The sequence below is a fragment of the Streptomyces sp. NPDC041108 genome, assembly GCF_055592645.1.
The window spans coordinates 110,219-167,889 of record NZ_JBVIYK010000017.1; the positions used below are offsets into that span (position 1 = coordinate 110,219).

Annotated in this window: 48 protein-coding genes and 2 pseudogenes (2 of these 50 running past the window's edge); 23 read left to right on the top strand and 27 right to left on the bottom strand. The window is 70.9% G+C overall.

Translation table 11 applies throughout. The features are described 5' to 3' along the window. Window positions 1-271: the 3' portion of a hypothetical protein gene (locus ACZ6BB_RS34605; protein WP_471619076.1), read on the top strand. 89 nt of this gene lie to the left of the window's left edge; the window shows 271 of its 360 coding nt (coding positions 90-360); its start codon lies beyond the left edge, outside the window; the stop codon is at window positions 269-271. A gap of 113 nt (window positions 272-384) precedes the next feature. Continuing rightward, on the top strand, window positions 385-576 hold the full coding sequence (locus tag ACZ6BB_RS34610; protein WP_471619077.1) for a hypothetical protein: 192 nt from the start codon (window positions 385-387) through the stop codon (window positions 574-576). On the opposite strand, the gene ACZ6BB_RS34615 is transcribed toward ACZ6BB_RS34610, so the two are convergent. Then, window positions 537-851, bottom strand: a complete 315-nt coding sequence (locus ACZ6BB_RS34615; RefSeq protein WP_471619078.1) for a hypothetical protein — start codon at window positions 849-851, stop codon at window positions 537-539. The two genes, ACZ6BB_RS34610 and ACZ6BB_RS34615, sit on opposite strands and share 40 nt — an antisense overlap. 9 nt (window positions 852-860) lie before the next feature. Between ACZ6BB_RS34615 and ACZ6BB_RS34620 the strand changes: the two genes are divergently transcribed. Next, complete coding sequence (locus ACZ6BB_RS34620; protein ID WP_471619079.1) at window positions 861-1,382, top strand: endonuclease/exonuclease/phosphatase family protein; 522 nt, start codon at window positions 861-863, stop codon at window positions 1,380-1,382. Window positions 1,383-1,812: 430 nt separating this feature from the next. Here ACZ6BB_RS34620 and infA read toward each other — a convergent pair whose 3' ends face one another. The 5 genes from infA to ACZ6BB_RS34645 form a co-directional block, all read right to left on the bottom strand. Continuing rightward, entirely contained in the window at window positions 1,813-2,037 is a 225-nt protein-coding gene (gene infA / locus ACZ6BB_RS34625; RefSeq protein WP_013006194.1) for a translation initiation factor IF-1, read from the bottom strand. Continuing rightward, window positions 2,034-2,825, bottom strand: a complete 792-nt coding sequence (locus ACZ6BB_RS34630; RefSeq protein ID WP_471619080.1) for a GNAT family N-acetyltransferase — start codon at window positions 2,823-2,825, stop codon at window positions 2,034-2,036. Before ACZ6BB_RS34630 ends, infA begins: the two co-directional genes overlap by 4 nt. 615 nt (window positions 2,826-3,440) lie before the next feature. Continuing rightward, the gene (locus ACZ6BB_RS34635; RefSeq protein WP_471619081.1) at window positions 3,441-4,274 is read right to left on the bottom strand and encodes a PIG-L family deacetylase; all 834 of its coding nucleotides are present in this window, start codon (window positions 4,272-4,274) and stop codon (window positions 3,441-3,443) included. A gap of 423 nt (window positions 4,275-4,697) precedes the next feature. Further along, on the bottom strand, window positions 4,698-5,153 hold the full coding sequence (locus ACZ6BB_RS34640; protein WP_471619082.1) for a (2Fe-2S)-binding protein: 456 nt from the start codon (window positions 5,151-5,153) through the stop codon (window positions 4,698-4,700). Window positions 5,154-5,175: 22 nt separating this feature from the next. Next, window positions 5,176-7,326, bottom strand: a complete 2,151-nt coding sequence (locus ACZ6BB_RS34645) for a xanthine dehydrogenase family protein molybdopterin-binding subunit (RefSeq protein ID WP_471619083.1) — start codon at window positions 7,324-7,326, stop codon at window positions 5,176-5,178. Window positions 7,327-7,527: 201 nt separating this feature from the next. Between ACZ6BB_RS34645 and ACZ6BB_RS34650 the strand changes: the two genes are divergently transcribed. The 3 genes from ACZ6BB_RS34650 (at window position 7,528) to ACZ6BB_RS34660 (ending at window position 10,573) form a co-directional block, all read left to right on the top strand. Then, window positions 7,528-8,340 carry a class I SAM-dependent methyltransferase gene (locus tag ACZ6BB_RS34650; RefSeq protein WP_471619084.1) on the top strand — a complete coding sequence of 271 codons (813 nt, stop codon included), beginning with the start codon at window positions 7,528-7,530 and terminating at the stop codon, window positions 8,338-8,340. Between the two features lie 196 nt (window positions 8,341-8,536). Next, entirely contained in the window at window positions 8,537-8,761 is a 225-nt protein-coding gene (locus ACZ6BB_RS34655) for a hypothetical protein (protein ID WP_471619085.1), read from the top strand. 162 nt (window positions 8,762-8,923) lie between these two features. Next, a complete protein-coding gene (locus tag ACZ6BB_RS34660; RefSeq protein ID WP_471619086.1) occupies window positions 8,924-10,573 on the top strand; it encodes a PE-PGRS family protein in 1,650 nt (549 codons plus the stop codon). Between the two features lie 23 nt (window positions 10,574-10,596). Here the strand turns inward: ACZ6BB_RS34660 and ACZ6BB_RS34665 are convergent, their stop codons facing one another. Beyond that, window positions 10,597-12,873, bottom strand: a complete 2,277-nt coding sequence (locus tag ACZ6BB_RS34665) for an outer membrane protein assembly factor BamB family protein (RefSeq protein ID WP_471619087.1) — start codon at window positions 12,871-12,873, stop codon at window positions 10,597-10,599. Between the two features lie 388 nt (window positions 12,874-13,261). Here ACZ6BB_RS34665 and ACZ6BB_RS34670 point away from each other — a divergent pair, with 388 nt between their 5' ends. Together ACZ6BB_RS34670 and ACZ6BB_RS34675 are read left to right on the top strand one after the other, a co-directional pair. Further along, the gene (locus ACZ6BB_RS34670; protein ID WP_471619088.1) at window positions 13,262-16,030 is read left to right on the top strand and encodes an alpha/beta hydrolase family protein; all 2,769 of its coding nucleotides are present in this window, start codon (window positions 13,262-13,264) and stop codon (window positions 16,028-16,030) included. 169 nt (window positions 16,031-16,199) lie between these two features. Then, window positions 16,200-16,454: a hypothetical protein gene (locus ACZ6BB_RS34675; RefSeq protein WP_471619089.1), complete on the top strand. Its 255-nt coding sequence runs from the start codon at window positions 16,200-16,202 to the stop codon at window positions 16,452-16,454. Between the two features lie 393 nt (window positions 16,455-16,847). Here ACZ6BB_RS34675 and ACZ6BB_RS34680 read toward each other — a convergent pair whose 3' ends face one another. The 3 genes from ACZ6BB_RS34680 to ACZ6BB_RS34690 all read right to left on the bottom strand — a co-directional run bounded on the left by ACZ6BB_RS34680 (window position 16,848) and on the right by ACZ6BB_RS34690 (window position 19,669). Beyond that, window positions 16,848-17,897, bottom strand: coding sequence for a zinc-dependent alcohol dehydrogenase (locus ACZ6BB_RS34680; RefSeq protein WP_471619090.1), 1,050 nt, complete (start codon window positions 17,895-17,897; stop codon window positions 16,848-16,850). Beyond that, window positions 17,894-18,754: a fumarylacetoacetate hydrolase family protein gene (locus ACZ6BB_RS34685; protein WP_471619091.1), complete on the bottom strand. Its 861-nt coding sequence runs from the start codon at window positions 18,752-18,754 to the stop codon at window positions 17,894-17,896. Before ACZ6BB_RS34685 ends, ACZ6BB_RS34680 begins: the two co-directional genes overlap by 4 nt. Window positions 18,755-18,844: 90 nt before the next feature. Beyond that, on the bottom strand, window positions 18,845-19,669 hold the full coding sequence (locus ACZ6BB_RS34690; RefSeq protein ID WP_471619092.1) for an IclR family transcriptional regulator: 825 nt from the start codon (window positions 19,667-19,669) through the stop codon (window positions 18,845-18,847). 50 nt (window positions 19,670-19,719) lie between these two features. Here ACZ6BB_RS34690 and ACZ6BB_RS34695 point away from each other — a divergent pair, with 50 nt between their 5' ends. The 7 genes from ACZ6BB_RS34695 (at window position 19,720) to ACZ6BB_RS34725 (ending at window position 29,131) form a co-directional block, all read left to right on the top strand. Then, window positions 19,720-21,432, top strand: a complete 1,713-nt coding sequence (locus ACZ6BB_RS34695; RefSeq protein ID WP_471619093.1) for an IlvD/Edd family dehydratase — start codon at window positions 19,720-19,722, stop codon at window positions 21,430-21,432. A 181-nt stretch (window positions 21,433-21,613) separates the two neighbouring features. Further along, entirely contained in the window at window positions 21,614-23,449 is a 1,836-nt protein-coding gene (locus ACZ6BB_RS34700) for a M48 family metalloprotease (protein WP_471619094.1), read from the top strand. A gap of 224 nt (window positions 23,450-23,673) precedes the next feature. Further along, window positions 23,674-25,236, top strand: coding sequence for a Re/Si-specific NAD(P)(+) transhydrogenase subunit alpha (locus ACZ6BB_RS34705; protein WP_471619095.1), 1,563 nt, complete (start codon window positions 23,674-23,676; stop codon window positions 25,234-25,236). Between the two features lie 6 nt (window positions 25,237-25,242). After that, window positions 25,243-26,673 carry a Re/Si-specific NAD(P)(+) transhydrogenase subunit beta gene (gene pntB / locus ACZ6BB_RS34710; protein WP_471619096.1) on the top strand — a complete coding sequence of 477 codons (1,431 nt, stop codon included), beginning with the start codon at window positions 25,243-25,245 and terminating at the stop codon, window positions 26,671-26,673. A gap of 174 nt (window positions 26,674-26,847) precedes the next feature. Beyond that, window positions 26,848-27,240, top strand: a complete 393-nt coding sequence (locus ACZ6BB_RS34715) for a VOC family protein (protein ID WP_471619097.1) — start codon at window positions 26,848-26,850, stop codon at window positions 27,238-27,240. Window positions 27,241-27,544: 304 nt separating this feature from the next. Then, complete coding sequence (locus ACZ6BB_RS34720; protein WP_471619098.1) at window positions 27,545-28,081, top strand: hypothetical protein; 537 nt, start codon at window positions 27,545-27,547, stop codon at window positions 28,079-28,081. Window positions 28,082-28,399: 318 nt separating this feature from the next. After that, the gene (locus ACZ6BB_RS34725; RefSeq protein WP_471619099.1) at window positions 28,400-29,131 is read left to right on the top strand and encodes a dienelactone hydrolase family protein; all 732 of its coding nucleotides are present in this window, start codon (window positions 28,400-28,402) and stop codon (window positions 29,129-29,131) included. Window positions 29,132-29,283: 152 nt separating this feature from the next. Here the strand turns inward: ACZ6BB_RS34725 and ACZ6BB_RS34730 are convergent, their stop codons facing one another. Together ACZ6BB_RS34730 and ACZ6BB_RS34735 are read right to left on the bottom strand one after the other, a co-directional pair. Then, window positions 29,284-29,712 carry a snapalysin family zinc-dependent metalloprotease gene (locus ACZ6BB_RS34730; protein ID WP_471619100.1) on the bottom strand — a complete coding sequence of 143 codons (429 nt, stop codon included), beginning with the start codon at window positions 29,710-29,712 and terminating at the stop codon, window positions 29,284-29,286. 425 nt (window positions 29,713-30,137) lie between these two features. Further along, complete coding sequence (locus ACZ6BB_RS34735; protein ID WP_471619101.1) at window positions 30,138-30,914, bottom strand: maleylpyruvate isomerase family mycothiol-dependent enzyme; 777 nt, start codon at window positions 30,912-30,914, stop codon at window positions 30,138-30,140. A 320-nt stretch (window positions 30,915-31,234) separates the two neighbouring features. Here ACZ6BB_RS34735 and ACZ6BB_RS34740 point away from each other — a divergent pair. Both ACZ6BB_RS34740 and ACZ6BB_RS34745 read left to right on the top strand, forming a co-directional pair. After that, window positions 31,235-31,524: pseudogene (locus tag ACZ6BB_RS34740) on the top strand (hypothetical protein); the annotation flags it as partial. A 288-nt stretch (window positions 31,525-31,812) separates the two neighbouring features. Then, entirely contained in the window at window positions 31,813-32,199 is a 387-nt protein-coding gene (locus ACZ6BB_RS34745; protein WP_471619102.1) for a hypothetical protein, read from the top strand. 254 nt (window positions 32,200-32,453) lie between these two features. Here ACZ6BB_RS34745 and ACZ6BB_RS34750 read toward each other — a convergent pair whose 3' ends face one another. Beyond that, on the bottom strand, window positions 32,454-35,375 hold the full coding sequence (locus ACZ6BB_RS34750; RefSeq protein ID WP_471619103.1) for a tetratricopeptide repeat protein: 2,922 nt from the start codon (window positions 35,373-35,375) through the stop codon (window positions 32,454-32,456). A 120-nt stretch (window positions 35,376-35,495) separates the two neighbouring features. Between ACZ6BB_RS34750 and ACZ6BB_RS34755 the strand changes: the two genes are divergently transcribed. Further along, window positions 35,496-36,083: a 3'-5' exonuclease gene (locus ACZ6BB_RS34755; protein ID WP_471619104.1), complete on the top strand. Its 588-nt coding sequence runs from the start codon at window positions 35,496-35,498 to the stop codon at window positions 36,081-36,083. Between the two features lie 209 nt (window positions 36,084-36,292). Here ACZ6BB_RS34755 and ACZ6BB_RS34760 read toward each other — a convergent pair. From ACZ6BB_RS34760 to ACZ6BB_RS34775, 4 genes and pseudogenes are all read right to left on the bottom strand, one after another. Then, window positions 36,293-36,418: pseudogene (locus tag ACZ6BB_RS34760) on the bottom strand (acyltransferase family protein); the annotation flags it as partial. Between the two features lie 494 nt (window positions 36,419-36,912). Then, window positions 36,913-37,188, bottom strand: coding sequence for an FAD-dependent monooxygenase (locus ACZ6BB_RS34765; RefSeq protein ID WP_471619105.1), 276 nt, complete (start codon window positions 37,186-37,188; stop codon window positions 36,913-36,915). A 241-nt stretch (window positions 37,189-37,429) separates the two neighbouring features. Next, window positions 37,430-38,971: a fused MFS/spermidine synthase gene (locus ACZ6BB_RS34770; protein ID WP_471619106.1), complete on the bottom strand. Its 1,542-nt coding sequence runs from the start codon at window positions 38,969-38,971 to the stop codon at window positions 37,430-37,432. 207 nt (window positions 38,972-39,178) lie between these two features. Then, window positions 39,179-40,078 carry an aminoglycoside phosphotransferase family protein gene (locus ACZ6BB_RS34775; protein ID WP_471619107.1) on the bottom strand — a complete coding sequence of 300 codons (900 nt, stop codon included), beginning with the start codon at window positions 40,076-40,078 and terminating at the stop codon, window positions 39,179-39,181. A gap of 653 nt (window positions 40,079-40,731) precedes the next feature. On the opposite strand from ACZ6BB_RS34775, the gene ACZ6BB_RS34780 reads away from it, so the two are divergent. Next, on the top strand, window positions 40,732-41,769 hold the full coding sequence (locus ACZ6BB_RS34780; protein ID WP_471619108.1) for a LacI family DNA-binding transcriptional regulator: 1,038 nt from the start codon (window positions 40,732-40,734) through the stop codon (window positions 41,767-41,769). A 22-nt stretch (window positions 41,770-41,791) separates the two neighbouring features. On the opposite strand, the gene ACZ6BB_RS34785 is transcribed toward ACZ6BB_RS34780, so the two are convergent. The 5 genes from ACZ6BB_RS34785 to ACZ6BB_RS34805 form a co-directional block, all read right to left on the bottom strand. Further along, a complete protein-coding gene (locus tag ACZ6BB_RS34785; RefSeq protein ID WP_471619109.1) occupies window positions 41,792-42,127 on the bottom strand; it encodes a YnfA family protein in 336 nt (111 codons plus the stop codon). Between the two features lie 214 nt (window positions 42,128-42,341). Further along, a complete protein-coding gene (locus ACZ6BB_RS34790; protein WP_471619110.1) occupies window positions 42,342-43,115 on the bottom strand; it encodes a DJ-1/PfpI family protein in 774 nt (257 codons plus the stop codon). Continuing rightward, window positions 43,112-44,143, bottom strand: a complete 1,032-nt coding sequence (locus tag ACZ6BB_RS34795; protein WP_471619111.1) for a GlxA family transcriptional regulator — start codon at window positions 44,141-44,143, stop codon at window positions 43,112-43,114. The genes ACZ6BB_RS34790 and ACZ6BB_RS34795 overlap by 4 nt, the downstream gene beginning before the upstream one ends. A gap of 101 nt (window positions 44,144-44,244) precedes the next feature. Next, the gene (locus tag ACZ6BB_RS34800; RefSeq protein WP_471619112.1) at window positions 44,245-44,988 is read right to left on the bottom strand and encodes a DUF1775 domain-containing protein; all 744 of its coding nucleotides are present in this window, start codon (window positions 44,986-44,988) and stop codon (window positions 44,245-44,247) included. Window positions 44,989-45,339: 351 nt separating this feature from the next. Beyond that, window positions 45,340-46,074, bottom strand: coding sequence for a hypothetical protein (locus ACZ6BB_RS34805; protein WP_471619113.1), 735 nt, complete (start codon window positions 46,072-46,074; stop codon window positions 45,340-45,342). Window positions 46,075-46,900: 826 nt separating this feature from the next. Here ACZ6BB_RS34805 and ACZ6BB_RS34810 point away from each other — a divergent pair. Continuing rightward, a complete protein-coding gene (locus ACZ6BB_RS34810) occupies window positions 46,901-47,569 on the top strand; it encodes a Type 1 glutamine amidotransferase-like domain-containing protein (protein ID WP_471619114.1) in 669 nt (222 codons plus the stop codon). Window positions 47,570-47,849: 280 nt separating this feature from the next. Here the strand turns inward: ACZ6BB_RS34810 and ACZ6BB_RS34815 are convergent, their stop codons facing one another. The 4 genes from ACZ6BB_RS34815 to ACZ6BB_RS34830 form a co-directional block, all read right to left on the bottom strand. Continuing rightward, window positions 47,850-48,893, bottom strand: a complete 1,044-nt coding sequence (locus ACZ6BB_RS34815; protein ID WP_471619115.1) for a PP2C family protein-serine/threonine phosphatase — start codon at window positions 48,891-48,893, stop codon at window positions 47,850-47,852. A gap of 455 nt (window positions 48,894-49,348) precedes the next feature. Then, the gene (locus tag ACZ6BB_RS34820) at window positions 49,349-49,789 is read right to left on the bottom strand and encodes a hypothetical protein (RefSeq protein ID WP_471619116.1); all 441 of its coding nucleotides are present in this window, start codon (window positions 49,787-49,789) and stop codon (window positions 49,349-49,351) included. A gap of 376 nt (window positions 49,790-50,165) precedes the next feature. Further along, window positions 50,166-51,581, bottom strand: a complete 1,416-nt coding sequence (locus tag ACZ6BB_RS34825; protein WP_471619117.1) for a M1 family metallopeptidase — start codon at window positions 51,579-51,581, stop codon at window positions 50,166-50,168. A 225-nt stretch (window positions 51,582-51,806) separates the two neighbouring features. Next, a complete protein-coding gene (locus ACZ6BB_RS34830; protein ID WP_471619118.1) occupies window positions 51,807-52,265 on the bottom strand; it encodes a PPOX class F420-dependent oxidoreductase in 459 nt (152 codons plus the stop codon). A gap of 231 nt (window positions 52,266-52,496) precedes the next feature. Here ACZ6BB_RS34830 and ACZ6BB_RS34835 point away from each other — a divergent pair, with 231 nt between their 5' ends. Then, window positions 52,497-53,732 (top strand): DUF418 domain-containing protein, encoded by a 1,236-nt coding sequence (locus ACZ6BB_RS34835; protein ID WP_471619119.1) that lies wholly within the window; start codon window positions 52,497-52,499, stop codon window positions 53,730-53,732. A 422-nt stretch (window positions 53,733-54,154) separates the two neighbouring features. On the opposite strand, the gene ACZ6BB_RS34840 is transcribed toward ACZ6BB_RS34835, so the two are convergent. Beyond that, entirely contained in the window at window positions 54,155-55,132 is a 978-nt protein-coding gene (locus ACZ6BB_RS34840) for a phage baseplate protein (RefSeq protein ID WP_471619120.1), read from the bottom strand. 262 nt (window positions 55,133-55,394) lie between these two features. Here ACZ6BB_RS34840 and ACZ6BB_RS34845 point away from each other — a divergent pair, with 262 nt between their 5' ends. Both ACZ6BB_RS34845 and ACZ6BB_RS34850 read left to right on the top strand, forming a co-directional pair. Next, window positions 55,395-55,676, top strand: coding sequence for a hypothetical protein (locus ACZ6BB_RS34845; protein WP_471619121.1), 282 nt, complete (start codon window positions 55,395-55,397; stop codon window positions 55,674-55,676). 833 nt (window positions 55,677-56,509) lie between these two features. Continuing rightward, window positions 56,510-57,671: the 5' portion of an FG-GAP-like repeat-containing protein gene (locus ACZ6BB_RS34850; protein WP_471619122.1), read on the top strand. It continues 287 nt past the right edge of the window; 1,162 of the gene's 1,449 nt are visible here — the first part of the coding sequence; the start codon lies at window positions 56,510-56,512; the stop codon falls past the right edge of the window.

Below are 57,671 nucleotides of genomic sequence, written 5' to 3' on the forward strand. Positions count from 1 at the left end.
CGACCGCGTCCACCGGCTCGTCCCCTCCCCGGATGTCGTCCGAACAGTCAGCCGCTGGTTCACGGCACGGGGCTTCGAGGTCGGTGACGCGGTAGGCATCTCCTTCGCGCTCACCGGCCCGCGTTCCCTGTTCCACGACACCTTCGGTCTCCCCGAGGGAGCCCCTCGACCGGAGGCCCTCGATGCCGAAGCCCTGCCCGGGGACGTGGCCCGGAGCATCAGCCGGATCACCTTCGCGGCGCCCCCGGACTTCGGCCCGGCCCACCCATGAGAACGCAGAAACGCCCGCACTCGACACCACTGGTCCCCACTCCGCTCCTCTCGACCGGTGGGTGATGCGCAGCGCCGTGTGTCTCGATCACGGCACGACAACGGGAGGCACCTGTGGCACAGATACGGATAGCTACGTTCAACCTGGAGAACTTCGACGAGCCGGCCCCGGACAGGCCCCCGTCGCTGGCCGACCGGATCGCGCTGATGAAGCCGCAGATCACGCGGCTGCGGGCGGACATCGCCTGTTTCCAGGAAGTGCACGGTCAGGAACGTCCCGGCCAGCCGCTGACCTGCTCGCACTGAAGGAGCTGCTGACCGGAACCAACCTCGACGGCGCGTCCCTGACCAGCACCAAGCCCGCGAACGACGCGGTCTTCGACCTGCGTAACCTGGTCATCGCCACTCACCTGCCGGTCATCAAGCACCAGCAGCTGAAGAACGACCTGGTCAGCGAGCCGCGCTACCAACGGCTCACCGCGAAGCCCCCTGACGCCGGCCCGGTCGCGATCGGCATCGAGCGCCCGATCCTGCACGCGCAGATCGACGTCGACCACGGGGCACCCGGCCGTCTGCTGCACATCATCAACGTGCATCTCAAGTCCAAGCTGCCCAGCGACATCCCAGGGCAACTCACCGGCACCCACATGGACATCTGGAACAGCGCCGACGGCTGGGCCGAGGGGAGTTTCCTGTCGTCCATGAAGCGCATGAGCCAGGCTCTTGAAGTCAGGCGGCTCATCGACCAGATCCTCGACGACGACCCGGACGCACGTGTCATCGTCGCCGGTGACTTCAACGCGGAGCCCGAGGAAGTACCGGTCCTGGCCATCTGCGGCAACGTCGAGGACACCAACAACGGCGACCTCGCCACCCGGGTCCTGGTCCCCATCGAGCACACGATCCCCAACGAGGCCCGCTACACCCTCTTCCACCACGGCCGGGGCCAGATGATCGACCACATGCTCGTCACCCGCAACCTTCTCGCCCACTACCGCGGCTCGGAGATCCACAACGAGATCCTCCACGACGACTCCATCGCCTTCGCCACCGACGTCAAGTACCCCGAGTCCGACCACGCCCCCGTCGTGGCCACCTTCGACTTCGACTGACGCCACGAGGCGGCCGCGACGAGCGCCGACCCGGCGTCAACGGCGCCGGGTCGGCGGGGTCGTGATCCGCTGGCCGGCTCCATGTGGCACACGTAGGCGATCAACTGCTGGAGTGTGGCGAACATCCGCAGGAACGCGCCGGCGCCGATGGACAGGGCCGGTATGCCCGCGTTCCGGAGCACTCGGTAGGTCCAGTTGGAGATGGATCCCCAGTCCCGCCGCAGGTCGACGTTCTCCTCTCCCATCTGGGCGCCGCCTGTGCGGTGGTCCCGGATGTTGGTCCGGACGTTGGTCCGGATGGTGTCGAAGCTCCGGCAGACGCCGGCGGCTTCGGACCTAGCCTGAATGATCACGCCCGCCGACGCCCCGGGGCGCGGAATCACCGCGACCCGGGGCTCAGGATCAGCTGCAGCGGAAGGCGCCTGCGGCCCTAGTTCCGGTACCGGAACACGATCCGGCCGCGCGCCAGGTCATAGGGCGGCAGCTCCACCAGGACCCGGTCCTCCAGCATGATCTTGATGTAGTTCTTGCGGATCTTCCCGCTGATGTGCGCCAGCACCTGGTGGCCGTTCTCCAGCTCCACCGTGAACATGGCGCTGCGCAGGCACTCGACGACCTTGCCCTCGACCTCGATGACGTTCCTGTTCCTCGTCATCGCACCAGCTCCAGGTTGCTGCTCATCGGCCGGGCACCGATGCCCTCGAACAGCGCCCTGGCCGCCCGGTTGGACTCCTGGACCTCGGTCCAGGCCTCGGCGAACCCGGAGCCGTGGAGTGTCTCCAGCGCGTGGGCGAGCAGCGCCCGCGCGATACCGCGGCGCTGCTCGCCGGCCCGGACCGCGAGCAGTCCGATGCGCGGCCGGATCGGGATCACCACCCGGATCAGCCCCAGGTAGCGGTCCGGCGCCGCGGCCACCGCGTACTTCGACGGGTCGAGGATGCTGTCGCCCTCCGGGAACGGAATCACCTCCGCGGGCATCGACTGCCAGCCGGCACCCGCCTCGACTTCGTCACGGACGGCACGGTCCACCTCTCGCAACAGGCTCTCGTCCGCCTGTCCGGCAGGCACGATCGTCACGCCGGAAGGCGGCCGGACCGCCTGCAGCCCTGTGATCCGCGGGTTGGTCGGCACGGCGTACTCCCACTCACGGCGCCGGACCGTGAAACCGGCCCGCCGCCAGCGAGCCGTCAGTTCGACGTCTGCTTCGTCGACCACCGTGTGCAGGGGCCCCGGCAGTCGCGCCAGCATCGCTTGGGCGAGCCGGTGGAAGGCGGCGTCGTGCCAGGCGTCGATGCTGACGAACAGACGCCCGTCGGCTCGGTGCTGCGCATGCCCGCGCCCGACCACCAGGTCGTCGTCCAGCGCATGCCATTGCCTGTCCGCGACACGCGTGATCATCACCGCGTTCTCGCTCAGGCCGGATGGGAAAGGCTGTGTGTTCATCGGAGTCTCCCTCCAGGAGTGCCTCGATCTCAGGCGCTCCTGGCGACACCGAACGTCAGCCGCCGGACCGTGACGGATCGAGGGAGCACCCACGGGTAACTGTGTTCACGGGGACTCACCTCCTACGACGACTTCACGGTCCACCGAGAAAGTAGCAGCTGGACGCGATCGTGCTCAAAGCCTTTTGCGGAAACGTGCGTGATCTCCGGGCGGCGCGGCAGATCGCGTCGGTCCCAGGTCCCTGACCTTCCGCCCAGGTGAGCCGGTTCGGCCGGACCGGCCACGACGAACCGGCTGCGACCAGGACCTTTTGGGACGCGGGATTCTCGTGGGCGGGACAGGGGCCTGGTTGTCACAGCATCGAGGAAGGCGTCCAGGTACTCGCCGAGAACGACGTCCTGGACGACGACGGTCCACCCCGCCCGCGCGTACAGGTCCGCGACCGCGGCTGTTGCCTGGCCGGGCGCGTCGGCGGTCTGCCCCGAGTCGGAGCGGACCGCCGAGCTTGCGGGCTGGACCGTTGCGCACCTTCGCATCTGCCGGAGCGAGCCTCGCGTGCAGGGTCTCCGGTGTGTGACCCACTTACTCGGCAGGCCGGCCTGCCGGCCGGGCGGATCAGCGCAGTCCGGCGAAGAGGTCGTTCTCGGGCAGAGCCGCGCCGGTGGGGTCCTGGACGCGTACGAAGGTCTCCATGCCCATGAACTCGCCGAACCGCTCCTTGCCCATCTTGAGGAAGAAGATGTTCTCGCCCTGACTGGCGTGCGCGGCCAGCGAGTCGAACTTCTGGCCGCTGAACGCGGTGGTGTCCACCCATGTGCTGACCTCGTCGTCGGGGAGGCCGATCTTGGCCGTCGCGGCGGCCTCGGCGGGGTCCGGCTCCGGCATCTCCGGATGGAACTCGCGCATGATCTCGCCGAACCGCTGCATCATGGAGTGGGGCATCGTGGTCCAGTACACCTTCGGTGTCAGCTCCGTCATCTCCAGTGCCGCCATCGTGATGCGATGGGCCTGGATGTGGTCGGGGTGGCCGTAGAAGCCGTTCTCGTCGTAGGTGACGACCACATCAGGGCGGTACTGCCGCATGAGTTCCGCGAGCCGGGCCGCGCCTTCCCGCACGGGGGTCTGCCAGAAGGACCCGGGGGCCTCATTGCTCGGCCAGCCCATCATCCCGGAGTCGGCGTAGTCCAGCGTCTCCAGATCACTGATCTTCAGGACCTCACAGCTCGCTTCGAGTTCCTGGCGGCGCATCGAGGCGACGGCCGAAGGATCGTGCCCGGGATCGCCGGGCTTGACGCCGCCCGGCCCGTCACCGCATCCGCCGTCGGTACACGTCACGAGAACCGTCCGGACGCCCTCTGCCGCGTACCGCGCGAGGACCCCTCCGGTTCCGGTGGCCTCGTCGTCGGGGTGGGCGTGCACTGCCATCAGCGTCAAGGGCCGGTCAGCCATGAAAAGAGTCCTCCAGCGGACATACGTGTCGGTCCGAGCGCGCGGCGGACGTGCCTCGGCTCTCCGTCGATCTAACCGTGACGGCCGTACCGACTGTTCCCGGCACGGCCGCTTGTTTCAGGCGGCTTCGCGCCCAGCCTCGGCAGGCCCGGGCCATGGCCCCGGCCCACGGCCCGGTCCCCCAGTGGGTCCCCGGCCGGGGCCGGCCCGGCACGGCACCCTGCTCCGTCCGCCGAAGCGCTGGGCCGGAGGGAAGGCCGCTGGTACAGCGTCTCGGCCACCTCCTGGTGCCTCGGCGAGGGCCGAGTCACGCCGAGAGGCCGGCAAAGCGCTCAGGCCACGGACGGGCATGTGCCGGAGCCATCTCGGCGCCTCCCGGCTGGCTGTCCCCCGGGAGCCACCTCGGCGCCTCCCGGGGGACAGTCAGCCGCTCGCCGCGGCCTTCTTGATCGCTTCGCGGATCCGGGAGTACGTCCCGCAGCGGCAGACGTTCTCGATGTGGTCGATGTCGGCGTCGGTCGGGTGGGGCGTCTTCTTCAGCAGGGCCACCGCGGCCATGATCTGCCCCGGCTGGCAGAAGCCGCACTGCGCTACGTCGCGGTCGAGCCACGCCTGCTGCACCGGGTGCAGCTTGTCGCCGTCGGCCAGCCCCTCGATCGTGGTGACCTCACGGTCCGCGCAGTCGGCGACCGGAACGACACAGGGCTGGATCTCCCCACCGTCGAGGTGGCTCGTGCAGGCGCGGCAGACGCCGACGCCGCATCCGTACTTGGGGCCGGTGACGTTCAGCAGGTCCCGCAGGACCCAGAGCAGCGGCATGTCGGCCGGCGCGTCGACCGTGACCGGCTTCCCGTTGAGGACGAAGGAGTAGGAGGGCATCGGTACCTTCTCGGAGATCGGCTCAGAAGCTGAGCGGGAAGCGGCGGGGCCTGGTGCCGGTCGCCCGGGCGTAGGCGTTGGCCACGGCACCCGCCGCCGCGGGAACACCGAGTTCACCCGCCCCGCCCGGCTCCCGTCGGGAGGGCATGATGTGCGCCTCGAAGCGCAGCGGGGCGTGCCGCTGGCGGGCGTACTGGAAGTCGGCGTAGCTGCTCTCGCGGACGGCGCCCCGGTCGATGTGCAGGCCGGCGTGCAGGACGGTGGAGATGCCGTCGATCGCGGTGCCCATGAGCTGGGCTTCGAGTCCCCGGGGGTTGACGGCCGTTCCGACGTCGGCCGCCATCACCGCCCTGGTCACCCGCGGGTTCTTCGGGTCGGTGGCGTCGATCTCGACCAGGCACGCCACGCACGAGCCGTACTCCTCGTGGACCGCGACCCCCTGCGCCCGGCCGGCAGGCAGGGACCGGCCCCATCCGCCGGCGTCGGCGACCTTGTCGAGTACGGCCTTGACGGCCTTGCTCCTGAGCGTGGCGCGCCGGAAGGCGACCGGGTCCTTGCCCAGGCTCCTCGCGACCTCGTCGACGACGATCTCCTCCGCCGTCCGCATCGTCCCGGAATCCACCGACCGCCAGGCGCCGAGCGGGATCGCCAGATCGACCGAACCCGAATCCCCGGTGACACGACCGAAGTTGTACAGGCCGCTGTCACTGGGCAGCGGACCGGCGGCGCGGGCGACAGCCTGCGTCACCCGGCCCTGGACAGGCCCCTGGGTACTTCCCTGGCCGGAAAGCCCCTGCTCCTCGTACGCCTCGCTCACGGAGGCCATCGTGTGGGCGAACGCCACCACCCTGCCCCGTGCGTGGCTGGCCCGGATCCGGTGGTGGCTGGCCGGGCGCATCCTGCCGTGGCGGATGTCGTCGGCTCGGCTCCACATCAGTTTGACCGGCAGGCGTGCCGCCTTGGAGATGAGCGCGGCCTCGATCGCGGCGTCATGGTTCAGTCTCCGCCCGAAGGAGCCGCCGCCCCGTACGACGTGAACCTTCACCTTCGACGGGGACAGTCCGACCGCCGAGGCGATGGTGTCCCGTGCGTCCATCGGCGTCTGGGAGGAGAACCAGATCTCGGCACGGGTCGCGCGGACGTCCGCCACCGCGGTCAGCACCTCCATCGGGGCGTGGCCGACGAAGGCGAACTCGAACTCGGCCTCCGTCTGCGTCGAGCCGCGCGGCGGGGTGCCGAGCCGGGGGACGGCGGCCCGCAACCGTGAGCGGATCGCGGCGTCGGAGAGCGGCACGAGCGGGCCCGGGGCCCAGGTGATCCGCAGGGCGTCCCTCGCCTTGAAGGCGTGATGGAACGACTCCGCCACCACGGCGACCCCGCCCGCGATCTCGACGACCGCGTGGACGCCGGACATGGCCCGCGCGGCCCGGGAGTCGACCGACAGGGCCTTCCCGCCGAGCGTCGGCGGCCGGGCCACCACGGTCGGCTTCGCCCCAGCGACGTTCAGGTCCCCGGTGTAATCGGCCTTGCCGGTGACGATGTCCCGGGCGTCGATCCGGGTCGTCGCCTTTCCGATCACCCGGTGCCGGGAGGCCGGCTTGGGTGTGGCCGACACGGCCGGCCGGCTGATCCCGGCGGCACTCGCGGTGAGCGAGCCGAAGGTGGCCGTACGTCCGTCCGGCGCGACGACCTCCGTGTTGCGGGTCCTCAGGGTCCGCGCGGGCACTTTCCAGCGCCTGGCCGCCGCGGTCACCAGCTTGGCACGCGCCAGGGCGGCCAGTTCGCGGGCCGGGCCGTACAGCGAACTCACCGAACTGGAACCGCCGGTGAACTGGTTGCCCCGCGCACGGGCGTCGGCGAGCGGGATCTCGACGTCGGCGAGCCGGGCATCGAGCTCTTCGGCGATCATCATGGCCACCGCGGTGGTGACACCCTGGCCGACCTCGACGCGCGGCAGTCGGACGACGACCTTGTTGGCCTCGGTGACCTGGAGAACCAGCATCTCCTCGTCGGTGCCGGTCACCAGGACGTCGGACGGTCGGCGCGTGGCGTCGGCGGAGGGCTCGGCGCCTTCCGCCGGCGCCGCGTCACAGCCCAGCGGCGCGGCCACGGTCAAGGTGGACGCCGCGAGGGAGTAGACGACGAACTTCCGGCGGGACAACTGACGCGCCAACGAACGCCCCTCTCCGAGTATCCCCGTGCTTCGACTGGTCTGATGTGCCAGGGCCCTTCGGGGTTGCCTGCGGGAGCAGAACTGGCGAAAAGAGTGCTGTGGCGAGCCGGACAAGGGGGGCGTTCCTCCCGCGGACGAGCAGGACGTGCCCCCGGGCGCGGCGGGGCGGAGGTCTCCGGGGGCGGGGCTACCGTCACGGGAATGACAGGAATCAATGCCGATCACCGGTGGTCCGAGTCCATGCCGGTGGCCTATGAGCGGTACCTGGTGCCGGTGGTCTTCCGGCCGTTCGCCGAGGACCTGACCGGGAGGGCGGTGGCACTCCACCCCCGGCGAAACCCACGGCGCATTCTCGAACTCGCCGCCGGAACAGGCGTGTTGACCTCGCACCTGCTCGCGGCGGCACCGTCGGCCGAAGTGACGGCCACCGACCTGAACGAGGCCATGGTCGCTCTCGGTTCCGCGCGCGCTCCGGGCGCCGCATGGCGGCAGGCCGACGCGCAGCGCTTGCCTTTCCCGGACGACGGCTTCGACCTGGTCGTCTGCCAGTTCGGCGTGATGTTCTTTCCCGACCGGGTCGCGGCCTACACGGAGGTCCGGCGTGTGCTGGCCCCGGGTGGCCGGTTCCTGTTCAACACATGGGGCCCGCTCGCCACCCACGCCTTCGAAGTCGCGCTGCAGGCAGGGTTGGAGCGGGCCTTTCCGGCCGACCCGCCGCAGTTCTTCCCGACGGTTCCGCACGGCTATGCCGACCCTGGCGTCGTGGTCGCCGATCTGGTGGCCGCGGGGTTCGCCGTCGAGGAGGAGCGGGAGGTGACGCTTCAGGGCCGGGCGATGTCGGTCGCCGACCTCGCCACCGGGTACCTCACCGGGACACCGGTGCGCGCGGCCGTTGCGGAGCGCGGCGACTCCGCGGCTGTCCGGGCAACCGTGATCGAGGAGATGACGGCCCGTCTGGGCCCGGATCCGGTCACCGCCCCGATGACGGCGTACGTCTTCCGCGCAGCGGCCTGAACACAGGACGGACCCGCACCCTGGTGGAGGCGTTCCGTTCGCGTGTGGGCAGGAGGGGACTTGGGGGCACCGGGTCCTGCCCGTTTCGGTCCTTCCTCCGGGGCGGGGCGTCGGTTACAAGGAGTGGGCGAGGTGGTCCGGTCGGCGGCCGGGCCGGTCGGGTGGCGCAGGGGCGGTCGCGGAACGGTGGGGTGCGGTGGAGAGCGAGGCGTCGCGGGAGCCGACGGCCACGACCGGGGCGCGCCACGAGGGGCCGTCCGGAGTGGAGAGGAGGATCGCTCAGTCCGCTCCGGAGGTCTCCGTGGTCGCCCGCCTGGCCCACCTCCAGGACGCGGCCGGAAACGCGGCCGTCGTGCGGCTGCTCGGCCAGGGTGAGGCCGCCGGGCAGGACGCCGTGGGGGCACCGGATCCTGCCTCTTAGGTCCTTCCGGCGCAGTGCGCGGTCGGTCTACAACGGGTGCCAGGGCAGCCTAGTTGTCAGGGAGGACGACCTGTGCACTCCGAGGGCCGGGAGCATCTCAAGGGCGGCGAACGGGCATCGGGCACGACACGCCGGACGCAGACGCAGACGCAGACGACGACCATGAGCGGTGCATGGGTACAGCATCTGCAGCGTGTGGCGAAGGACGGGACCCACCCGCGTGCCGGTTCGACGTCCGTCCAGCGCGTGGTGCAGAGCACCGCGACCGACGAACCCTCCGCCGGACAGGTCGAGGGGGCCGAGCAGGCCGGGCAGCAGGCCAAGGGGGCGGAGGTCATCGCCCGCCTGAGCCAGTCGATCGAACAGCACACGGTCCAGAGCACGATGAAGAAGAACGTCTTCGCGCCCGGTACCTGGTGGCCCGAGCAGTGGATGGTCGCCGGGCCGGCCCGGCTCAGGAAGACCCTCGACCGGCGCGTGATGCGCGGCGAGACGTTCAACGACCAGGAACTGCAGGACATCAGGCACCTCTCCCAGGTCAATGCCCAGTGGCTCGAAGCGGTGGGAATCGGCACCTACGAGCAGGCCGAGAAGTACGCCCAGGGCCGGTTCGACACCTGGCTGACGCTTCCCGCGGGCAAGCGCGTGCTCACCGCCACCCTGGCCGTTCGCGCCAACCACCCGGACGTGCGCGCCACGGGCCGGGGCACGCCCATCTCCCCGGACTACACACTCGGCCGGTTCATGATCACTCAGGCCCCGGGCACCTCACCGCAGGAGAAGCAGGGCCTGGAGCGGGAGCGTGACCGGCAGATCCGGGAGACCGCCGTCGACACCCTGCACCCGGCCGGCATCGCGCCCGAGCGCCTGCACCCGGACGGCGTCCCCGAGGCGGGCCCCACGACGGCCAAGGGCAAGGGCAAGGGCAAGGGCACGAGCACGGGGTCGGACTTCGCGGCGAAGGACGCACGGGCGCGCGAGATGCTCACCAAGGTGCTGCTCATCCTGCAGAACGGGCTGAAGCTGTACGACCCGAAGGCCGAGGCGCACGTCGCCGACTACGACAAGGACGTCATCCGCGCCCTCGCCCACGGCGGACGGGTCAACATCCGCATCCCCGCCCTGAGTTCCGCGGACGAGCCGGCCTACTCCCTGCCGGAGTTCCTGGGCGTGACCCAGGACGACCGGACGAACACCCGCGCGGGGGACGTCATCGACCGCGGCTTCGCCACGCACCGCACCTCGATCAAGGCCAACAAGGAAGGGAAGCCCGGCGCGTTCAAGGAGAAGGGCGGCCCCTTGGCGTCGGTCACCAACATGGTCTCCGTCGGTGCCGACCGTCCGGACCTGTGGGGACAGAACGTCTCCGGCGGCGGCCTCGGCTCCAAGGACTGGAACGGCGACGTCGTACTGCCGGACGGGACGCACGGCCACATGCTGCTGGTCCACCACCGGCCGACCGCACGGAAGGACGGATCACTGCAGATCGGGATCGAGACGCTCGCGCCGCATGCCACCAGCCCGGTGGGCTACGAGCACGACTTCCGCTCCACCGAGGCCACCGCGAACCCGGAGTCGGTCCTGCACGGTCACAAGGGCGACAAGGTCGGCTCGGGCGGCCTGGGAAAGAACGAACGTCTGGTCGAACTGGCGGAGATGGGGGCGGCCCATCCCAGCGGCGACTGGCGCACCTTCCTGGACGAGATCAAGAAACAGTGGGACGCGGCGCTGGCGGAGACCGAGGACGGCTCCCCGGCACGCCGTGCCTTGTACGAGGGCCTGGTGGGCCCACGGACCAAGCCGAAACCCTGATCACGGCAGCCTGGCGGGCAGGCTCAGTCCCCGTCCTCGCTGATGGCGTACACCTTGCCCTCGGCGTCGCCCACATAGACCGTGCCGTCGGCCACGGCCGGCGCGGAGCCGGCCATGGCGGTCGTGGTCGCGTTCCAGTTGGTGTCGCCCGTGCCCGCGTCGACCGCGTACACGTGGTCGCCGCTGACCACGTACACGACACCTTTCGACACCACCGGGGCGTAGGGGGTTCCGTAACCGACGGAGGTGCTCTGCCACTTGCGGCGGCCGGTCGCCGCGTCCAGGGCCATCAGTTCGCCCTCCCCGGAGGCGTAGACGATGTTCCCGACCACCGCGGGCGCGGAGCCCTGCCAGTCGCCGCTGGCGACGGACCACTTCTCCGCGCCGGTCGTCGGGTCCAGCGCGTAGAGCGTCTCGTCCCGGCTGCCGACGTAGAGCGTGTCACCCGACAGGACGGGTGCCGACTCGATCCAGTCACGGGTGGGATACGTCCACTTCTTGTCCCCGGTGGCCGCGTCCAGCGCGTACACCTTGCTGTCGCCGCTGCCGACATAGACGGTGCCGCGCGCCACCACGGGGCGGGTCTCGACGGCACCCTCGGTGCGGTGGGACCACTTCCGGGCCCCCGTCCGCGCGTCGAGCGCGTACACCTGGGCGTCACCACTGCCGACATACACCGTGCCGTCGGCCTCGACCGGTGTGGACTCGACGCCGGCTCCGGTGGTGTAGGCCCATTTCTTGTCCCCGGTGGCCGCGTCCAGCGCGTACACCTTGCCGTCGCGGCTGCCGACATAGACCGTGCCGCCCGACACGAACGGCGAGGCCTCGATCGCGTCTCCGGTGCGATACGCCCACTTCTTGTCGCCGGTGGCCGCGTCCAGCGCGTACACCTTGCGGTCGTTGCTGGTCACGTAGACGGTGCCGTCCGACACCACGGGCGCCGACTTGACGGCTCCGGTGGTGGCGAAGGTCCACCGGCTGCCGCCCGTGGGGGAGTCCTCGGCGTCGCCGTCGTACAGGTGGGAGAGGCTCGACATGAGGGCCATCCCGCCGACGGCGAGACCCGCGACCACGACAGCGGCCGCCAGGCCGCCCCCCAGCACCGCGGCCCAGGGGCGGGCACGGCGCGCACCCGGCCCGACGGTGACGGACACGGACAACGGGTCCGTGAAGAGGTTGCCACCGGGCGGCGGGGGTGAGCCCGGGGCGGTCTGCGTGGCCCACGCCGGAACACCGAACGGATGTGAGTCGGCTGCGGTGCGTCCCTGGGGCGGAGCGGCCCATGTCGGGGAGGCCGGAGCGGCCGAGGTGAACGGAGTGACGGTGGGGACGGCCGTCGGCGCGTCCCCGCCGACAGCCGGGCCACGCGCGGCTGAGCCATCCGGCGCTCCGGGCGGACCCGGTCGGCGGGGCCGCGCGGGAGCGGCTGGCTGTGTCACCGCGGCCGGACCGGCGGGCACCGTCGCGGCGGCCCGCCCGGGCCGCGAGGAGGCCGGCAGGGCGGCACGCAGCCGGTCACGGACCTCGTCCGCCGTGGCGGGACGGTCGTCGGGGTCCTTCGCCAGCATCTCCAGCACCAGCGCGTCCACGGCCGGTCCCGGCCCCGGACGCACCTGACTGGGCGCCGACGGAACCTGCTGCAGGTGGGCCACCAGGAGTGCGGCGGTGTCCAGATCCCCGAACAGGCGCTCACCGGTGAGGAGTTCGTACAGCACGCAACCCAGCGCATACAGATCCGCCCGGCTGTCGCCCGCCCGCCCGGACAGCCGTTCCGGCGGCATGTAGGCCACGGTCCCCACCACCGCGCTGCTCGCCGTGGTCGTGGCCGCGTAGCGCGCGATGCCGAAGTCGAGGATCTTGAGCAGGCCGGCGTCGGTGAGCATCAGGTTCGCGGGCTTGAGGTCGCGGTGCACGATCCCCGCGGCATGGGCGGCGGCCAGGGCGTCCGCCGCCTGGGCGGTCCAGCCCAGCGCGTCCGCGACCGGCGGAGGGCCGTCCTTGCGGAGCACGGTCGACAGATCCCGCCCCGAGAGCATCTCCATGACCAGGAAGAGCGTGCCGTCCGCGTCCTCGCCCAGATCGTGGACGGTGACGATGCCGGGGTGGTTCAGGCCACCGGCCGTGCGCGCCTCACGGAAGAACAGCCGGGTCCCCTCACCGCCCTCCAGGTGCGGCTGGAGGAGCTTGACCGCCACCCGCCGCTGGATACGGGTGTCATGTGCGACCCAAACCTCGCCCATCCCCCCGCGCCCCAGCAACACCTCCAACTCGTAGCGACCCGCCAGCATTCGCCCCGCCATGACGCTCCCTCGACCACCCGACGATCCCGCAGACCCCCCTGTGCGGCACTGGGCCGCGCAGGACACGCGGGCGATCGTAGTGCCCCGCCGGCCCGCTCACGGCCCATGGATCGGCGCCCCGCGGACACCGTTCTCCACGAAACGGGACACATGCGTGCGCACCGGTGCGGGTCAAGAGGTGAGGGACGGTTCCCATGGCCGTCTCCGGTGCGTCGCCCCGGAGCCAGGGCGTCCGATGCCGCTGTCCTCTCCTCACTGGTCGCCGCCGGGTTGCGGGAAATCACCGGTGTGGTCAACCCTCGGACGCCTCTTCTCGTCCTACGTGACGCGTGAGACGCCTGGGACCGACGGGACGTCTGCGCACAGGGGTTTGAGGAGAGGACCATTGATGCGTGCGCGGCGAATATGTGTGACCGCCGTGGCGGTGCTGGCGGCCCTGGCCGGCGCGCCCGGACCGGCACAGGCCGAACAGCCGCACCCGTCCCGGTCGTCGGACGTGAGGGACGACGGCCCGCTTCCGCCGGGGTGGCGGATCGACAGGAAGGGCGGGGCGCACGAGCTGGTCTGGCGTGCGCCGAAGACCGTGCCCACACGGGACGCCCGGGTCGAGTTCCGTGCCGGGGACCGGCTGCTCGGGGTGCCGAAGCCGGCGAGGGACGGGCGGACCTTCCGGCTCGGCCTCGGCCAGGCACTGCCCGAACAGCTGACGGATCTGCAAGTGACCGCCGCCGGGCGCCGGCTGGACGCGGCGGCGGCCGACGAGACGCGCGGGTCCGGATCGGGCGCGGCACGGATGCCCGCGCAGGTGCCGGCGAACGGAGTCGATCCGGGCAAGCCCGGCTCGTACCGCACGATCACCGGAACATACGACCTCGACCCGGTGCGTCTGCCCGGGTACGCCACCCCGGTGGAGATGACCGCCCGGGTCGTGGCACCGAAGGGCGCCACGGGCAGCCGGCCGCTGGCCCTGTTCCTGCACGGCCGCCACGAGACCTGCTACAAGCCGGGCACCGAGGACGACGTGAACATCGACTGGCCCTGCGCGGACGGCTACAAGCCCGTTCCGAGCCACCTGGGCTATCTGCGGGACCAGCGACTGCTGGCCTCCCAGGGCTATGTGACGGTGTCGGTCTCGGCGAACGGCATCAACGCCCAGGACGGGGAGACCGAGGACGCCGGCGCGCAGGCGCGTTCCTCGCTCGTACGGCAGCACCTCGCCCGCTGGGCCGAGTGGAGCGCCCGGCGGTCCACCGCCCCGGCCGTCGTACGCCAGGCACCGAAGGCCGACCTGTCCCGGGTCCTGCTCGTCGGCCACTCGCGCGGTGGCGAGGGCGTCAACCGGGCAGCCATGGACAGCCTCTACCCGCCGCCGGCCGCCGAGGACGGCTACCGGGGCCCGGTGCGCTGGAAGGTGCGCGGAACGGTGCTCATCGCACCGACGATCTTCGGCCAGAACCCGGTCGCCGACGTGCCGTCCGTGACGCTGCTGCCGGGCTGTGACGGCGACGTGTCCGACCTGCAGGGCGAGAACTTCGTCGACGGGACGCGCGGGACCGGGCGGGGCACGGCCCTGCACAGCGCGGTCTACATGGTCGGCGCCAACCACAACTACTTCAACAGCGAGTGGACCCCGGGCGAGGCCGTCGCACCGGCCGATGACGACTTCGCGTCCGACCCGGAGCAACCGGACCCGGTGTGCACTCCGGGTGCCGCGACGCGGCTGAGCGCCACCCAGCAGCACAGGGCGGGAGCCACCTACATCGCCGCCGCGGCCCGGCTCTTCGTCGCCGGGGACGACCGGGTGCGTCCGCTGCTCGACGGTTCCGGCAGGCGCGCCCCGTCCGCGGACCCGGCCCGGGTACTGACCCACGCGGTCGGCGGCCGCCGCGGCGGTGGCTTCCTGCCGGACGCCGGGGCGAAGGTCAAGGGCGCCCGGCTGTGTTCGGCGGCCCACCCCGACCCGGCCGTGGCCTGTCTGCACCCGGAGACGCCCGGATCGTCACCGCACTTCGCGTCGTGGGAGACGGAGCGGGAGACCGGCCGCGGCGCGGTCGACCTGAAGTGGTCCACGCCGGGCACCACCGCGCGTATCACTCCGACCGAGGCGATCTCCCTCCGCGGCTCTCAGAAGCTCGCGCTGCGGGTCTTCGTACCGCCGAACACGACCGGCACGAAGGTCGACGTGTCCGTCACCGACTCCTCCGACCGCCGTGTGACGCTGGGCCGGGTCCGGGTGGACGGACTCCCGGGCTCCGCGGACACCGCCTCCTACTGGGCACAGGAAGTACGCGTCCCGCTGTCGGCGGCGACGCGGGCCGGGCTCGATCTCAAGCGCGTCAAATCCCTTGAGCTGACTCCCCGTTCGAGGTCCGGCCGGGCCTGGCTGATGGACGCCTGGGGCTGGGCCCCCGGCACCCCGGCGGTGAAGGCGGCGGCACTGCCGCGTGTCGACGTGGGCCGCACGCTGGTCAAGGAGGGCGACTCCGGTACCCGCACCTACCGGATCCCGGTCGAGATCTCCGGGCGCGGCAGCGGACAGGTCCGCGTGTACGTCCTCGCCCCGGACGGCGGCCGGACCGAGACGCGCCTGGTGACCGTACGGCCCGGCAGCGACGCGATCGACGTGCCGGTCGATGTGAAGGGCGACACGGTCTACGGCGACGACGTGGAGCACGACATCGCCGTCAAGGCCGTCCGGGGCGCCGTCGTCGGCAAGTACCGGGGCGGGCTCACCGTGCAGAACGACGACCCCGAGCCGGTGATCACCCTGTCGCCGGTCGCGGACCGGGTGACCGAGGGAGAGACGCTGACCTGGCGGTTGTCCGTGGACGTGCCCGCGGCGTCGGACATCTGGCAGCCGGTTCGGGTGCTGCCGGCCACCGAGGGCGCCGAGCTGTCCACCAAGGACGTGGACCCGCAGTGGCTGGAGGAGCAGTCCGGTGACGAGTCCGACCCCGAGCGACCGCTGTCCGCCACGCACCTGTGGGTGTGGGTGAACATCCCGCCCGGGAGCACCGGCGTGGACTTCGTCGTTCCCACCGTCCACGACCAGGTGGCCGAGCCGACCGAGTCGATGCGGCTCGCGCTGACCGACCGCCGCGCCGAGCCGCTGCCCGACAGGCCCGTGCTGACGGGGACGGTGCTCGACAAGGGCTAGGCACGGCATGTAGGGGGGTGTGCGGGAACCTCCGCGTGTGGGGTCCGGCTCGGCCGGACCCCACACTTCACCAGGTCACCCGTCCTGGTCGTCCCGTCCCGAGCCAGGTACACAGGGACCCGCACAGGGCGCCGTTCTCGCGCCATGCGATGCCAGGGAGGATCCATCCATGTTCGACCACGTCGCCGGGTTGAGGCCCGAGGTAGCCGCCCGATGGACCGCGCTCGCCGGGCAATGCCGGCCCGTGCTCGCGAACGACGGGATGGAGGCCGTGCAACGTCTGCTGGTCGAGCGCGGCACAGGAACCATCCAGGCGATCGCCATCACGCGGGCGCTGCTCGGCTGGGCAGAGACACCGCTGGGCACGGCCACCGAGATCGTGACGACGAGTGCCGCGCGGAAGGCCATCAGCGACGCGAACTGAGGGCCGCGCATCGCGGGGCCACTCCCCGCCGCCCGAGCAGGCCCTCCCTGCCACCCCCGACGTCGAACGCCGGGTCGCGGCCGCCGTCGACCGGCAGCCGGCGGCCCTGTCGCGCTACGAGGAGAAGTCCGGCACCGGACAGCAGAGCACGCGGCTCACGCCAGGTGCCATCGCGGCGTCGGGCGGGGCGGCGGTAGCAGCGAGCATCCCCTCGTGGTCCGGTGCGGGGTCGGCGAGAGCGAAGCCGGCGGATTCGACGCACCGCCGACTGGCGTGGTTGTCGGCGTCGACGCCGCAGACGAACGCGAGGGAGCGCGACCCGGGTGACCCTGCCGATGCCGGTGGGACGGACGCAGAGGACCCGCGCCCACTCGGCGTCGTCGTCGATGTCGCTCACCGGGCCGTCCTCGCCGTGCTGGAGCGGGGGTCGACATGGATCTTGGGGCCGGGCCCCGCGTCCGCCGGCCGCCGGCCGGCGAGCACGGGGCCGACCTCGTCGAGGCCGACGGTGGCCGCGATGAGCGGCCTGGGATCGACCGTCCTGTCGGCGTAGGCGCGGATGGTGGCGTCGAGGCCGGGGGAGGCGGACAGGATGCCGACCGCGGTGACGTCCTTGAGGACGAGGGTGCGGGTGTCGATGCGACTGGGCTCGCTGGACAGTCCGATGTACACGAGCCGCCCGCCCGGCTCGACGAGTTCCAGCGCTCTGGCGGGCAGCGGGGCGGCGTTGGTGGCGTCGACGATCGCGTCGAAGGGCAGGCCGGGGACCGTGTCCTCCGTCCAGCCGTGCTCGAAGCCCAGCCGCCGGGCGAAGGCGAGGGAGGTCTCGGTGGCGCCCAACAGATGGACCTCGGCTCCGGCGGCGCGCAGGAACATGGCCACCAGCAGGCCGATCGCGCCCGGGCCCAGGACCAGGGCACGGTCGCCGGGGCGCAGCGTGGCGGCCCGCGCGGCACGCAGAGCATTGCCGCCGGGTTCCACGAGCGCGCCGAGGGCGTCGTCGACCGAGTCGGGCAGGGCGTGCAACGAGGAGGCGGGTACGGCGAGTTGCTCCGCCAGCGCACCGGCCCGGCCGCCGCGGATGCCGACCTCCTGACGCTGTTCGCACACGTGCTGACGGCCGCGCAGACAGCGGCGGCAGGCGCCACAGCCGAGCATGGTGTCGCCCATGACCCGGCGGCCGACCCAGCCGGGGTCGACCTGGTCGCCGACGGCCACGACCCGGCCGGACCATTCGTGGCCCAGCCGCATCGGATAGGCGGCGTGTCCTTGGCGCAGGTAGGCCATCTCGCCGCTGAAGAACTCCAGGTCGGTGCCGCACACGCCGACCCGCGCCACGTCGACCACGACCTCGCCGGGCCCGGCCACCGGCGCGGGCAGCTCCCGCACCTCGTACTTTCCGGGGCCGGTCAGTACGAAGGCGCGTACGACGGCAGTGCTCACCGGGGGGCCAGGACGTGCTGGCGCTGGGTGCCGAGACGGTCGATGCCCAGTTCCATCACGTCACCGGGCTGGAGGTAGACGGGCGGCGTGAGGCCCAGGCCGACGCCCGGCGGGGTGCCGGTGTTGATGAGGTCGCCGGGCTCCAGGACGAGGAACTGGCTGAGGTAGTGCACGATGACGTACGGGTCGAAGATCATCGTCTTGGTGCTGCCGGTCTGCCGGCGCACCCCGTTGACGTCCAGCCACATGCCGAGGTCGAGGACGTCGTCGATCTCGTCGGTGGTGGCGAGCCAGGGGCCGGCGGGGTTGAAGGTCTCGGCGGACTTGCCCTTGGCCCATTGCCCGCCGCGCTCCAGCTGGAAGGCGCGCTCGCTGACATCGTTGACGACGACGTATCCGGCGATGGCGTCCCGGGCCGCGTCCACCGAGTCGAGGTAGGCGGTGCGGCGGCCGATGACGATGCCCAGCTCCACCTCCCAGTCGGTCTTCGTGGAGCCGCGCGGGATACGCACGTCGTCGTACGGGCCGATCAGGGTGTTGGGCGATTTGGTGAACAGGATCGGCTCGTCGGGCACGGGCATACCGCTCTCGGCCGCGTGGTCACGGTAGTTGAGCCCGATGCACAGGATCTGGTGAGGGCGGGCGAACGGGGCGCCGACACGCTCCCCGGCGAACCGCGCCACCTGGCCGGCGGCCGTCCGCTCGGCCACGACGGGGCGGACGCGGTCGATGCCGCCCGATCCGAAGAACTGCTCGTCGAAGTCCGTGACGACGTCGGAAAGGTCGACGTACGTCTCGTCGTCGATGCGGGCGACGGGCTTCTCGGCGCCCGGGGCGCCGATGCGCATGAGGTACACGGGTCTGTCTCCAGGGGTGGTACGGGACGGGGAGTGTAGGTGACGGCGGGTGAGGTGAGGTGAGGTGAGGGCGGGATGGGTGACGGTGCGTCAGGCGTGGGGTGCGGCGAGCGGGCCGAGCAGGGCACGGATCTCCTCGAACCCGTTCACCAGGTCGGACAGCGGAGTCCGGTAGGCGAGCGCGCTCACGCTCACCGCCCCGGAGGGGGTCGTGGGCGAGGTGAGGTACACGGGCACGGCGAGGCAGTTGACGCCGGTCTCGTTCTCCTGGTCGTCGCAGGCGTAGCCCTGTGCGGCCGCGGCCTCAAGTGCGCGGTGCAGTTCGGCGGCCGTGCACAGCGACCGGGGAGTGCGGCGCTCCAGCGGGTGGCCGCCGGCCCATGTCTCGACCTCCTCCAGGGACGTCAGCTCGCCGGAGAGCAGCAGTTTTCCGACCGCCGTGGTGTGGGCCGAGTTGCGACCGCCGATGGTCGACGTCAGCTTCGCGGCGCCGGAGGGCGGGTCGACCTTGGCCCGGTAGACGACCTCCCGGCCGTCCAGGACCGCGTAGTGCGCCGTCTCGCCGAACCGCTCCGCCAGCGCCTCCAGCGCAGGGCGGACCCGTACGTGGTCGGGGCGGGCCTCGTGATGGGCGAACGCCATGCGCAGGAACTCGTCCCCGAGCACATAACGGCTGCCCGCGTCCTGATCGGCGAGGCCCGCCCGGCGCAGGGCGCCGAGCGCGCGGTGCACGGTCGGCTTCGGGCTGCCGATCGCGCGGGTCAGCTCGTCCAGGCCCACCCCGTCGGGATGGCGCGCGAGCTCCTTGAGGACGGCGAGTACCCGGTCCGAGCCGACGAGCCGACCGCCGTCGGTGCCGGTCGCGCCGTCCCCGCCGGGGTCTGTCGATCCGTCGGACGTCTGCATATGCTTCATGGCGTTCCAAAATTTAGATCGTCATACCGATTATTGGAAGCGGTGCCGGGATGCCTCTACGTAGCGCACAGTGGTACGCGGGCCAGGACCGCAACGCCTACATCCACCGGGCGTGGATGCGGCGGGGCGTGCCGGACGACGCCTTCACCGGCCGCCCCCAGATCGCCATCGCCAACACCGCCTCCGACCTGACCCCCTGCAACGCGCACCTCGACGAGGTCGCGGCCTCGGTCCGCAACGGCGTGTACGAGGCCGGCGGCATCCCGCTGGACCTCCCCGTGGTGTCGCTGGGGGAGACGAACGTGCGGCCCACCGCCATGCTGTGGCGGAACATGGCCGCGATGGCCACCGAGGAGATGCTGCGGGCGAACCCCATCGACGGCGTGGTGCTGCTGGGCGGCTGCGACAAGACCATCCCCTCGCTGCTGATGGCCGCCGCGTCGGTCGATCTGCCCGCGGTCGTCGTCCCCGGCGGGCCGATGCTCAACGGCACCTTCCGCGGCGGCCTGCTGGGCTGCGGCACCGGGGTGTGGCGGCTGTCGGAGGAGGTCCGCGCGGGCACGCTCTCGCAGGACCAGTTCGTACGCTCCGAGTCGTCGATGATCCGCAGCCGCGGCCACTGCAACACCATGGGCACCGCCTCGACGATGGCCCTGGTCGCGGAGGCGCTGGGCACGGTGATCCCCGGCGTGGCCGGGACCCCCGCACCCGACAGCCGGCTGCTGGAGGCCGCTCACCACACCGGCCGGCTGGCCGTCGACATGGTCGCCGGAGACCGGCGGCCGGGCACCTTCCTGACCAAGGCGTCCTTCCACAACGCGATCGTCGCGCTCGCCGCCGTCGGCGGCTCCACCAATGCCGTCGTCCATCTCCTGGCCATCGCCGGCCGGCTCGGCATCCCGCTCACGCTGGACGACTTCGACCGCATCGGCTCCCGTGTGCCGGTCCTGGTCGACCTCCAGCCCGCCGGCCGGTTCCTCATGGAGGACTTCCATCGCGCCGGCGGCCTGCTCGCGGTCCTGGGCGAAGTACGCGACCTGCTCGACCCCGACGCGCTGACCGTCACCGGCGCACCGCTGGTCGACTTCCTCGACGACGCCCCGATCTGGGACCCCGAGGTCATCCGCACCCGCGCCGAACCGCTGGTCGCCGAGGGCGGCATCGCCGTCCTGCGTGGCAACCTGGCTCCCGACGGCGCGCTGATCAAGCCGGCCGCCGCCTCCCCGCACCTGCTCCGGCACCGGGGGAGGGCCGTCGTGTTCGACTCCGTCGAGGACTTCCACGCCCGCGTCGACGACCCGGACCTCGACGTGGACGCCGACTCCGTCCTGGTGCTGCGCGGCTGCGGCCCCAAGGGCTACCCGGGCATGCCCGAGGTCTCCAACATGCCCCTGCCGAAGAAAGTCCTCGAACAGGGCGTCCGTGACATGGTCCGGGTATGCGACGGCCGGATGAGCGGTACGGCGTACGGCACCGTCGTCCTGCACGTCGCCCCGGAAGCGGCCGCCGGCGGCCCTCTCGCGCTCGTCCGCACCGGCGACGTCATCACCCTCGACGTCGAGGCCCGCCGCATCGACGTCGACGTCCCCGCCGCCGAACTCGCCGCCCGCGAGCCCGACCCGGCCACCGTCGACGGCTTCGCCGCTCCCCGGCGCGGCTGGGAACGCCTCTACGTCGACCACGTCCTGCAGGCCGACACAGGAGCAGACCTGGACTTCCTGGTCGGCTCCAGCGGCTCCGAGGTGACCCGCGAGTCGCACTGACAGCGCCGGTGGACTGCCGGCCGAAACGGGCCTTCCGGCGGACGACCACGCCCGCCCGGACGGGCGCCTCCTCGTTGTGCTGTCAAGCGATGTCATCGGCTTCGGCACGTCCGGGTGAACATCGCCGAACTCCCCGGCGGCTTTGATGTGGTGACCATATTTTCTGGGCTGTGGGATGCGGATGGGGGCGTGGAACCGCGGTGTCGAGCCGGTCGACGCTCTCCCGTGTGCGTCCGGTATCGAGCGTGAGGAGTTCTCGTGGACCCTGCAGTCATGGACATCACCCGGCAGGCTCTTCTGGCTTCCTGTCCCGAGGAGGTCGAGGATCTCGACGCGGCCCTGGGGCGGTTGGAGCGCCAGGGCCGTTCACGGTGCAGCACCTGGGCACACCGCACATCGTGATGCCGCGCGGCGCGAGGCGTCGGCCCGTGCCGAGATCGCGGCGGCGTTGCGGCACGAGTGCGCGCATGTCGGCGCCGGTGACGTGCGCCTGGTCTGGCTGGTTCGCGGGCTGCGACGGGCCCTGCTGATCGTCGCCGTGTCTCCGGTCCTCGTGACCACGGTCGCGGCTCTCGCCGGACATGACCGTTCGGTGCTCGGCTCCTTGTTCGACTGGATCTGGCTGGACTACGCCGCCCGGGTCGCCCTGCTGGCGGTGGCCGCGTGGATCATCGGCGCACGCATCGGCCGAGCCCGGGAACACGAGGCGGACGCGCACGCGGCGGCCGACGGCGCGGGCCCCGGCCTGATCGCCATGCTGGAGCGGGCCACGACCCGCCCCCGTCCGCTGCGTGAGCGTCTGGCCGGGACGCACCCCACTCCCCAGCAACGACTGGCCCACCTGGCCAACCGGACACCACCGGCCGTACTCGGCCGCCTGGACGAGTTGGTCGCCGGAGTCCTCGCGGTGACCGTGCTCACGGCCTCCTACCAGGTGACGACGCCGGTGTTCACCGCCATGCCGGTGGCCGGCTGGACCCTGGCGATCGACGGCACCCTCGCCGGCGCGCTGCTGGCGGTGGCGTGCGGTCCGGCATGGTGGCACCAGCCGCCCCCGGACTCACGGGCACCCTGGTGGCACCGCGCGGGCGCGTTTCTGACAGTCCCGTCGGCCGTGCCGGTCGGGCTGTACATCGGGGTCAATCGCACCGGCGCCACGAGCGACGGCCCGTACGGCACCTGGTGGGTGCTGCTCACCCTGCCCCTGGCGACCGCCGGGGCGACCGTGATCTGCGTGTCGTCGGCCCGGGCGTGGTGGCGTGCCGATCGTGTGGGCGGATGGATGGTGCCGATGCTGGTGACCACGATCCTGTACGGCCTCGCGTTCTGGATCGGCACAGCCTCGTCGGTGTACGTGTCGCTGTCCCAACCGTCCGAATATCTGATCCTCGCGACCGACGCGGCCTGGACCGGGCCCCTCGCGGTCGTCTCCGCCCTGGGCTGCGTGTTCGCGTGGCGTCTCCGGGGGACTGCGGTGTCGGGGACCGTGATGTCTGGCCCCGTGGTGTCGCGGATCCCACCGCTGATCGTCCTGCTCTCCGCCGGTGCGGCGGCCGCGGCGGCCTGCACGGTACGTCTGCGGACGGTGGCGCCCGTCGAGGCGGACGAGAGGGCCGCGGTCCAACTGCTCGACATGTGGTCGGCGGCCGTGGCCGGCCTGGCCGTGCTCCTGGCCGTCGTCATCGCCGGGGCCGGATCCGTGCCGGAGATCCTGCGAGCGGCGCCGCCGGCCACCGCGCTCACCTTCGTGGCGATCTACATCCGGTGGGCGACCACGTGGCACGACCCACTCGAAACGGCCCGTCGTTTCCTGGTGACTCCGCTCGCGGTCCTGGCCGTGTTCGTCCTCCTTCTCGCCGCGTTCATCCCCCTGCTGCCGACCCGAACCCGACCGCCGCGTCGAACGGTCCTGTACCTGCTTCCACCACTGTCGGCCGGGATCGCCGCGGCCCTGACCGCCCTGCTGATCAACTACGCAGGTCTGATGGAGTACCGCGTCGTGCTGTCCTTCGGATGACCGACGGCGATCGTTCCGCCCGGCCCTCCGCACGCAGCGATTGAGTGCGTCCGCCCCGTATCCCTCCCGTACTCACGGGGCATGGGTGAACAAGTGGGTCTGCAAGGGGGACAGGAGCCACAGGGGCGAGCGCCCCAGGCAGGAGCACCGAGGAACGGACGAGCACGCCAAGCGCCGGGCGGAGACGTCCGGCACCACGACGTCCACGGGAAGAGGGACAGAGGATGGTCCAAGCGGAACCCGCACCCCAGAGCATCGGCGTCCCGGCCGAGTCCACCCCGGGCGAGACCAGGGTGGCGGCGACACCCGCCACTGTGCGCAGGCTCGTCGCGCTCGGGTACGACGTGGTGGTCGAACCGGGGGCGGGGGCCTCGTCCCGCTTCGCCGACGCGGCCTACGAGGAGGCCGGCGCCCGGCTCGGCGAACCGTGGGCGGCGGAGATCGTGCTCAAGGTGAACGGCCCCTCCACCGAGGAGGTCGGCAGGCTGCGCGACGGGGCGACCCTGATCGCGCTGATCGGCCCGGCCCACAACGCGGAGCTGGTCGACGAACTGACCCGGCGACCCGTCACCGTCCTGGCCATGGACGCCGTGCCCCGCATCTCGCGGGCCCAGTCGCTGGACGTCCTCAGCTCGATGGCGAACATCGCCGGATACCGGGCCGTCGTCGAGGCCGCGCACGCCTTCGGACGCTTCTTCACCGGCCAGGTGACCGCCGCCGGCAAGGTGCCGCCCGCCAAGGTCCTGGTGGCCGGCGCCGGGGTCGCCGGACTCGCGGCGATCGGCGCGGCCCGCAGCCTCGGCGCCGTGGTCCGCGCCACCGACCCTCGGCCCGAGGTCGCCGAGCAGGTCCGCTCCCTGGGCGGCGAGTTCCTCACCGTCTCCGCCACGCAGGAAGTCGGCACCGACGGCTACGCCAAGGCCACCTCGGAGGACTACAACCGGCTCGCCGCACGGCTGTACGCCGAGCAGACGGCCGACGTCGACATCGTCATCACCACCGCGCTGATCCCGGGCCGTCCGGCACCCAGGCTCCTCTCCGCCGAGGACGTCGCGCGCATGAAGCCGGGCAGCGTCATCGTCGACATGGCGGCCGCCCAGGGCGGCAACGTCGAGGGCACGGTCGCCGGCAAGGCAGTCGTCACCGACAACGACGTGACCATCATCGGTTACACCGACCTGCCCGGCCGGCTCCCCGTCCAGGCATCCCAGCTCTACGGCACCAACCTCGTCAACCTGATGAAGCTGCTCACCCCCGGCAAGGACGGGCGGCTCGTCCTCGACTTCGACGACGTCGTGCAGCGCTCGATGACCGTGGTCCGCGACGGCGAGAAGACCTGGCCCCCGCCCCCGGTACAGGTGTCCGCAGCGCCGGCCCCCGCCGCGACCCCGGAGCCCACGCCGCCCTCCCTGTCCGGGACAGCGGCGGCCAACCCCGCACGCCCGGCCCGGTCCGCCTACGCCCTCGTCGGCGCAGGAGCGCTCGCCCTGTTCCTGGTGACCGCCTTCTCGCCGAGCGAACTCATCGGCCACTTCACGGTGTTCGTCCTGGCCATCGTCATCGGCTTCTACGTCATCGGCCAGGTGCACCACGCACTGCACACCCCGTTGATGTCGGTCACCAACGCCATCTCCGGGATCGTCGTGGTCGGCGCACTGCTGCAGATCGGGCACGGGAACACCGCCGTCACCCTGCTGTCGTTCGCCGCGATCCTGCTGGCGAGCATCAACATCTTCGGCGGATTCGCCGTCACCCGCCGCATGCTCGGCATGTTCTCGAAGGGCTGATCAGCGTTGACCATTGTCACGGCCGCAGAAGCCGCCTACGTAGTCGCCGCGCTGCTGTTCATCCTCAGCCTCGCGGGGTTGTCCCAGCACCGGACGTCCCGTTCGGGAGTCGTCTGGGGCATCACGGGCATGGTCATCGCCCTCACCGCCACCGTCGCTCTCGCCTCCCGGAGCATCTCGGCCACCGGTCTCGTACTGATCGCCGTCGCCACGGCCCTCGGCGCCGGTATCGGACTGTGGCGCGCCCGGGTCGTGGAGATGACCGGCATGCCCGAGCTGATCGCCATCATGCACAGCCTCGTCGGCCTCGCCGCCGCGTTCGTCGGCTGGAACGGCTACCTCGACGTCGACGCCGACCTCACCGGGTCACTGCTGGGCATCCACCACGCCGAGGTGTTCATCGGCGTGTTCATCGGAGCCGTCACCTTCACCGGCTCGGTCGTCGCATATCTGAAGCTCTCGGCACGCATCGACTCCCGCCCCCTCACGCTGCCCGGCAAGCACGTCCTCAACGTGAGCGCCCTGGCCGCCTTCGTCGTGCTCACCGTCGCCTTCGTGGCCCGCCCGGGCATGGGCCTGCTCATCGCCGTCACCGTGATCGCGCTCGCCCTCGGCGCGCACCTGGTCGCCTCCATCGGCGGCGGTGACATGCCGGTGGTCGTCTCCATGCTCAACAGCTACTCCGGCTGGGCCGCGGCGGCCTCCGGTTTCCTCCTCGCCAACAACCTGCTCATCGTCACCGGCGCGCTCGTCGGGTCCTCCGGCGCCTACCTGTCGTACATCATGTGCAAGGCGATGAACCGCTCCTTCATCTCGGTGATCGCGGGCGGCTTCGGCACCCCGGCGGCGGCCGACGACGACGAGCAGGGCGAGCACCGGGAGATCAACGCCGAGGAGACCGCGCAACTGCTGCACGACGCCTCCTCGGTGATCATCACGCCCGGCTACGGCATGGCGGTGGCCCAGGCGCAGTACCCGGTGGCCGAACTGGCGCGCAGGCTGCGCGAGCGAGGTGTCGAGGTGCGCTTCGGCATCCACCCCGTCGCCGGCAGGCTGCCCGGACACATGAACGTGCTGCTCGCCGAGGCCCACGTGCCCTACGACATCGTCCTCGAGATGGACGAGATCAACGACGACTTCCCCGCCACCTCGGTCGTCCTCGTCATCGGCGCCAACGACACCGTCAACCCGGCCGCCATCGACAACCCGGCCAGCCCCATCGCCGGGATGCCCGTGCTGCACGTGTGGGAGGCCGCGAACGTGGTGGTCTTCAAGCGGTCCATGGCCGTCGGCTACGCGGGCGTGCAGAACCCGCTGTTCTTCCGCGAGAACACCCAGATGCTCTTCGGCGACGCCAAGCAGCGGGTGGAGGACATCCTGCGCGGCCTCGACGCCCTCGACTCCTCGGTCCCGGAGATGGCCGGCACGTCACGCTGAATCGAGGGGTGTGATCCGTCGTCCCGGGCGGAAGGTCGCCCGGGACACACCGCTTCGTGCGGGTGAAGGGCGCGCCACCATCCGGACGTCGTCCGTGTGGCGTGCCGTCGACCCGGGTGTGCGTGGTGTGCGCTGAGGCCCTCGGGACGCTCACGCGAGAAGGAGACACACGGCATGTTCGGACAGGCACAGGCGTTCAGCGGCTTCGCGGTCGACGACCTCGACGAGGCCCGCAGGTTCTACGGGGAGACTCTGGGGCTGCGGGTGGAGGCGACCGGGGAGGGGGAGATGCGGATGCTGATCCTCACACTCGGCAGTGGCGCGCGCGTCTTCGTCTACCCCAAGGAGACGCACACCCCCGCGACGTTCACGCTCCTCAACTTCCCGGTGGACGACATCGAGTCCGCCGTCGGCGAACTGGAGCGGCGCGGCGTGAGCCTTGAGCGCTATCCCGGGTTCGACCACGACGAGAAGGGCATCGTGCGGGTCGGCGGCGGTGGCCCTGCGGCGATCGCGTGGTTCACCGACCCCGCCGGGAACGTCCTGTCGGTGCTCCAGGAGCAGTGACGAAGGCTGTGACGGCGAAGCGGCCGGATCGTCGTCCGGGGTTGTGAGGAACACGACGACCGGAGCGGGGGCGGGGGAGGTGAGCAACGGCAGCGGTCCGCACGGGCCGGGCACCTGCCCCGCTCACCCGCCTCTGCCGTTCCGCCAGGCCGGGGGCAGATTCGCATGCGGGCGGATCGGACCCGTATCGGCCGTACGCCGAGGGAAAGCGTCCGGCAGGACCGGAAGCCCGGCCGAGGCGCGGGCCCGTGCCGACGGGAGAGGTTGGGTGTCCCCACCCACTTCTCTCCACCAGGAGCACCTCATGGCACGCAAGCCCCTCCTCATCACCGGCGTCGCGGTGGCGGCGGTGGCCGTCGGCGGCGGAGCCCTCACGTACGCGATGAGCGGTACGGAGTCGACCACCGCGCTCGACGAGTACACCACTGTGACCGTGGACGGCCAGAAGGCGCTCAGCGGGAGGATCGTCACCGGCCGTACCGCGTCGAAGTACAGCCCGCTGCCGTGGATCGGCGCCGGCACGGACATCGTGAAGTGCCCCGGCCTCAAGGCGGTGGCCGGCACCGAGGTGAGGTGCCTCGCGCGGGACGGCGACGGCAAGGACGTGTCCATCCCGGTCACCGTCGTCGCGGCCGACGCCTCCAGCATCACCTGGAAGTTCGAGCGCGCCTGGCCACCGGCCCTTCGGTCCCGATCCAAGGCAGGGCAGCCGACGGATTCCCGCGGCCGGCACGGGCTCGGAGATCGGGCGCCCCGCGTCGCGCGGACCCGTCCCGGCGGCGAAGGGCCGTGGCGGCATCGGGTACTCGGTACGCGGCGTTCGGACCGGCCGCCGTGCTGATCCTGGCCGGCCTCACTCCGCCTCGGGTGCGAGCCGTCCTTGGAGCCCGGTGCAGCAGCTGACCTCTGGTGCCCCGAAGGTGGACGGCATGAACCCGCTGAACACTGCCTCCCCGCGGTGCGTCGCATGAGGCGCCGGGCGGCCGTGGAGCAGGCCCGGCAGTGGTTCGGGCCGCTGGGCCTGCAGGGCTGTCGTTCTGACACCAGCGGGCGAGAGCGGACATCGATGTGCCTTTCCAGGGGAATGCAGGTGATCGGGTGCTGATCACAGGCCGCCGACAAGCACCCGCCGCAGGCATACCGAAAGGTCCAGAACGCTATGCGCTTCACCTCTGAGAAGTCGTCCGACGGCATCTTTGAACAGGCTTTCCTCCTCGGCGACATTCCCGGCGTGCTCTGGACTCCACAAGGTGCCGACGGGACCCGCCCCCTGATTGCGATGGGGCATGGCGGCGGCCGGCACAAGAAGGCCCCTGACATCGTGGACCGTGCGCGCCGTTTCGTGGTCGAGTGCGGTTTCGCCGTAGTGGCGGTCGATGCGCCCAGCCACGGAGATCGCCCGGATCATGAGGAGTTCACCCGGATCGCGACGGAGTACGAGGCCCGGCTTGAAGCCGGTGTGGGGCTGGCCCCGCTGATCGCCAGTTTCCAGGCGCTCGTCGTCCGACAGATCGTGCCGGAATGGCAGGCGGTCCTCGACGCGGTCCAGAAGCTCCATCATGTTGGCACTGGCCCGGTCGGCTACTGGGGCGTGTCGCTGGGCTGCGTGATCGGTGTCCCGCTTGTCGCCGCCGAGTCTCGGGTTCGGGCGGCGGTGCTGGGTCTGGGCGGTGCTGAGGTCTCAGCCGAGGCCGCCGCGCAGATCACCGTTCCAGTGGAGTTCCTGGTGCAGTGGGACGACGAACGAGTGCCGCGACCGCAGAGCCTGGCACTGTTCGACGCTTTCGCCTCGACCGAGAAGTCGCTGCACGCCAATCCCGGCAAGCACGGTGAGGTTCCGGCTTTCGAGACGGACAGCACGCTGCGGTTCTTCGCCCGCCACCTCGGTTGATACCGACGCTTCTTCTGTGAGGGTGCCGTGCCGGGCCCTCGAACGGCATCCTCACCTCAGGGCGCCGTGCGCACTCTGGGAGAGTCACATGTGCGGATCGGTGTGCCCACGGCCGGTCACGGCGCGGGTGGGCACTGACGACGGCACCGCCGCTACCGGGCGGCGACTCCCGACCCCCACCACGGGACCCGGTCGCCGACGTCGTTCATGGCGAAGAAGTTCTTCACGGCGGTGGTTTCGGCGGCATCCGGCTGGCCGTTGGTGCATTCCGAGCCCGCCCAGGCTCCCGACATCACCCTGGAGCACTGGCTGCCGGGGCCGATGTCGGGACGCGAGAGGATGTGTCCCAGTTCGTGGACGACGATGCGAGAGGCTTGTACAGCTCGGCGTCCCCAACCTCCAAATACACCCAACCCCGTCCCGCACCCTTGATGTTGACGTGGGACTGGACGCCTTGGCTGTCTTGTACTCCATGACCCGAAGCGCCGCCGGGGCGTCCTGCTCGACGAACTTGATCCCGCTGCCACGGCGCAGGCAACCATCGTGTCCCCGAACCCGGTTCGTTCGTTCCTGGAGCTCATCACCCTGGAGGTGGGCGAGCGTTACTGGAGCGGGATGCCGATGCCGATGCCGATCCCGTGTTTGTCCCGAAAAGCTGGAGTTGCCTGGGGGACGAGCCGGGCCCGCGGCCAAGGTACCGTGCGCGACCGGCGAGGCGTCGTGACAAGGAATCAGGGGACCGTCTCGGGTCGCCCACCGCCCGCACCAACGCTTCACGCACCACCGCCAGGCTCCCCCCCCCGAGCGGCCGGCCAGTCCCTGGAGGCTCAGGCCGAGTTTGAGGAAAGCGGTGAGGCATGCAGCTGCACGCTCGCTACTGGGGTCACGGGCAGCGCCCGTCGGCCGGGTGCAGGATCCGAGGTGTTGGCCGAGATCATTCTCGGTTCGGTACGAGACCGTCCGCGATTCAAACGGCCGGTCTGTGCGCGGTGGCGTGCCGTCACGCCTAGTCCTCCGGCTCCCAGGCGCGGAGCAGGTCCAGCAGTTCCGGGTCCCCGTCGAGCTGCAGGGAGTCCGCCGGAATGCGGTCGTACAGGTAGAGGACCAGATCACTGGCCGTGCCGCGAAGGGAGATGCCTGCCGCGTCCGGGTCCGCGCCGGCAGAGGGCAGCCGGGTGGTCCGTGCACCGTCGCCGTCGACCGTGAGGCGCCAGGAGCGGCCCTCGGTGGCGTGGAAGTCGAAGGCGGTGGGTTCGTGCGGCCAGGCGCTCGTCGTGAAGCAGGTGATGAACAGGGTCTCCTCGACACCGTCGAGCGCCGACTCGACAGGCAGTGAGGCCTGCTCGCCCACGGTGAGCTGGGCGTCGTAGGTGTGCACCGCGATCTCCTGGACCTGGTGCCGGGCGACACCACCGGCGGTGTGCGGTGTCTGTGTGTTACCCCAGCCGGTGAAGCAGCCCTGGTCCGGACCGGCCTCCCGCAGGGCCGCCAGCAACAGCTCGGTCGAGGCGGCCAGCCAGGCCGGCACGGCCTCGCGCTCCTGCGGCGCGACCGCGTCACCCTGGGCAGGGGTCCTGGATGTGGCGTCCGGCCCGGCGGCGACGGTGGCGGCCCAGCGGCGGCGGCCCTCGCCGATGTGCTGCACCAGGTCGGACAGCGTCCACCCGGGGCAGGTCGGCACGGGCAGGTCGAGGCTGGGCGCGGCGGCGATCGCGGCACGGAAGGCTGTTGCACGTTCGTCGATCAGCCGCAGCAGATCGGGAAACTCCAGAGTCTTGTGCACGCCGGTAGTTCTATCAGCTTGATCCATTTGCCCGACAGCGGTTTTCCCCGCCGAAAGGGCGGGGAAAACCGGCCCGGGCGAGCCCAAGCTCGGGTCCCTCGGAGTCGTCCGCGTCCCCCCACACGCGCCACGAGGCTGTGCCCGGCCGGCGGGTTCAGCCCCCGCAGCCCCCGCACTGCTCCCTTCCCCCTCACGCCCCCCACCCGCCGAGTGACCACGCGCGACGACGGGCGGCTCGGCCCGCGGACCGCCAGCGTTCCGTCGGCTCCGACCTCGTGGTGCCCGCGATATCTCTCGCCGTGTGCGCCGAAGGTCGAGGCCACGACGAAAGCTCCGGCACCGAGCAGCTGGTGCCGAACGTGCGGGGTGTGGCCATCGATCCCACCGGCCGCTATCTGCTGTACGCGCCCCACGACACGAGCGGACCGTCGCTCACGCTCCGCGGCCTGGAGACGGGCACCGGCGAGATCGTGTCGACGCAGCCCGCCACGGCCGGGACCGACGCGGTCAGCACCGGTGGGCGCGACGTGGTCTTCCATTCCATGGCCGACGACATCGTGCCGGCGACACCAACGGCAAGTCGGACGTCTTCCTCCGGCGCTTCTACTGATCGCCTCTCCACGGCTGCGGCGGATTCATCGCCGGCCTTGGCGCTGCCGTCGCCCCTGACAGGGGCCTTGAGTGAGTGTCAGGTCCATCATGCCTGTTCGCAGGCGCTTTTCGGTAGGACGCAGCGCACGCCTGTTTGTTCTTGTGGCTGCTGGTACCGGACGTCAGACTCGTCGTCATCCACTCTCCGGCCCACGTGCCGGCGGCCGTTCTCGGCTGCCGGCACGGTCGCCGTGCTGTCTCACCGTGTGACGTGCACGGGCCGGGAGTGGCGTGACGAGGGGGATCGATGGATCAGGACATGGTCGTGCTGGCGAGGGTCAGGCTGCTGGGCGCCAACCGGCGGGTGGTGCGTGGTGCCGAAGGGCTGTGGATCTACCGTCTGCTGACGCAGGCCGAGCCGGAGACGTACGGGTCGAAGCTGGCGTACGTCTTGGTGGAGGCAAGCACGTCGCCTCTGCTGCGGGAGATGCCTGAGCGACGGTTGGCGCTGCTGGAGGAAGCAGTGCGGGTGGCGAGTGCCCTCGACATGTCGAACCCCTACCGGGCGAAGATGCTGGCGAGGGCCCTGGCTGCCAGACAGTGGGAACTGCAGGGCTCCGCGGCGGAGCCGCTCGCGGCCGAGGGCCGCGAGCATCGGGCCGCCCCTCAGGCAGAGCCGCAACAACGCGCATGACCGTGGGGGGTGACGGGCGCCGCATCCCTGCTCTCGTTACCCAGAGCACGCCCTGCCGCCGTCGCCGTCGTGGGCACACCGGGTGGCGGCAGGGCACATCGCGGTGCGCTCGTTCGCACCGCCGGGGCGGCGAGCGAGCGCACGGGAGGCAAGGGGCCCGAGCGCCGTTCACTCGTCGCGGACGGCGGGGGCTCGGGTCCGCGGGCCCCATGCACCGGTCGCGGTGTCCCGTCCCGTGTCAGTCCCGTCCCGCGTCAGTCCCGTTCCGTGTCCGGCGAGGGCGTCCAGGGATCCACGACACGCAGAATGGGGGACAGGAGACTGAGCGACTGTGCGGTCCGCTGGGGGTCCGCGCCTTCGGGAGGGTCCGCCAGCGCGGTGGCGGCGCGGCGCAGCAGTCGCAGCCCGCCGGTCAGCAGGCGAGGACCGGGGCGTAGCGCGAGGACGGAGCCCGCCTGCCGTGCCAGGTTCGGCCACTGAGCCTGGCTGGTCAGCAGCGCCGCGAGCCTGATCGTGGCGGTGACCGGGCCGCGGTTCGTCGGCAGATGTTCCCGCAACAGGCCGACGAACGGCCGTGCCATCTCCTTCTCCGCGTCGGCGATGCCGAACTGGACGGTGAAGGCCCGGGTGAGGTCGTCGACGGCCTCGTCGTACCGCCCCGCGTAGACGCGGACCACTCCGCGGCCCGCGAGAGCCCACGGCCATCGCGGGGCGGCGGAGAGGGCCTGGCCGAAGTCCTGTTCCGCTTCGCCGAGTCGGCCCGCCTCCCAGAGCAGCCAACCGCGCATCGCAAGGGCCAGTTCGTACGGGCCGTCGAAGGAGAGGGCACGGTCGAGGTCGGTGAGTGCTTCGGCATCGCGCCCCAGAGCGTGCAGGGCCCAGGCGCGGAGCGCGTACGGCCAGGCCCGGCCACGAGGGCCGTCCTCGTCCGGGAAGGCCAGGGCGCGGTCGGTCTGCTGCAGAGCCTCGGCGTGCCGCCCGAGGTCGACGAGCAGGCCGGCCAACTGGACGCGATACCAACCCGATTCGGACTCCAGGTCGGCTGCCCGGACCGCGTCGCGGACCGCCTCGTCCCACCGCTGCAGCTGCCGCAGGCACCGTGACCGCTCCGCGTAGGCCCAGGTGTAGTACGGGTCGATGCGCAGCGCACGGTCGAGATCGTCCAGCGCTTCGTCGTAGCGCTCCTGGAGACGGTGCAGCTCGCCGCGGCTGGCCAGCGCCCATTCCTGCTCGGGGTCGAGCTCGACGGCCCGGTCGAAATCGGCGAGTGCCGCCGCGCGGTGCCCGGCGCTCAGACGGACACGTCCCCGGACGACGTGGTTCCAGGCTTCCTCGGGCTGGGCCCCGATCGCCCGGTCCAGATCGGCGAGGGCTTCCTCGACGTTCCCCATCGCCTCGTGGGTGAGGGCTCGTTCCACCAGAGCGTCACCGTGCTTCGGCTCCAGAATCAGCGCCGCGTCGAAGTCGGCGAGCGCGGGCTCGTACCGCTCGGCGCGCCGGTGGAGGCGCCCCCGGACGACTCGGGCACGCAGCACCCCCGGGGAGTCCAGCCCGGAGTGCGCGAGCAACGCGTCGAGGACGGCCGAAGCGGTGCCGTCCTCCCGGGCCGCGGCGGTCAGGCGCCGCCCCCACACCGTCAGGCCCTCGTCCGAGGTGTCCGTGCCGGCCTGAGCGAACAATTGTGCCCAGCGCCGTACCGTGCCACCTCCCTGCTCACAGGCATGCACGGCCTCCGTCAACGCCTCCGGCAAGGCGCGGTGGGGATCGGCGCACAGGCGGTGATAGGTCTCGTTGGACCGATGCTCGCGCCATGCCGTGTCCCCCCAGCGTTCCGCGGCCGGAACGACCTCTTCCCGCTCCACCCGCCAGCCGCGGAAGGTCTCCGAGAGCAGATCGTGCGCGGCACGCCACCGGGCAGGGGACTGGACGCGCTGCAGTCGCAGCATGGGGGCGCGTACGACGTCGTGATACCGGCATCGCCCGGCCTGGTCGGTGACGAAGGCGAGTCGGCGTATCCACGCGAACTGTTCCACGGCCTCCACGGGGGCGAGGGCACGGTAGACGTCCTCGTCGAACTGCAGAGGCAGCGCCAGCCGCAGCGCGGCGTCCCGCCGGGACGGGTCCGTCTCCCATTTCAGGAACCGCTCCACCGCCGTGCCCGAGGGATCACCCACGGTCCGGGCCGAGTCGGGCCGGGCTTGCGCCAGGGTGTGCACCAGCACGGGCAGTCTGCCGGACAGGCTGAGCACGACCTCGACCACCCGCTCGTCGGTGACACCCCGTAGCGCCAGCAGCGCTCTGGCCTCCTCCTCCGTGAACACCTCCAGCGGAACCTCGGTGACCAGGTCCAGCCAGTCGCCCCAAATCCGGGCATCCAGACGGCCCTGCCCGGACAGCACGATCTGGACATTGGCCGGCAGCACGCCGTGCACCTCGCCGAACGCGATGTCGCGCAGCCACGCGTCGAGCACCGGACCCGTCCGCTCGTACACATCGAAGAACAGCACCACCGACGGCCGTCGCCCCGCCACCTCGGCCAGGTCCTGAAGGAACACCGGCGTCAGGCCACGCACGGGGTCCATGACGAGCTGTACGTCGTCGTGGGACCGCAACCGCGCGCCGAGCGCGGTCCGCAACCGGTCCGCGCCCTGGGCGACCTGCTGGGGATCCAGGGCACCGGCGAGAGCTCCCACGACCGGCACCATCCCCAGCCCCACCAGACCCACCTGCGCGGCGACCGCCCCCGAGAGCGAGGTCGCGGGCGACTGCGCCGCGCTGCCGTCGTCCGCGGCCGCTTGTGTGTCCCGTACCGACTGCGCCTCATGACTGCGCTGACGGAACGTCGCCAGGAGTCGGCCGAACCGGCGCAGCTCAAGCCCCTGGCGGCCGAGCCGCTCACCGACCGCCTCCATCGCCTCCACGGCACTGTGCAGTCCGTCGTCGAGGTACACCGTCGTGGCGCCCTGCTCGCGGGCGACCGCCTCCCACTGGCGCAGCAGCGAGGTCTTGCCCACTCCGGCGTTGCCGCGCACGTGGAACAGGAACTGGTACTCGTCGCTCTCCGGATCCCGGGCGAGGTTCTCCCGAAAGGCGTGCATCTCCCCACGACGGCCCACGAAGCCGCTCCGGCGCCGACGCCGGATCAGTTCCTGTCGCGTCGGACGCTGGTCTGCCATCCCGCACCCCCGGCCGCCAGTATGGCAAAGGGCCCCCTGCCCCGGAACCGCACCGAACGGACCGCCACCAGGCAGAAATTGAGGTGCCGAAACCAAGGGCGCTTCCCTAACCTCGGCCCCATGCGCCACGAATCCTCCCTGCTGAACGTCATCGATGTGGAAGCCACGTGCTGGGACGGACAGCCGCCGCCCGGCTCCGTGAACGAGATCATCGAGATCGGTCTCACGGTCGTGGACGTGTCGGCCGGGCGCCGCCTCTCCCGGCACCGCATCCTGGTCCGCCCCGTCCGCTCGACCGTGAGCGACTTCTGCACGGAACTGACCGGACTCACGCAGGCCGAGGTGGAATCGGGCGTCACCTTCGCCGAGGCATGCCGGACCCTCGTCGAGGAGTACGAGGCCGGGGAGCGCCCCTGGGCGAGCTGGGGGGAGTACGACCGCCGGCAATTCGCTCGCCAGAGTCAGGCCGACGCCGTGGCGTACCCGTTCGGCTATCCGACGGAGCGCACGCACACCAATGCCAAGGCCGTGTTCACCGCGGCGTACGGACTGCGCAGGAAACCCGGTATGGCCCACGCTCTCCAGATCGCCGGACTACCGCTGGAGGGACGCCATCACCGCGGCGAGGACGACGCGTGGAACATCGCCGCACTCGTCCTCGATCTGGTGGGCCGTGGGGCATGGCCGGTCGGGGGCACAGCCCGCTAGCCTCGTTCCGGTTGCCCGGCTGGGCGACCGGAACCGGCCCTGGACGGGCGGGCCCGTCACCGCCCCCCGCACGGATCGCGGTCCTGGCCACCCTCGGCCGACCAGCAGGCATCCGCCCCGGTCAGCTGAGTGCTGCAGATGCTCGGCATCGTCTTCCCGGTCGGCGGCCGCGCCTCCGCGCCGTCCCTGCGCCGCTCCGCCGAACGACGCGTACCGACGGGCGCGGCCGGCACCCCGGCGGCGTACAGCACCGGCAGGAGTACGGCCCACACCACGGCGACACCAAGGACGGGGCGGCCGAGACGGGTCGGCCGCCCGCGCAGCCAGGCGACACTGCGCACCGGGGCAGTGCTTGTCGTCCAGCCGCTCCGGTTCGTCGGCGTATACGTGCTCGGGCCGGCCCTCACACCATGATGTGTGCGCGCCGCGCGGACCTGGGGCGCATGGGCCGCCGTACCCCTGCTCGGCTCGGTCGCCGCCGTGGACCTGCTGCGCCACGGTCCCTGGGCGGACGCCATGCCGTCCTGGCTGGGCCTGCTCAACCTCGGACCCGGACCGCACCAACTCCCACCCGCCGTCCTTGCTGGTGCCCGCGCTGGCCGCCGTCCAGTGCGGCGGGGGGTTCCTGGCGCGCGACCGGCTCGACGGTCTGCTGTGGCGCCGGCGCTCACTGTGGGCGGCGGTCGTGACCGCCAACCTCTGCGCGATGACCATCTTCTGTCGGCGGCTGCGCGAGGTCCGCAGCGAAGCGATGCGGGAACGCCGCAGGGAGTCGTGGAACAGTGAAGCGCCGCACCCCGTCCCGAGCGGCCCGCCGCCCGACGTGCTGTCACCCGACGTGCTGCCGGACGCGCTGCCCGCCGAGCCGTGCGCCCCGTGCAGCAACCGGATCATCCAGTGCGAGAACTCCTGTGCCCGCCAGATGTACGCCAGGCACCGCACGGAACCCGGCACGCGCCCGCGTCTGGATGTACGCCTGCTCGGTGCGCTCCAGAACAACGCAGTCGACCCCGTTGTTCTGCAGAAGATTCCCGAGCACGAGCCCGGCCGGTCCGGCTCCGAGGATGATCACATCCGTCGACTTCCGGGTTTGCTTGTCTGTCACGAAAGGGGATAGTAGATCCCATGAAGTGACTTACTTGACATAAATCACCTGAATGGAAAGGGCCGTAGCAGTGAGGTGGGGCGCGCGCCCCGGGTCGACGCGCCGTCCCGCTGGACGCGCGCGGCCACGGGAGTACCTCGCGACCATGCGGGGAGGACGTGATGCCGAATTGGACGCCGTCGCGCCCGAGTCGGGCCTGGCGCCGGCGCCTACGGCGACGCGATCCGCAGGGGGTGTCACGTCACCGATCGCGCCGCGTGCGGGACGGCTGGAGGAGTTGGTCGACGGGCGCGTAGTCGTCGGTGAGCGGTCGGGCATCGCCGATCCAGGAGGTGAGTGCGTCGCCGGTGGCGATCTTCCAGCCGGTTCGCCGGGCGTCCAGCGCATTTTGCGCCGCGCGCAGGTCGACGGGCCGGTCGGAGGCGAGCACCACCAGATTGCCGCCCGCGGGGGTGGCCGTCGGGTCAAGGCCGATGTCGACCGGGGCACCGACGAGGACGACGTGCTCGAACGTCTCGCCCAGGGTGGCCACTTCGGCACGCGCGAAGTCCAGGCCCCCGTGGTCGATGAGGTTGGCGAGGTACACGCCGTCCTCGTCGAGCACCCGCCGTACGTCGGTCATCGCCTCCACCGTGGTCAGATGCCACGGCACACTCACGCCCCCGAAGGCGTCACCGACGACGAGGTCCCGGCTGCCGTCCTCCAGCCGCCGCAGGCCGAGCCTGCCGTCCTCGACACGTACGTCGATCCCGGAATCGGCTTCCGACGAAAGACCGAAGCGCTCACGGTCGATGCGTACGACCCCGCTGTCGATCTCCGACACGAGACTGTGCGTCCCGGGCCGCGTGGCGGCGAGGTAGCGGGGGAAGGTGAGTCCGCCACCGCCGAGATGGTGGGCGGAGAGGGGCTCACCCTCGAGGAAGGCGGAGTCGACCACCGACGCGAGAGCGCGCACATAGGTGAACTCCAGGAAGGTCGGATCGTCGAGGTCGACGTAGGAGTGCCGCACGCCGTCCAGCAGGAGCGTGCGGCCGCTGTCCCGGTCGGGGTCCGTGACGACCTGCGCGCAGTGGTACCTGGTCTCCGCGTCGCAGCCACCGGGCGCGACCGTGGTGGCGAGGCCGCCGGCGACGACCACGACCGTCAGGGCAGGGGTCCCGATCCACCCGCGCGTGCGCCACTCGACCAGCGCCGCACCCACCACCAGCAGCGTTCCCAGGCCGATCAGGATGCCACTGACCGGCAACCGTGCCACCAGGACGAAGCCGGTGAGAACGGTGCCGACGATGGCGCCGAACGTACCGACGCCGGACAGCCGGCCGACGACCGTCCCGGTCTCGGCGAGGCTGGTGAGACGCAACTTCGTCACGATCGGCGTCACCGCGGAGAGCAGCGCGCCCGGCACCAGGATGGTCAGCGACGCGATCAACAGCAGCAGCGCGGGCGCCCATTCCGCGGTGGTGCGCAGCACGGCGGGGGTGAGTGCCACGACCGCCCCCGAGACCCCGAGCGAGGGCCCCAACAGCCGCCGGGGATCGAACTGGTCGGCGATGCGTCCGCCGAGCCAGGAGCCGACGGCGATCGCCGTGAGGGCGATACCGATCACCATGGTGCTGGTCTCGAGCGTGAGTCCGAGATAGGGGGCCAGCAGCCGTAGAGCGACGATCTCGACCACCAGCACCGCGGCCGAGGAACCGAACACCAGCGCGGCAGCGGCCCGCGAACCCAGGCCGTGGCCACGAGGGTTGTCTTCAGCGACAGGTAAGGACGACGATCCACTCACGGCCGCCATCCTCGCACGAGCCTCCCTTGCTCCCCCGCGCACGAGCCCTCCCTTGCTCCCCCCCCCCGCACGAGCCCTCCCTTGCACCCCCTTGCTCCCCCTCGCACGGGCCGCGCGCGGCCCCGCGTGGACGGGCAAACGATCCTCCGGCGCCCGTCCACGCGACGCCGTCACATCGCCGACCTCGTCCTGTGCGTGAGCAGGGCGTCAGTACTCCATCGACTTCAGGATGCGGTCGAGTGTCCGGCGTCCCATGGTGCTCATCACGGGGTTGCTCTCGACGTAGTACCAGACCAGACCCACCGACTGTTCGAACGCCCATGCCTTGCCGCGCTCCCACTCCAGATCGTCACAGCCCAGAGCCCGCCGGAGTACCTCCCGGGGACCTGGCTGCAACAGATGCCAGGCGCTGATGAGGTCCAGCGCCGGATCGGCCGGTCCGAAGCCGCCGGTGTCGAGTACGCCGCCGAGCCGGTCTCCCGAGACCAGGACATTGCCGGGAATCAGGTCACCGTGGCTCATCACATCGGCACCCTGGCGTGGCAACTCCCGAAAGTGGCTCCACGCTCGGCGCAGTCGGGGCACGTCGAGCAGCCCCTCGCTCTCCATGAAGCACGTCGCCATCCAGGCGTCATGGCGAGTGAGAGCACCGCCACGATTGTCGCCGTCGAACAGGCGTCCCCGTGTCTCGGCCTCCCGCAGAGCTGAGATGAAGGCCGCGAGATCCTCGGCGAAGGCGTCCGACCCACTGGGGCCGGCATCGACGGCGACCGTTCCCGGCAGCCATGTCTGGACCGACCACGGCATGGGGTAACCCGCGCCGGGTTTTCCCAAGGCCACCGGTTCAGGCGTGGGGAACCGGGACACCTGTGCCAGCTCCGCGCTTGCCCGGGCCTCCCGTTCCAGAATCGTCAGCGCCTCGGTGGCATCGGCCGGGCGGAGCGGGAAACGTGCGGAGAGGTCGTTCCCGATGCGGAAGATGGCGTTGACCGTCCCGGTCGACGCCAGGGGTCGGATCTCCTTGCCGCTCCACTGAGGGAACTGTTCCTCGACCAACGTCGCGACGGTGTCGGTGGTCACGTCCAGTTGGTCATCGTGCATGGTCATCTCTCGCAGGCCCTTCCCCTGGTCCGATGCGAAACACCGGAAGAGGACCGACTCGACCGAGAAGACAGCCGGTACTCGTACGACAGGGCCCGGATCGACTGAGAGGCGCTCGCATCCTCGCAGGTCAACTTCCTCCTTGTGCTGTCGTGGTTTCGGATCTCGCGGTTCCCCACCTACCCAGGATGATCCGGCCACTCCCGCCCGGGGACGGGAAAGCCGCCCCGGGTGCGCGCCATCCACCGGCCGAGCGAAAATCCACCGCTGCGCGGCCCCTGCCGCCGGACGTTCAGCCGACGCCACCAGGGCTGCGGATCGTCCCGCTCCACAGGTGCGTCCGGCAGCGCCGAAAAGACATCGGCCTGCGCGTGCCAGTCGCGGAACACGCCCCGGAACATCACGTGGGGCTCGTGCGGTACAGGCCTCCTCGAAGCCGTCACCGTGCTCTCCTTCCTGTCGTTAGCGTTAACGTGACCGTTAACGGGAGTGTGGCTCAGAGGATCGGACTCCGTCAACGGCCGCCGCCGGAAGGCTCACGATCCAGGGGTCCGGTTCCGGCGCCGACTGTCTCGGACGGCAGGGCAGGGCCGGCGATGGCGCGGCAGGCAGGTGAACCTGATTGACTGGCGCCCAGGGCGGCACAGGAAGAGAAGTGAGTGGGCAGCGTGGCCGGACAGCGGGAAACGGAAGACCAGCGGGCGCGGGGTGCGGGAACCGTCAAGCGCGTCACGCTCCGCGACGTTGCGCAGGTGGCGGGCGTGTCCCATCAGACCGTCTCCCGAGCGATCAACGGCAAGGGGGAGATCGACCCGAAGACCCAACAACGCGTGCTCGATGTCGCCCGGGAGTTGCGGTACCGGCCAAGCCGGTTCGGCCGAGGTCTCGTGCAGCAGGACGTCGTGTCCGTCGGCCTCATCGTCCCCGACGTGGTCAACCCGTTCTTCCCGGAGTTCGTGGCGGGAGTGATCGCGGCCGCGGACGAACGCGACTGGCAGGTGCTCGTCGCCAGCACCGAGAACGATCGGTCCCGCGAGCTGTCCCTGGTCCGCTCACTCGGCCGACAGGTGGACGCCCTCGTCGGCTACATCAGCCAGCCCGACGCGGAGCTTGAGCCCCATGTGGGCACCGTGCCGCTGGTTCTGGTCGATCGCGGGCTGGACTCGTCGAAGCACGCATTGGTCCACATTGACGCCGCGGCCGGAATCCGGGCCGGCCTGCGGCACCTCATCGACCGGGGGCACCGCCGGATCGGCATGATCGACTGCGAGTGCGTGACCGCCCCGACGGTTCGGCGCCGCACATTCCTCGAAGTCGTCGACGAGCATGCGCTGCCCGTCGACGAGGACTGGATCGTCATGGGGGAGCAGTCCCCGGCCGGTGGCGCCGCCGCGTTCGAGGCGCTGCATGCCGCGCATCCGGACCTCACCGCGGTGGTCGCCTTCAACGACCTGGTCGCGCTCGGCGCGCTCCGGGCCACCCGCCGGCTCGGCGTCCGGGTACCGGACGACTGCGCACTGGTCGGTTACGACGGGCTGAGTGTCGTCGATCTCGTCGACCCCCCACTGACCACCCTCCACCTCGACAAGCGACGACTGGGCGAACTGGCCATCCACCAGGTCGACCGGCTGCTCGCGGGCGAACTGCCGCCCCCGATCGTCCTGACACCGACCCTGAACGTCCGCGGCACGACGTGACCCGCCCTCGGCCTTGAGGGTGTCAGTGGGTGCGGGGTGCGTACATGATCACAGCCATCCCCGCGAGGCACACCAGGGCTCCGATGACGTCGTACCGGTCGGGTTGGTAACCGTCGGCGACCATGCCCCAGGCGATCGACCCGGCTACGAAGATTCCGCCGTACGCGGCGAGGATCCGTCCGAAGTTGTCGTCGTTCTGCCAGGTGGCCACGACCCCGTACAGGCCGAGGGCGATGACGCCGGCGCCGATCCAGATCCAGCCCTTGTGCTCACGGATGCCCTGCCACACCAGCCAGGCACCGCCGATCTCGAAGAGGGCGGCGACGACGAACAGGGCAACGGAGCGAGCGACGGTCATACCGAGGGACCCTACCGGCCGCCCGTTGGCCGAGCCCCTGGACCGGGCGTCAGCGTCGCCGTGCACGGCTTCTACCAACTCATGATCGACGGCCGAGCACCGCACAGCGTCCTCGCCCTGATGACCGGCGCCGAACCAGGCGCGTGATGCTCACCCCCGCGCGCAGCGACGGGCAGCCGGACGCGGCTCAATCGCGTATAGGAACCCGTCTCGCCTACACCTGGGACGCGGCGAGCAACTGCAGCGCACGTTCCCTCAGCTGAGGGCTGGCGTCCGCGGCGTTCCCGGAGTCGAAGGGGGGTTGGGGGTCGTACTCGACGGCGAGTTGGATCGCCTTCGCCGTGTCGTCGCCCGCGATCAGGGACGCGAGATACAGGGACATGTCGACTCCCGCCGACACGCCGGCCGCAGTGATGATCTTCCCGGACCGTACGTAGCGTTGCGGCAGGTAGGTGACGTCGAAGGTGGACCGGAGGTAGTCGGCGGAGGCCCAGTAGGTCGTCGCCCTGCGGCCGGTCAGCAGTCCGGCCGAGGCGAGGACGATGCTGCCCGTGCACACGGAGGTCGTCCACCGGGTGTGACGGTGCATCTCGCGGATCCAGCGCAGGAGTACCTGGTTGTTCATCGCTTCGACGGTGCCGCGGTTGCCGGCGCCGGGTACGAGCAGGACGTCGAGTCGGTCGACCTCGGCGATGGACCGTTCGGCGAGCACGGCCACGTCAGCCGTGTCCGTACGGACGGCCCCCCGCCGTTCGGCGATCATCGTCACGGTGGCGTCAGGGAGACGGGACAGGATCTCGGCCGGGCCGGTGGGGTCCAGCAGGCTGTAGCCGTCGTAGAGCAGGATGCCGATGTGCGGGCCGGTTCCGCCGTCGGCCGGAGCCCCGTGTGCCTCTTCGGCCGGGGCTACGGCCGTGGCGGTGGCCGCGAGAACGGCGGTGGCCAGGGTCCCGCGAAGTACGTTCCTGCGTGTCGTCGAGTTGCTCATGGAAGGGGAGTCTTCTGCCCGGGTGGGACGCGTGGGGGCGGGATGTCCGGCATCCTGCGAATCCTGTCCCCCGTGACCCCGTAGTGGTGGAGGAACGCCTGCCGCAGTGTCTCCGGCGACGCGAATCCACAGCGGCGGGCGATCGCCGCCATGGGCAGTCCGCTGGAGCGCGCCAGGTGTGCGGCGGCCTCGGCGCGCGCCGCACGTACGGCCCGCGCCGGAGTCGTGCCGAGGTGCGTGGTGAACAGGCGGGTGAGGTGCCGGGAGCTGATTCCCGCCCGGGCCGCCAGGGCTGCGGGGGTGAGATCCTCGGCGAGGTTTCCGGCGATATGGCCCATCAGGTCCCGCACCAGCCGGTCCTCCGGCGGTGGGGCTGCCAGGAACATGGATATCTGGGCCTGGTCGGCGGGCCGATGCAGATGGGTGACGAGTTCCCTGGCGACGGCGCGGGCCAGCGTCGGGCCGTGGTCGTCCTCGATCAGGGCAAGTGTCAGGTCGAGGGCACTGGTGACGCCGGCCGAGGTGTAGACGTTGCCGTCGCGGATGTAGAGGGGAGCGGCGTCCACGGCCACGGAGGGGTGGCGTTCGGCGAGCCGATCCGCCCATCCCCAGTGGGTCGTCACCCGCCTGTGGTCCAGCAGCCCGGCAGCAGCCAGCACATAGGCGCCGGTGCAGACCGAGGCCACACGTCGGCTGTGTGCGGCCAGCCGCCGCACCTGATCGAGCAATCGACCGTCGGCCGCCGCGTCCTCACAGCCGATGCCGCCCACGACGATGAGCGTGTCCAACGGCCCCCTGACCGCCTCCAGACCTTGCCCGGCGCCCAGCAGGATCCCCGCCGAACTCCGGGCAGCGCGGCGGCCGAGGGTACCCAGTTCGATGGAGTAGGGCGGCCGTGCGCCGTACCGGTTGGCGATGTCGAGGGCGCCGCCGGGACAGGCGACGTCGAGGAGTTGCGCGTCGTCGTAGACGACGAGGAGAACCCGCCGCTCGTCGACTCTGCCGCGATCGCCCGCACTTGACGGCATCACCTCGCGCCGGGTTCCGAGGTCCCCGGCCAAGGCGGCCGGGGACCTTGCCGCCTGGCACCCCGGGGGAGGGGTGTCAGGCTTGGTGACCGCGTCCGTGCTCACGCGGACCCGCCGCGGCGGCTCCTCAGCCACCACGCGCCGCCGCCGAGCACGAGGACTGCGGCACCGATGCCCAGGGGGACGGACATCGGCATGCCGTCGTCGTCCTTCGAGTCGGCCGCTGCCGGCTGTGCCGACGTCCTCTCGGCAGCGGGCTCGTCGGAGGGGGTGGCCGTCGAGGGAGCGGGGGTGGTCGGTTCCGGCGTGGGGCTGGGGCTCACGGGCTTCGCGCCGGGGGCTGCGGCCTCGAGCTCCAGTCGGGGCGCGGGATGGCCGTGCCCGTGCCCGTCGCCCTCCGCCTCGTCGTCCAGTTCGATCCAGCGGTCGACCTTGCCGTCGTCGTAGGTCTGCAGGGTCTTGAAGACCAGTTCCTTCGCGTCCGGCAGTTGCCGGACGGTCACGACGTACTCGGCGTCCTCGCCCACCGCGAGCTTCGGCCCTGACACGGTGTAACCCCGCTCGGTGGGGGCGAACTTCCAGTTCTCGGGGCCCTCCTCGTAGGTGAGGTCCTGCGGGGTGATGCCCTTGGGGAGGATCACCTCCAGCTTGGTGATGCCGGCCGAGGCGGACTCCGACTCGGCGGAAAAGGTCAGTTCGACGTTCTGGCCGAGGGCACGGGCGCCGTCCGCCTCGACTTCGGCGTGGGCTGCGGCCGGGCCCGCGGTGGCGACGGCGACCGTGAACGCGGCTGCTGAGAGGGCGCAGGTGAGGCGCAGGTTGCGTACCAGGTTCGAGCGGTGCATGGGGAACTCCCAGGTTTCGATGGTGTGGAGACTGCGTTCAGTCCCTGTTCCGGAGGCGGCGCGCAGGTCGTGATCGACGCGTCTCGCGTCTCGCATCCGGCGCCTCGGCCCTCCACTCGTCGCACATCGCAGACAGGGCAGGAGCGAGCACCTGGTGTCTCCCCTGCTCACCCATGCCGAGCAACGGTGTCCCGGGCGGCGGGCACGGAGCAGCGTGAGCGATGCGAGCGGCACGGCGGAAGCGGTGAGACTCGACGAGGTGGACGGCCGGGCGAGATGTGTGAGGCCGGCCCGAGGCGAGGAGCCGACGGCTCGTCGTCTCCTGGTGCGGCCCCAGGTGATCGGCTGTGGTCAGGCGACAGCGGTCCCCGGAGGCGGGCCCCGAGAACTGATGGCGTGGGTGAGCAGGAGCCGCCGCGGCATGCGGTCCGAACGCGCTCGCTCGGCGCGGACACGCGGCCGGCACGGCGGCGCGGGCAGCCGGAGGATCAGGTGCAGCGGAGCGACGAGCCGTGCGGCGCAAGCCCGCAGAACCCTAAAGGCGGCACGCTCGCCGAGGGCGAGCCACAGACCGCACAGCAACGCGGCCAGCAGGTGGGCGGCGAGCATACCGGCCGACGACATGCCACCCGTGCCGTGGTCCAGAGCATGCATGACCCCGATGTGGTCCATCGGCCCAATGGAGTGCGTCGCACCCATCCCGTGGTCCATGGACGCCGAGGACGTCGCCACGGCGCCCTGCCCCGCGTCCAGGCCGGACGCCGAACCGCACAGTGCGTAGCCCATCCATTGCCCGACGAGCGAGGTGTCGCCCGATGTCCGGGGGTGGACGAGGGCCTGCGCGAGCGAGAACGACAGGTGGAGCACGGCCTGGGCGGCGACCACGCAGGAGCCGACCACGACCGGCCCGCGCTCCCGACGGGCCAGCAGCCAGCCCGTCCCGCCGGCCACCACCGACCCCGCGGCCATGGCCCACCAGGAAACCGCGGTTCCCGACATCATGACGTGGCCGAGGGAGGCGAGCAGCACGCACACGGCCGCGAACACAGCGGCCCTGAGCATGCGAGAACACCACCCTGCCGTCATGACGTCTCACCTCACAGTCCGGGTCCCACGCGTCACGGGATGGTACGGAACTTCCCCCGGAGTCCCACTCAACCCGGCCCTGGTGATCCACGCCACAGCGACAGCCGGGACCGCGGCAGACATCGTCCAGGCGTTCAGGGCCCGCGAGCAGCACCGGATGGCATCGCGTTGCTCAGCCCGGCCACGCAATGCAGAGGAGGCACCAGTGGACGCGCAGCAGGCACAGCGAACGGACGGGAACTGCTCACCCTGATGCGGCACATGACCATGGCCGGACCCCCGGGACCCGGCAAGCAGTATGGACCGGACCGCACCGCCTACTTCCTGCTCGGCCGTGGCCCCGCACCGGCCGCGCAACGCGCTGAGCCGGCTGGCCTCGAACGGCGCGGACGACGGTCACCTCACGCAGCCGCAGCGACCGCAAGTCCCGGAAGCAAGCCGTGAGTTCGGGAGGTCGTTGGCAGGACTCGGGGTACGGAACGTGATCTCGTGCCCCCTAGTGATTGCTGTTGGGAAGGCGAGGACCTGCCGGGACCGCCCCGACATCCCGGAGCACCCCGACAACCGGCCCGGGGGACGGGCGTTCTGTCGCTTCTGCGTGACCTGCTGTGCGGCGGGCCGGCGGTGCGTCGTCACCTGCTACGACACCGCCCTACCCGCGCACGTTCATCAGCTGCGTCAAACAACCCGCGAACGTGCTCTGCGCTCCGTTCCGATGGGGAGGTGTCATCAGATACACAACCGCCCAGCAGCGCCGAGCGATGACGGTGCTGGTGGACCCTGAAGTTCGTTGCGTGGCCCCCGTGAGTCGTGCTTGGCTCGCCCGATGAACTTTCTGTTGACGGCGAGTGGCCTGCGCAACGAGACGCTGCGGGACGCACTCAGGGAGATGCTGGGCAGGCCGTTCGGATCGGCGAACGTCGTGTACATTCCCACCGCCTCCGTGGCCGAATCCGGGGACCATGGGTGGTTGGTCGCGGACATGAACCGGTTGTACGGCCTCGGCTGGCAGGAGTTCGACGTCTTGGAGCTGAACGGCCTGCCCCGGCAGACCGTGCTCGACCGACTGCTCCACGCCGACGTCATCTACTGTGGGGGCGGCAACCAATACCACCTCGCGCGCAGCATCACCGGCAACGGCCTGGCCGATGGCTTCCTGGAGGCGCTCGAGAGCGGGGTCTATGTGGGGTTCAGCGCCGGATCCATGATCTTCAGCCGTCATCTCACCGGACACTCTGCCGACGTCATCGGGGACACCGCGGACCTCCACGCGCTCGGCGCGACGACCGTGGAGCCCCCGTTCGGCCTCTTCGACTGGTACCTCAAGCCTCACCTGTACTCATCCGATTTCCCCAGTCGGGACGACGCCTGGGCCGACCGCATCGCTGAGCGGGCTGACTTCCCGATCTACTTCATCGACGACGAGACGGCCGTCCGCGTCAGGGACGGCAAGGCGGATGTCATCTCTGAAGGCCGGTGGCGGTTCCATCCCTGACTCGATCCATCGGGTGGGGCGCCGCGGACGGAGCAGTGCGGCGCCCGGAGGCCGCTGTCCTCGATAGCTGCTCGACTGCCCTCACCAGGGCGCTGCCGATGTTCCCGGTGGCCCAGGTCGCGAGGATCACGGGTGCGTTCTCCCGTCGTAAGATGATCGACTCGAGGAAACGCCGGGAGCTCAATCGCACTTCAGGTCAATAACCCTCCCGGCCCCGGCCCGCCCTGACTGCAATCACGTGGCGAAGCCCTCGGTGCGCCAGGGGCTGGCGGGTGAGGTGCTACTGCCCCGCCTCCAGGGGGATGGACTTCGGGTATCGCACGGCGAGGGCCGCGATGTCGTCGTCCAGCCTTCCGCCGCTGAAGCTGAGCAGGTCCTGATGAAGTCGGTTGAGCAGTCCGTGGGGTGATAGCGGGTCCTGCCGGCGCATCCAGTCCTGCAGAGGGAAGAACTCGCCGGCGTGATCCCGGGTCTCCGTCACGCCGTCGGTGTAGAGCAGGAGTTCGTCGCCCGGGGCGAAGGGCACGGTGTCGGTGCGGTAGTTGTCCTGGACGAGGGCCGCTAGGTTGAGAGGTGGCGAGGGTTCGCTGGGCTCCAGCACGCGCGTCTCGCCTTGGTGCACGAGAAGCGGTGGTGGGTGCCCGCAGTTGAGGAGTGTGACGTGGCCGCCGCCGCGCGGAATCTCTGCGAGCAGAGCGGTGGCGAATCGCTCCGGCAGGTCCTGGGAGGGGTGGGCGGCGCTGTGACGGCCGATGCTGATCTCCAGGCGCTGGATGACGCTCGTCAGGTCGGGTTCGTCGTGCGCGGCCTCTCGGAAACAGCTGATCAGCGCTGAGGCCGCCCCCACTGCGGCGAGACCCTTGCCCCGCACGTCGCCCAGGAGCAGCCGGACGCCGTGAGGTGTCTCGGCCGCCTCGTAGAAGTCGCCGCCGATCCGGGCCTGGGCCTGCGCCGCGACGTACAGCGATTCGATCTCGACGCCGCCGAGGTGGCTCGGCAGCGGTCGGAAGAGGACTTGCTGGGCGGTGTCGGCCACGAGCCGGATCTGGAGGAGAGTCTCCTCCCGCCGGAGCCGGACGTGGCTCGCGTAGGCGGCCGCCAGGGTGACGGCAGCGATCGCAGCCGCCGTGTAGGGAGTCCCCAGGTCGCTGTAGACGAGGCCGAGGCCCATCATGATCAGTGCACAGAACGCGCCCAGGAGGACCGTGGGGAGCACAGGCCACATCGAGGCGGCCAGGGCGGGTGCGGCGGGCAGGAGGCGGCTGATGGCGATGCCTCTCGGTGTCGCGAACGCCAGCGCGCCGATGAGGATGGTGAGGATCACCGGTGACAGTCGGACAGCGTCCCATCGGTCACCGTGTGGACGCCTGCGTCGCTGTCGCCTCAAAGTCGGCACGAAATGAATCGTAACTACAACAAAGCGGATATCGAGCCAGGCGGAACGCATGTTCATGCCCGGCCTGCTGCCGTGATCGCCGGCCCCGGCCACACGCCGGGCGGCGCTCGCTGGCGAGCTGCCCGACAGCCCGGACAGGGGCCTGACGGGACCGTGCGGCAGCGTCGGCCCTGGCCTGCGCTGTCCCTGCCGTCAGGTTCTTTGTCCGGTCATGGCTCGGCTCTGCGGGCAGCCCTCGCAGGCCGGGAGACGGGCCGGTCCACCGCCACCGTCCTGATCGCGTGCTCGGAGGATCTGGGCAGCCTGGGTGCGGGGGTCGGCCAAGCATCGCGGCGCCCCCTGAGGGCACGAGGACGCCACGAGATATGTGGTGGGAAGGCCCTCTATGCCTGGACGTGCGTTCTGATCGGTGCGGATACGCGCGCCTCGATGGCGCATACGGCGGCGATGCCCACAGCGGCCACCGCCACGGCCACACCGAACACCATGTCCGGGCCGGGGTCCTGGCCGAGTACGGTGCCCAGTGCCCGGACGGCGAGGACGACCTGACCCAGCGCGACGGCGCCCAGCCACCCCACACGAACTGCCCGCGGGGCGCGTGTGCGGATCGCCTCCAGGCCCAGGAGCGCGGCGGCACCCGCCGAGGTGACCACGAAGCCGAGCAGGATCGCGGCGTACAGCGCGCCCCAAGCGGCGGGGTCGGTGTGGTCGAGTTCCGCCGTGTCCGGAGGGAGGGCCGTGATCAGCATGGTGAAGAGCCCGATGTAGGCCACCTGCAGGAGCAGGAGGACGGGTGCCACGCGCCGGCTGAGTACTGAGATCACTTGTTGCTCCTGACAGGCTGCCGATCCTGCTGATCCACGGGCTGCCGTTCTCCTGAGTGTTGATGCATGCTTTCCTGCTGCGGATGACATCGCCGACCGGGCGGCGGCTCCAGCGCTCGCGCGTACAGCGCGGCCTCCAGGCGTTCGCCCCATGTTCCGCTATGCGGGTGATGGGGCGGGGCAGAACGAGGACGATCTCGCCCCCGCCTCCGACGGCCGGCGCCGCACACCGGTACACGTGGAGCCGGACGCGGTCCTCGCTACCCGGCACCGAGCCGATGCGCGCCGGCGCCGGGGTGAGCGAGGGATCCACCGCCCAGATGTCATCACCATGGTGTGACGCGACCTGCGGGGCGAGTCCGGCCGGGCGTGCCCGTCAGGGGGTGCTGGGCTTTCCCTGGGTGTAGAGCCACTTGGTGAACAGCGGACCGAGGTTCTTCCCGGAGAGCTCCTCCGCGAGCCGCTGGAACTGGGCGGTGGTGCCGTGTCCGTGACGCTGCTGTGTGGCCCACGAGCGCAGGAGGCGGAAGAAGACACGGTCGCCGACGGCGGTGCGCACGGCGTGCAGGGTCATGGCGCCACGGTCGTAGACGGGGCGTTCGAAGATCTTGGCGCCGCTGCCGGGATTGCCGGGCGGGAACGCCCACAGGGGGTCACGTGCGGGAGTGGCGTACAGGTCGTCGAAGGTCTGCTGGGCCCTGGTGCCGCCGTGCTGCTCGGCGTAGAGCCACTCGGCGTAACCGGCGAAGCCCTCGTTGAGCCAGATGTCCTTCCAGGAGGTGAGGGTGACGGAGTCGCCGAACCACTGGTGGGCGCTCTCGTGGACGAGGGTGTTCAGGTCGGGGGCGCTGCTGTAGACGGGCCGTGTCTGCGTCTCCAGGGCGTAGCCGACGTCGGGGGCGTGGTCGACTATGGAGCCGGCGGCGCGGTACGGGTAGGGTCCGAACAGCTTGCTTCCCCACTCCAGCACGGTCGGCAGCTGCTTCAGGACCGGTGCGGCGCCCTTGGCGAGGCGCGGGTCGACGGCGTCGTAGACCTTGATTCCGCCGCGGGTCGTGTACTGCTTGACCTTGAACTTTCCGATGGTCGCGGTGGCGAGGTAGGCGGCCATGGGTTCCTTCTGCCGCCAGCGGAAGGTGGTCTTGCCCTTGCGGGTGCTCTGCCCGAGCAGGATGCCGTTGGAGACGGCGGTGCGCCCCTCGGGAACGGTGATGTCGATGTCGTACGACGACTTGTCGAGCGGGTGGTTGTTGGCCGGGAACCAGGTCATGGCGCCCTGTGGTTCGCCGGCGACGAACGCGCCGTCCTTCGTGGGAATCCAGCCGTCCAGGGAGCCGTCGGGGTCGGTGACCGGACCGGGCTTGCCCTGATAGGTGACGGCGACGCGGAACGTCTGCCCCTTGCGCAGGGCGCGCCGAGGCGTGATGACGAGCTCCTGTCCGCTGCGTTTGTACGCCGCTCTGGTCCGGTCGACGGTCAGGCCGGTGATCTTGAGGCCCTTGAGGTCGAGGTCGAAGCGGGTCAGGCGCTGGGTGGCGCGGGCGGTGAGGACCGCCTTTCCGGTGAGATGACGGCTCGTCGTGTTGTAACCGAGCGTCAGGTCGTAATGCGCGACGTGGTAGCCGCCGTTGCCGGCGAGGGGGAAGTAGGGGTCGCCCATGCCAGGAGTTCCTGGCTGTCCGGCCGCGGTGGCGGGTCCTGCCGCGGTCAGCAGGGCCGCAACGACGGCAGGGACGGTGAAAGCGATGGCGGGGCGGCCGAGGACGGCGGAGCGCCGAGGGGATTGGGTCACGAGTGCTCTCCAGGGGGGTGGTGTGATCAAGCGGGCCTCAGGCTATGCAACCGCCGAACCCGACCGCACCTGGCTCGGGTCATCAGTGGGCCGTTCCGCCGGACTCGACGGTCTCGCGAGCCAAGGGACTCGGCGCGGGAACTTGTTGCGATCGAGGAGGCCGGAGAGCCCGCGCGGGCACTGCACCCACCGGCCGTGCCCGCCTGCGGCCCGCCCACCTACGTCCTAGCCGTCGATGTCGAGCGCCGTGCCGTACAGGCGGTCCACCTTCAACCGGATGACTACCCGGCGCTCGGCAACCAGCTCCCGCAGGAATGCCCCTTCGTCCTCCGGCTTCGCTGCTCGCGGAATCATCTCAAGGAGTTCCCGACCGACGGTGTCGCCGGGAACGGTCGTGCTCTCGGAGACCTCGGCCTCACCTTCAGCGACGGCGAACGACCACACATCGCCCCCCTGCACATGAAGCGACGCACGTGGGTTGCGCCGCAGATGCCCGACCTTGACCCGCTCGGCCGTCGTCGAGAACCGCACGATGCGGGCCTCGGGGTCCCAGCTGTACAGCATCGTGGTCAGGTGGGGGTGGCCACTGCGCTTGACGGTGGCGAGTGTGCCGAACTGCTGCTCGCCCAGCAGGTTGGAGAGGGCCTCGTCGGACAGGGGGCGAGGTGCTGGTCCTTGAGTCATGACGCGATCAACCTCCATGGCCGCCCGACGATTCCATGGACGTAGGTCCACGACCCCCGGCGCAACGGGCGCCAGTCTTGCCGCACTTGAACCACCGGCACACGCTGCAGAAGGATGCGGCGGGTGCATGGGAGGACGTATGTGGCACCGCTCGGGAACCTCGGACACGTGAGTCGGTCACGCTGGGTCGACAGGTGACCGGTAGGGCTGGCCCGGCCCCGGTCGGTGGGGTTGGCCCCACCACGGATTCTCGGGAGCACTGGCTCGTGTCACGCTCCCACCGTTCCTAGCGTTCTTGTATCGGAAACGCTGCCCCCGCGCACCCCGACCCGATTACTGGATGTCGACGCGCTGCGCGGGTTCGCGCTGTTCGGCATCCTTGTCGTGAACCTCGCGTACTTCGCCTCCGGCTACCCCTTCCACCTCGTCGCCGATCCCGCCCACGGCTCGTGGCTGGACGACACCGTCGAGTTCGGGGTCCGGTTGCTGTTCGAGATGAAGTTCTACCTGCTGTTCTCGTTCCTGTTCGGATACAGCTTCACCTTGCAGCTGGCCGCCGCGGGCAGGGCCGGCGCGAACTTCACCCGACGGTTCCTCCGCCGGCTCGGCGGACTTTTCGTGCTCGGCGGCCTGCATGCGGTGCTGCTGTTCCAGGGCGACATCCTGACCACCTACGCGCTGCTCGGCGTTGTTCTGCTCGCGGTGCACCGCATCCAGCCGAGGACCGCGGTCATCGCCGCGGGGGCGATCGTCGGCGTCATGGCGGCCGGGATAGCCGTGGCCGCCCTCGCCGGCGTCGAACTGGTCACCGACCAGGCGGCCGCGCTCGCCGACGGTCGCGCGTCGACCGACGCGCTTGCCGGCGGCCTGGGTTCGGTGATCGGCGAGCACGTGCGCTTGCTGCCGACGATGGCCGGAAGTCTTGCCGTGCAGGGACCGCTCGCGCTTGCCGCGTTCTTCGTCGGGCTGGCCGCGGGCCGGCGCCAGTCGCTATCCGACGGGATGGGCAGGCACACGGTCGCGCAGCGCCGACTGGAACTGGTCGGATATGCGATCGGGCTCGGGGGCGCGCTGGTCTTCGCGATCGGTGGAGGCACGGTCGGCCTGGCCGGGGCGGCGGTGAGCGTCCTGACCGCGCCGTTGCTGGTCGGTGCCTACTTGGCGACCTTGCTACGGGTGTTCGCCACTCCACGCGGCGCCCGGCTGGCACGGGTGCTCGCACCAGCCGGTCAGATGGCGCTGTCGAACTACCTCGGCCAGTCCCTGCTGGGCGTGCTGATCTTCACCGGCGTGGGGCTCGGGCTGGCCGGGGACACGCCGCCGGCGGTCGTGCCGGTCATCGCCGTCGGTATCTTCGCGATCCAACTGGGGGTGAGCCGACGCTGGCTCGCGCGGTACCGGTACGGCCCGGCCGAATGGGCACTGCGGGCCGTCACGAACGCGGAGCGTCCCCGGATGCGCCGCTGAGACCTCGGCCCCCGTGTCACACACCCCCGACGGGGTCGCTCACGGCCCGTCATGAGCAGTTCCTCGGGCTGTCACAGGGGGGAGGTGGCCGGATGGCTTGCGCAGCCGATTCCTGTGCGGCTGAGCGTCGTTCACCTCCGCGCCTTCAGGCACGGGCCTTGGGCGGGACGGCGGCCAGTCCGGTGAGGTATCCGCCCGTCGACGCGGTCAGGGCGGCGACCGTGCGGCGGCAGACCGGTTCGCTGTCCCTCGCGTGTGCGGGGCGTTGCCGGGCGCCGTGGGGCCTGCGAGACCTTCGAACACCCCCGAGACGGGGACGCCCCGCTCGGTGTTGGTGCCCTGGCCGTACCGTCGGCTCCCACCGCACGCGGTGCGCGGCGGGAGCCGGGCGGCGGGCCGGGTCCTGGCGCGGCCCGGACGGCTCAGATCAGCGCGTTCTTGTAGAAGATGCTGGAGCGCCGGTCGCCCTCCACACCGGTGGCGAACCCGATGAAGAGGCGGGCCTCACCGCCGTCGGTGCGGTAGATCGCCAGGCCCTCGGGCTCGCGATGGTGCAGGGTGGAGCCGGCCTTGGTGAGGACAGGCCCCTGCTTCACAGTGCCGGTGTTGATGTCGATGCTGGTGACGTAGGTGTTGCCGTCGCCGGTGGGAGTACCGTCGCCGGGGTACGCGTCACCCGTCAGGTAGTACATGTACGAGCCGTACAACGCGTAGCCCTGCGGTGTGCCGGAGATCGTCGGCTGCTTGAAGTCGACCAGCGGAGAGCCGAAGTTGCCCGTCTCGAAGGCGGAGAGGGGGTACACGGCGATGCGCTTGCCGGAGCTGGTGTGGTACCGCACGATCATGCGCTGGTAGACCGGGTCGACGGAGCAGGTGTACTCGGTGGCCCCCGCGATCGGCCGGTAGGCGGCCGAGGCGGCCGGTGAGCTCAGCGTGGTGTCGGCGGAGTACGTGACGGGCGTGAGCGCGGTGCCGTATCCGCTGGTGTTCGCGGCGCACTCGATCCACAGCTCGGTGCCGGAACCGCTCGGCAGCGCGGCGAAGGCGACGCCGTGACCGAAGCCATTGAGGTGCATGTACGAGATGTAGTTCCCGTCGAAGTCCATCTTGTTGATGCACAGGTCACCGTCGGACTCGGAGCTTCCACTCCGCTTGGTCGCCACGAAGAGGAACTTGTTCACCCAGTCGAAGGCGAAGCTCTGCTGGACCCGCGCACCGTGTGTGTCCTTGGACCGGAACAGGTCGTACGACGGCTGCGTGAGATCGAACCGCTTGGTCGTGGCCACCGCCGCGGAAGCCGTCTGCGCGCCGACACCGAGCCCCAGCGCGGCGAGCGAGGCGCCGGCACCGGCGCGTATGAGGCCGCGGCGGGAGAAGGGGAAACCGGGCGTGTGGTTCATGGGGGGACTCCAGAGCATGGTGGGGGGAGAGGGCAGAAGTGCGTGATGCTATCTCCTCGGCCGGACCCCGCCCCGAATCGGGCGGGGTCCGTCACAACTGCGGCACTGGACAGGCACAACTCTCCGCGAGGCGACGGTTTCCCAGGTGATGACGGGAGCGGCGCTTGCTCGACTCCGAGTGGACCAGGGCCCGTTCAGCCAGGCTGTGCGCATACTCCCCGAGAGGGGCCGCGAGAGAATATGAGCCTGGGCCACCTGGGACGTGCTGCGGGACGACGAGGTGGCGCGGACAGCGTGGCGCGTCGCGAACTTCCCGGTGCCCAAGGGCGAGGAGACGACCTGGCAGCCGAGCTGGTGGTGCAGTTCAGCCGTGGCGACCGGCGAGGTCCAGCTGAGTCTGGCCGGGCCTTGGTCGAACTTGATCGATGTAACGTTCTCCCTCGGCGGAGAACGGACGCACGCCGCACACGTCGCCCGCGTCGCCCGCGTGATACCGAACGCGCGGATCGCCGCTCCGCCGGTCCTTTCTCTTGCCCAGGATTGACCTGGGGCAGGCGCCGCGAGTGGGAAGCCGGATCAAGTGCTGGCGATTCCGGGTAGCGGTTCCCTGGAACACCTGGAAGGAGAACCTCGCGGCGAACGATCTCAGCCTCAGTGGCGAGGACCTGTCTGAACTGCAAGGCTGACCGGTCGGCTCCGGAATTGCCCTTGCCTGCCATGCCCAGTTGGCCAGCCTCGGCCCCCGAGGGGCCTGCGGTCCCGGGGGCGGGCCGTCGCGGAATGGCGGGACTCCTACAGCCACTTGAGGATGGGGCGTCCCGGCGACAGGCTGCCGCCCGCCGTCGGCGCGGATGCCCGGGTGAGGGACCGCCGCGTCGCCGAGTGCTGTCCACCTGATCGCGCACAGACCCTTGCGTCCACGGCAGGTCGCCGCCGAGGCGCCGAGCCGGCGGTGAAACCCGCGCTCGTCCGTCAGCGACGAGGCCGAGGCGCGCAAGATGGTCGACCGCAGCGCCGACGGCTCACGCGACGCCGACGCCTCCACGGACGCCTTCGTCCACCCGGTGGGCCAGAACCTGCGAGCCGATCTCCTCCTCACCGCCACCTGCGGCAAGATGCCGATCACGCAGATGTACACCTGCCTGTCCGACCTCCGAGGACGACACCCTGGGAGCGGATCCCGCGCGGCGCGGACCACACCATGGCCGCCGACGCACTCAACGGCGTCCTCACCGCCCCCGATAACCAGCACGGCGGCATCTACGGCATCGGCAAGGAAGAGGGTGAAACCCAGCAACCGTTGCACACCCTCGATGGTCAAACGATCGGATGTGCACAACCGGCATCCCCTCCCCTCATCCGACTCCTGGAGAGTCTGTGCCTCTTCGCACCAGCCGTCGTACGATCCCCGGCACCGCCCGTCGTACGAACAGCCGCACGGTCGCGGGCAGCGCGGCCGTCGTCGCCGCGCTGCTGGCCGCTCCGCTCGTCGTCGCCGCTCCGGCCGCCGCGGTCCCGAAGGCACCGATCGCCGACTTCAACGGCGACGGTTTCGCCGACCTCGCGACCGGCGCGCCCGAGGCCACCGTCTCCGGTGTCGAGTTCGCCGGCTATGTCGCCGTCGTCCACGGCTCCGCGGCCGGTGCCGACACCGCGCACCCCCTGATCGTCTCGCAGGCTCTGCCGTGGGTGCCCGGTGAGCCCTCGCCCTACCGTTTCGGCATGTCCACGGCCGCGCGCGACCTCGACGGGGACGGCTACACCGACCTCGTGGTCGGCGCCTACGAGGGCGCCGCCGTGCTGTGGGGCTCGGCGAACGGCCTGGCCTCCGCCACGGCGCTCAGCGGCACCGTGAGCAAACTGGCCGGCGGTGACTTCAACGGCGACGGCAAGGACGATCTCGCCCTCAGCAATGACGGCATCCTCCAGGTCCACCTGGGTCCGTTCACCCGTGACGGGGCCCCGGCGGACACCAACGTCTTCCCGGTGAACGAGAAGAAGGAGACCTGGCACGTCATCGCCGGTGACATGAACGGTGACGGCAAGGACGACCTCGTCACCACCCACGGCTTCGAGGAGCGGTCGTACGGCACCCTCTGGTGGCCGGGCACCGCGACCGGCATCGACACCGAGCACTCCAGGTCGACCGGGTCCGCCTCCGTCGGCGGGGTTGTCGCCGACGTGAACATGGACGGCTACGGCGACTACGTCGGACGGCAGGTCGACGCCGTCTCCGAGATGCGGATGTACGAAGCGGGCAATGTGCGGGTCGTCTACGGCGGCCCGGACGGACCGAGCGCCCGAATCACGAGGATCACGCAGAACACGGCCGGCGTGCCCGGCGTCTCCGAGGACGGCTACCGGAACGACGACGACAGTGACTACGGTGACCAGTTCGGCGCCGCGCTGGCCGCCGGTGACGTGACGGGTGACGGTTACCCGGACATCGCGGTCGGCGTCCCCGGCGAGGACATCGGCGCCATCCGCGACGCCGGTTCGGTCGTCCTGCTGAAGGGCGGTGCCTCCGGGCTCACCGGCA

Coding starts and splice junctions, on each gene's coding strand:
- infA (WP_013006194.1), bottom strand. CDS start 2,037: ATGACGAGGAACAGGAACGTCATCGAGGTCGAGGGCAAGGTCGTCGAG.
- ACZ6BB_RS34630 (WP_471619080.1), bottom strand. CDS start 2,825: ATGAACACACAGCCTTTCCCATCCGGCCTGAGCGAGAACGCGGTGATG.
- ACZ6BB_RS34635 (WP_471619081.1), bottom strand. CDS start 4,274: ATGGCTGACCGGCCCTTGACGCTGATGGCAGTGCACGCCCACCCCGAC.
- ACZ6BB_RS34640 (WP_471619082.1), bottom strand. CDS start 5,153: ATGCCCTCCTACTCCTTCGTCCTCAACGGGAAGCCGGTCACGGTCGAC.
- ACZ6BB_RS34650 (WP_471619084.1), top strand. CDS start 7,528: ATGACAGGAATCAATGCCGATCACCGGTGGTCCGAGTCCATGCCGGTG.
- ACZ6BB_RS34660 (WP_471619086.1), top strand. CDS start 8,924: ATGAGCGGTGCATGGGTACAGCATCTGCAGCGTGTGGCGAAGGACGGG.
- ACZ6BB_RS34665 (WP_471619087.1), bottom strand. CDS start 12,873: ATGGCGGGGCGAATGCTGGCGGGTCGCTACGAGTTGGAGGTGTTGCTG.
- ACZ6BB_RS34670 (WP_471619088.1), top strand. CDS start 13,262: ATGCGTGCGCGGCGAATATGTGTGACCGCCGTGGCGGTGCTGGCGGCC.
- ACZ6BB_RS34675 (WP_471619089.1), top strand. CDS start 16,200: ATGTTCGACCACGTCGCCGGGTTGAGGCCCGAGGTAGCCGCCCGATGG.
- ACZ6BB_RS34690 (WP_471619092.1), bottom strand. CDS start 19,669: ATGAAGCATATGCAGACGTCCGACGGATCGACAGACCCCGGCGGGGAC.
- ACZ6BB_RS34695 (WP_471619093.1), top strand. CDS start 19,720: ATGCCTCTACGTAGCGCACAGTGGTACGCGGGCCAGGACCGCAACGCC.
- ACZ6BB_RS34700 (WP_471619094.1), top strand. CDS start 21,614: ATGGGGGCGTGGAACCGCGGTGTCGAGCCGGTCGACGCTCTCCCGTGT.
- ACZ6BB_RS34705 (WP_471619095.1), top strand. CDS start 23,674: ATGGTCCAAGCGGAACCCGCACCCCAGAGCATCGGCGTCCCGGCCGAG.
- ACZ6BB_RS34715 (WP_471619097.1), top strand. CDS start 26,848: ATGTTCGGACAGGCACAGGCGTTCAGCGGCTTCGCGGTCGACGACCTC.
- ACZ6BB_RS34720 (WP_471619098.1), top strand. CDS start 27,545: ATGGCACGCAAGCCCCTCCTCATCACCGGCGTCGCGGTGGCGGCGGTG.
- ACZ6BB_RS34725 (WP_471619099.1), top strand. CDS start 28,400: ATGCGCTTCACCTCTGAGAAGTCGTCCGACGGCATCTTTGAACAGGCT.
- ACZ6BB_RS34730 (WP_471619100.1), bottom strand. CDS start 29,712: ATGAGCTCCAGGAACGAACGAACCGGGTTCGGGGACACGATGGTTGCC.
- ACZ6BB_RS34745 (WP_471619102.1), top strand. CDS start 31,813: ATGGATCAGGACATGGTCGTGCTGGCGAGGGTCAGGCTGCTGGGCGCC.
- ACZ6BB_RS34750 (WP_471619103.1), bottom strand. CDS start 35,375: ATGGCAGACCAGCGTCCGACGCGACAGGAACTGATCCGGCGTCGGCGC.
- ACZ6BB_RS34755 (WP_471619104.1), top strand. CDS start 35,496: ATGCGCCACGAATCCTCCCTGCTGAACGTCATCGATGTGGAAGCCACG.
- ACZ6BB_RS34775 (WP_471619107.1), bottom strand. CDS start 40,078: ATGACCATGCACGATGACCAACTGGACGTGACCACCGACACCGTCGCG.
- ACZ6BB_RS34785 (WP_471619109.1), bottom strand. CDS start 42,127: ATGACCGTCGCTCGCTCCGTTGCCCTGTTCGTCGTCGCCGCCCTCTTC.
- ACZ6BB_RS34790 (WP_471619110.1), bottom strand. CDS start 43,115: ATGAGCAACTCGACGACACGCAGGAACGTACTTCGCGGGACCCTGGCC.
- ACZ6BB_RS34795 (WP_471619111.1), bottom strand. CDS start 44,143: ATGCCGTCAAGTGCGGGCGATCGCGGCAGAGTCGACGAGCGGCGGGTT.
- ACZ6BB_RS34800 (WP_471619112.1), bottom strand. CDS start 44,988: ATGCACCGCTCGAACCTGGTACGCAACCTGCGCCTCACCTGCGCCCTC.
- ACZ6BB_RS34805 (WP_471619113.1), bottom strand. CDS start 46,074: ATGACGGCAGGGTGGTGTTCTCGCATGCTCAGGGCCGCTGTGTTCGCG.
- ACZ6BB_RS34810 (WP_471619114.1), top strand. CDS start 46,901: ATGAACTTTCTGTTGACGGCGAGTGGCCTGCGCAACGAGACGCTGCGG.
- ACZ6BB_RS34830 (WP_471619118.1), bottom strand. CDS start 52,265: ATGACTCAAGGACCAGCACCTCGCCCCCTGTCCGACGAGGCCCTCTCC.
- ACZ6BB_RS34840 (WP_471619120.1), bottom strand. CDS start 55,132: ATGAACCACACGCCCGGTTTCCCCTTCTCCCGCCGCGGCCTCATACGC.